The organism is Nostoc foliaceum FACHB-393 (assembly GCF_014698505.1).
GTDB lineage: Bacteria > Cyanobacteriota > Cyanobacteriia > Cyanobacteriales > Nostocaceae > Nostoc > Nostoc foliaceum_A.
Map to the genome: position 1 here is coordinate 346028 of NZ_JACJTD010000001.1, position 57671 is coordinate 403698.

Sequence of the window (57671 nt, forward strand, 5' to 3'; positions counted from 1 at the left end):
ACGCTGATCAATCAGGCGTTGCATCTCAGCTAATGGGAAATTCCGATAAGGGAGAATGTCCCGTTCAGCCCGGAAAACGGCTTGGATTAACTCTAACCAACTACCGGATGTCAATTTCATCCTCAACGGTACTGTATTGACGAACAAACCTAACAGATTTTGACTGTCGAGGGTTTCGGGTCGTCCATTGATGACATTACCAGTCACGACTTCATTTTGTCCAGTTAAAAAGGAGAGAACGCGCAGATGCACGGCTAAAAGCGCTGTTTTCAGAGGAACTCCGGCATTTTTGGCAACTTTGCGGAGGCTATTAGCTAACTGCTCGTCAATGGTGACTGATAAGCGTTTTAGTTGGCGTTTTAGACACATTGAATGCTCTACATTCAGACGCGGGAGGGTGCTAACTTCCAAGTTGCTGAGATGTTTTTGCCAAAATTCTTGCAGTTGCTTGTCAGCGATCGCTTGTTGTTCTTGAGCGATAAAATCTCTGTAAGCAATCTCTGGAACTGTCAACGCTGGAACGTTTGCGGTTTCTAAATACTGAACATAACGTTGTAACAATTGCGTGAGCAATGTTGCGACACTCCAACCATCCAGAATGACGTGATGAAAACTGAAACTGAAGCTGAGTTGTTCATCTGAGAGTCGGTGAATCTGGAAGCGGAATAAGGGAGGTTTCGCAATATCAAAGGAGCAGGTTTTTTCAGATTCAATCCATTTGGCGACTTGCTGAGGTGCATTCGCTCCCAAATTACGCAAATCGACAACCGTTAAAGGTAATTCAACTTGAGCGTGAACAATTTGAATCGGCGTGCTGTATCCTGTCCAATGGAAAGAAGTCCGCAATACTGGATGCGCGCGACAAAGATCAGCGATCGCATTTTTCCAAGCCGCTTCTGAATAGGTGAGGCATAAATCAAAGGTGAAAATTTGGTGGAAAATTGCCGAGTCAGGATGCATCTCACTGTGATAGAGCATTCCTCCCTGTAAACTAGACAGGGGATAAGCATCTTCGACATCTTTTGGTAAGCGCTGGCGATCGCTTTCAGACAAAAGGTCAATCTCGATAGTTTTACTTAGCTTAGTTGTAGTTAATACTGATTTTCTTACAGCCAACTGACGCACAGTTGCAAATTCATAAAGTTCTCTAGCGGAAATTGCAAAACCTGCTTTTTTAGCTTTAGCGATAACTTGCAAAGCCAGAATCGAATCTCCGCCAATTTCAAAGAAATTATCGTCAATCCCAACTTTTTCCAGACCGAGAACTGCGGCTACAATTGCACAGAAGCTTTCTTCATCAGCATTGCGGGGAGCTACATAATCTTCTTCTACCCTTAAAAGGTTCCAATCGGTCGCAGGTAATGCTTGGGTATCAATTTTACCATTAACAGTCAAAGGGAAGGCTTCTAAACTCACATAAGCTGCTGGTACCATATACTCAGGCAGCTTGGTTTTGAGATACTGACGCAGTTCATTAATATTAGGATGGGATTCTCCTGGAACAAAATAAGCAACCAGCCTATTTTCTTCTTCCCATTCATCAGTCACAATCAAAGCTTCACGAACTTGAAAATGGGATGTTAACGCTGTTTGGATTTCTCCCAACTCAATCCGAAAACCGCGAATTTTGACTTGTCTATCTATCCTTCCCAAATATTCTAAATCTCCGTTAGGCAATCTCCGCGCTAAATCGCCACTGCGGTAAATTCGTCCTTCTGCAAAAGGATTCGGTAAAAACCGTTCTGCTGTCAGTGCGGGACGATTTAAATAACCGCCAGTCACCCCTGCACCGGCTACATAAATTTCTCCTGGTAATCCATCAGCAACGGGTTCTAGTTTTTCATCGAGCAGGTATATCTGCAAGTCGGGAATCTCTGTACCGATTACACTAGCACGGTTTTTGGTAAGATCGGACTGGGAAATGGGGCGATAGGTAACGTGAACGGTGGTTTCTGTAATCCCGTACATATTAATTAAACGCGGGTTTTTATCCCCGTACCGTTCTAGCCAGGGACGCAGACTTGGCAAATCCAAAGCTTCACCGCCAAAGATAACATAGCGCAACGCCAGTTTTCCCACACTGGCTTCGTCGGCGCGAATCAGTTGGTTGAAGGCGGAAGGAGTTTGATTGAGGACAGTTACCCGTTCTGTGGTGAGAAATTCGCGGAATGATTCCGGTGATCTACTTAACCAGAACGGAACAATAATTACTTTACCACCGTAGAGCAAAGCTCCCCACAATTCCCAAACGGAAAAATCAAAGGCGAAGGAGTGAAACAGCGTCCAAATATCTTGTTCGTTAAAACCAAACCAAGCTTCTGTGGAACGCATTAGCCGGATGGCGTTAGCATGGGTTACAATGCAACCTTTGGGTGTGCCAGTGGAACCACTAGTGTAAATGATATAAGCTGGAAATTGTGGTTGTAAGTAAATTGGTGGTAATGTATCTGGTTGATTGCTAAGTTCCTTTTCTATTGATTTGAGAGTGAATGCTACTACTTCTTTGTCAGTCAATTCTGATAAAACTGAGTCTTCAGAAATGAGTGCCAAAATCCCGCTATCTTGCAGAATTAATTGCAGACGTGCAGAGGGAGAATTAGGATCGAGGGGAACATAGGCTGCACCAGCTTTCAGGATTCCTAATATGGCAATAATGACGTTTTCTGAACGTTCTAAACATAATCCTACTCGTGTTCCTGGCTGCACTCCTTGGCTTTGCAAATAATGAGCGAGGCGATTTGCCTTTGCATTAAGTTCGGCGTAGGTAAGGGTGATTTTGTTAAATTTAACTGCGATATTTTCAGAATACTTGTTGGCGGTGCTATCAAAAGCAGAAACGAGTGTTTCTGTGGTTAACGCGAAACCTAACCCCCTAACCCCCTTCCCTACAAGGGAAGGGGGAAAAGTCAAAGCCTCTCCCCTACTAGGGGAGAGGTTTGGAGAGAGGTTTTCCAAATCCTCTGAAACGCTTACTTCCGGTAATCCAATAGACAGGCTAGAAATGGTTTGTTCTAAATTTTCTGTGACTTCCTCAAACAGATTTTGGAAGTTTGTAACTATCTGTTCTACTGTCTCAGAATCTAAATAGGAAAGATTGTAATCAAAATCAATTTTGATGTCACTATCTTCCTCATATTCTCGCACATAGATAATTAGTGGAATTTTTTGCTGATGGCTGTAGAGAGGAACACAACTTGTTTGACTATCAGCAAAACATTCGTTGTAATCGTGCCTTTCGTAGGAAAGATAAACTTCAAATAAATGGTCTTTACTGCTTGGTTGTAAGCCAGAAATTCGCTTTAATTCTCCTAACGGAAAACGTTGATGGCGATAGTCTTGCCGCAATAGAGAGCGGATTTGATCTAGAAGTTCATGGACTGTTTTATTGCCATTGATTTCCACCCGGAATGGAATGGTGCTAACAAATAAGCCAATGGCATCTTTAAAACTTTTTTTATTGCGATTTAAAAGAGATAAACCAACAACTAAATCACTTTTGGTATAGCGTTTAGCTAAATAAATTGTAACTAAACTCAAAATCAGATGAAAGACATTTGATTGAATATTTTGGCAAAGAGTGTTAACCCGGTTATACTGCTCACGATAAATATAAATAGATTGACGGTTTCCCATCAATCTTTGGGGTTTAATTTGAGGAAAAATCTTAGGTGAAACCTGCTTTAAGCGCTGTTGCCAATATTCGCGATCGCGCTGAAAATTCTTTGATTCTAAATACTCTGATTCTTCCTGAAGATATTCAATTAAAGACCAATCTCTTTCTATTTGATTATCCGTACCTTGATTAATAATTTGATTGTAAGTTTTTATTACTTCCCTAAAGAAAATAGAGGTTCCCCAGCCATCAGTGATAACATGATGATATTTAGCAAAAATAATATGTTTTTGGCTGTTAATCCGAATTAGTTCAAAAGCCACTAGTGGGGAATTTTCACCAAAGCTAAAAGGCGTGGTAAATTGCCTATTTATATACTCTTTGGCATCTTTTTCACTCTTTTCATGACTTGAAAAATCAACTAAAGTAACCTTTGCATCTTGGTGCGGTGCAATTGTCTGCAAAGGCTTACCTTCAGATTCATAAATTCGTGTTCGCAAACCTGGATGACAGCGAATTACTTTGTTAATGGCATAATTGAAAACTTCAATATCGAAAGCACCCTGAACCGTGACAACTGCACCGATATTCAGATGGGAACCTTCCGACCACATCATTTGGTCGATATAAATTTCTCTTTGATTGATTGATAATGAAAATATTTTATTCACGGTGTCTGTCATAATTCCTTAAATAAATTAACCTTTTCAGGGGCAAAAACTTTGAGATAATTCGCTTTTAGCCCAAGTTAATATTTACTAAGCACACACGGAGTGAAAAATGTCTTGTTCCTATATATATAGATACAAGCAAGTTAATTATTAAACATTTACGCTCAACTTGGTATGAAGTTGAGTAGTATAAAATTTAACTATTTTTGACTCATCATAAATCAATATGTTTAGCTCATTTTAAGTAGAATGTTTTTATTTTGATAATTATTTTACAAAAAACATAACTACAACTTATGGTTACTCAAAGTGTAGTTGACAAGAAGATAATTATATGAAATATATGATGATGTCAACACCATGATGTAAAAAATTTATCTTGCTCTGCAATTAAAGCAGCCTCCCTGATGCTGCCGGACAAGTCTTGAGAGGTAAAATTTTTGCAAAAATATTGTGAGTCTACACGTGTGAAGGGCTGGAACTTCCAGTACTACAGACTATAAACACTCGATCTATGTCTGCTTTGAGCGTAACGGATGAAAAGGTTTCAGGATTTTTAACCCAGAAATTTTAAGTAAATACTATGCCTAAAAGAGTCATTTCCAAAGAACCCCTGTTTAACTTTATTGACATTCATATCTCAGACATAGAGAAACATCCCAACGCCTTGCAAGATATGCTGTTTAACCGCAGCTTTGAGGGGATGATTATCCGCGAGGTGTTGCCTAAAGAGACTGTTGAGTTAGTCGTCAGTCGCCTAGAAAATAATGAAGGCGGGATGAGTGGGATTCTAGACTCTAAGTTTGCCGAGGCAATTAAGGGAGCCTATACTTTGGGTGAAAACATTGTTTTCTCCGACCCTGGCTTGCAACAGTACTTTGATTATGCAGCCATTTTTCGGGAAAAGTGCCGCACATTGTTTGAAGGGAAGTTGGACTTTGAGGCGCTAATGGAATCTGTATTAAGCTCTCTTTCTGGGGGACTTTCGGTACAAGTACCCAATGGGCCTCAAGGACAAAGCTACATTCCAGCTACCATCCGTAAGGTACCAACAGATCATGAGTTTCCTATCCATGTGGGGAACGATTTTTTGAACAGTCCTCAAAGTGAGCATTTAAGAACCCTGGTGGATGTCACTGACCAACTCAGTTTCTTCATTCCCGTAGCTCTCCCGGAAGCTGGAGGGGAACTAGTTATCTATGGGCTAGAGTGGGACGGTGAAGAGTTAGTTTTTGAAGACACAAACTCTAAGAACGGCTATGGCTCTCGCTTATACCAGCAATCACATCAGGTATTTGATCAGCAGTATGGAAGCATGACTTTTAAGCCGAATATTGGAGATATGATGTTATTCGATGGTGGTCGCTTCTACCACTGTATCGTCCCAACAATTGGCGATCGCACCAGAATAACTATTGGTGGATTTCTCTCGTTCTCTAAAGAGCATGATGCAATTTACTACTGGAGCTAATTTTGTATGGCGAAAGTGAGTATTGTTACACCCTGCTACAATGCAGAAAAATTTATCGGTAAGGCAATAGAAAGTTTGAGCAATCAAACTTTCACCGATTGGGAGTATGTGGTTGTAGATGATGGTAGTACTGATAAATCTAAAGAAATTGTAGCAGATTATCTGACTATAGAACCTCGTATGAGGTTGATCAAACAGTCCAACAGTGGGACGTGTATAACACGTAACAATGGTTTTAAAGCTTGTTCTTTAGAATCGCAATACTTATTATTTTTTGATGCTGATGACTGCTTAGAACCCCAAATGCTAGAGGTTATGGTTAAATACCTTGACCAATATCCTCATGTTGGTGCTGCTTACTGCGATTTCTCTAATATTGAGGAAGATGGTAAGTTAATAAACACCGTTTCCTGGCCAAGATTTGTCCCCTCTTTTTTTGGCGTAAAAACCCTACCCTATGATACTCCTGAAACACCTTTGGCAGCTATTGTGGCTGGTTTAGGAGGTGGACTAGACGGACGTTGTGTTTTTCGTCGATGTATATATGAAAAGACATCGGGATGGGATGAAAATTTAGGGAGAAATGGTGGACATATACTTGACCTCTTGCTACAAGTTGCTTTAGTCAGCGAAGTTCATTTTGTAGCCGAAAAACTGCATCAATATCGTTTACATAGTATTAATCAACTACATAGGACAGTTAACTTTAAAACTCAAGCTCAAAAAATTACTAACAAATGGAAAGATGGAAAATGGTTGACCCAAGAGCAAAAAGCCAAAGTAGCTGAAGTTCTGTGGTTTTATGAAAAAAGATTAATGCCTTTATTCGAGATGCAATCTGGAACAGACTTGATGCGACGTGGACAAGTTGGTACAGCATTAAGGTTATATCTGGAAGCTGGGAAAAAGTATTTTATGTCATTTTTTCCGGCATCACTTTAAAATAGACTGATTTTATTTATATATATTATGATGAATTCAGAAATCAATGATATTGAACTTTTAGAATTACTTCTAGAAGAGGAAGGAATCGAACTAGAAAAAGACCAGTTTTTGATTCCGCGTCGCAGTCTTACCCAAGCACCCGCTTCTTTTCAACAAAGACGGTTGTGGTTTCTTTATGAATTAGAACCTACATCTTCTGCTTATAATATTTGTTCTGTATTCAGTCTACATGGAAATTTACAGGTAGAGGCTTTGCAGGAAGCTTTTAAACAATTGCAGCAGCGACATGAAAGCCTGCGAACCACATTTATAGTAATTGATGGGGAACCTTGGCAACAGATTCACCCAGATTATTTAGCTGAAGTTGTATTAGAAGATTGGAGCGATAAAACAACAGATGCTGAAAAACAAATCTTGAGAATAGGGCATTCTGAAGCTGAATATGCCTTTGATTTAGAAACAGGGCCATTGGTGCGATCGCGCCTTTTTCGGCTAGCATCAAAACAATACATACTCACCCTAACTCTTCATCATACCATTGCTGATGCTTGGTCAATTGGCGTTTTTTTACAAGAAATTGCTGCTCTTTACCAATTGGCTATTCAAAAAGATAAAACAGCACTCCCAGATTTAAAAATTCAATACGCTGATTATGCCTTATGGCAACAAGAAAGATTTAACCATTTAGCTTTGCAAGATAGTCTTGCTTATTGGGAGAAACAACTAGCAGAATTACCAGTTTTGCAATTTCCCATTGATTTTACCAGACCCCGCCTCCAATCATTTCGGGGAGATTTGGTGAAATTTTCTCTACCAATTTCCCTCACAAATGCTATTCGTACCTTCAGCCAAAAAGAAGGTGCCACTTTATTTATGACCCTGATGGGTGCTTTCCAGGCTCTTTTAGCGCGTTACACCGGACAAGAGGATATACCAGTCGGTACTTCCATCGCCAATCGTCCGGGAATCGATGCTGAAAAACTCATTGGTTTTTTCGTCAATATGTTGGTGATTCGCACCGATTTATCAGACGAACCTAGTTTTTGCAAGCTGCTAAATAGAGTCAGAGAAACAGTACTAGAGGCTTTTGAACATACCGAAGTACCATTTGAAACTTTAGTAGACCGCTTGCATCTTGAACGGGATACCAGCCGCAATCCCTTATTCCAAATTGCGTTTACTTTATTAAATGCACCCAAGCCGCAATTTAGTACAGGTGATTTAGAAGTTTCCATATTAGCAACTCAAGAAGCGGCTCGTTTTGATTTAGAGTTGTTCATTACCGAAAGCGAAAAACAGCTAAATGGAGTTTTATCCTACAACATAGATTTATTCAAAAGAGAAACTGTAGAAAGATTTGCGCGTCATTTTTGCCAACTTCTAGAAAATTTAATAGCGCAACCTGATACACCCGTAAGCCGCTTACCTTTTCTGCTGACTGAAGAATTATCTCAATTAGTTCCAGCGACACCTCGCCAAACTTTTCCCGTGCAATTTTGTTTGCATGAAATATTTAGTCAACAAGCAAAGTTGCGTCCCCAGCAAACAGCGTTAATATTTGAAAATGAAACCCTGACATACTCACAATTAAATCATCGCGCTAACCAATTAGCACATCATTTAATTAATCTTGGTGTCAAACCAGAATCACGAGTGGGACTGTGGCTATCGCGTTCTTTGGATTTGGTCGCTTCTATTTTGGCGATTCTGAAAGTGGGTGGGGTTTATGTTCCCTTCGATCCCGATTATCCGAGCGATCGCATCGCTTATATGATTGAAGATAGTCAAGTTGCAGTTTTGCTTACCCACACCCAATTTAAAGAGCAAATTCCATCTCACCAAGCTACTGTTATATTTATTGATAATTGCGAAGCTGAACTAGCAAAACTACAAACAACAGAACCAAAAGTTTTAGTTCAGCCAGATAACGCAGCTTATATTATTTACACCTCCGGTTCCACAGGAAAACCCAAAGGAGTTGTTGTCACCCATCGTCATGTTGTGCGTTTAATGTTGGCTACTGAAAAATGGTTCAACTTTAACGCCAAAGATGTGTGGACGCTCTTTCATTCCTGCGCCTTTGATTTCTCCGTTGGGGAAATTTGGGGCGCTCTTTTCTTTGGTGGTCGTTTAATAATTGTACCTTATTTAGTAAGTCGTTCTCCCGAAGAATTTTATAACTTGCTTTGTGATGCTAAAGTCACAGTTTTAAACCAAACGCCTTCAGCATTTAGACAATTAATGCAAGCAGAAGAAATACTTTGTCGAGAAGGAGAACTAGAATTACGCTATGTAATTTTTGGTGGAGAAGCGCTTGATTTAGCAAGTCTAGAACCTTGGTTTGAACGCCATGATGATCAGCTTCCGTTACTAGTAAATATGTACGGAATTACGGAAACCACCGTTCACGTTACCTACCGTCCGATTCGCTTAAGGGATGTAAAACAACGCCTTGGTAGTTTAATTGGTAAACCGATTCCTGATCTCTCTCTATATATTTTAGATCGTCACTGCCAACCCGTTCCTATTGGGGTAGTTGGTGAAATGTATGTTGGTGGTGCGGGTGTAACTCGCGGTTATTTTAACCGTCCGCAATTAACCGCAGAACGGATGATTCCCAATCCGTTTAACAATTTAAAACCAGAACGCCTCTACAAAACTGGTGATTTAGCTCGTTTTCTTGAGAACGGCGAAATTGAATATATAGGACGTAACGACCATCAAGTTAAAATTCGTGGCTTTCGCATCGAATTGGGGGAAATTGAAGGAGTTATCAAACGTCATCCAGGGGTGCGCGATGCTTTAGTAATTGTCCGGGAAGAAAGCAAAGAAGATGTGAGAATAGCCGCTTACATAGTTCCCAAAGATCAAATTTCAGACTATGAAACTTTGAAGCAGGAACAAACCCAAGAATGGCAATATACCTTTAACGAAACCTATCGTCATAATGAAACTGAAGCCAACGAATCCTTTAACATCACTGGTTGGAATAGTAGTTATGATAATCAACCCATTCCCGCCGCCGATATGCGTCAATGGCTAAATAATACCCTGGCGCGAATCCAAGCACTCAAACCCCAAAGGGTTCTAGAAATTGGCTGTGGTACGGGGATGATTTTATTGAATATTGCTACTCAGGTAAAATCCTATTGGGGAACTGATTTTTCCCAGGAAGCAATTAGCCGATTGACAAATATTATTCAAAATCGCTCGTGGAATCATATAAATTTATTGACGCGAGAAGCCACTGATTTTTCGCAAATTCCTGATGTTGAGTTCGATACTATTATTATTAATTCTGTAGCTCAATATTTTCCATCTATTGAGTATTTACAGCAGGTAATTGCAGGCGCGTTGCAAATATTAGCACCGGGAGGAAGTCTGTTTATTGGTGATAATCGGAATTTACAGCTTTTAAATTATTTTCATACCAGCATTGCTTTTTGTCAAGCTGATGACAATACAAATAGGGAAACTTTTAAAATCCAAGTTCGACGGCTAGCAGAAACAGAAAATGAATTAGTACTTGATCCAACTTTCTTCGTGAATCTGACTAAAGTTTTCCCCAATTTAGAGGCGGTAGAAGTTCACCTAAAAGAGGAAACTAGCCACAACGAACTAACTAAATATCGTTATGATGTCGTCTTACACAAGTTAGGTAATTCACCAAATAATGTTATAGAACCTATTTGGAAAAATTGGGAAGCAGCTTTGCAATTAGAGGATTTACGTCAGGAAATTATTAAATCAGGTGCAATTGGTTGGCGTGGAATTCCCAATGCACGTTTAATTAAAGATGAAACAGTTTTACAGTGGTTGGAAGGAAATGATAGAAAAAATACAATTGGCAATTTACGCGAATCCATCGATAAAATTAACTTAAACCAAGCAATTGATCCAGCAGATTTATCTGCTCTAGCTAAAGATATAGGTTGTCAATTAACTATTAGCCACTCTCCAGATTTGAGTCCAATTTATTTTGACGTTTGCTTCTATCCAAAAACAGATGGAAAACGCCGCTCTCCAGTAATGCCAATTAATAGTATAGTCCCTACTCAAGCTACTAATTATTACTGGATTGATCCGCTCAAAGGACGTTTTGCAAAAACGCTAATTTCCCAGTTAAAAGAACAGGTACGGGAAGAATTACCAGAATATATGCGTCCGTCTTCCTTTGTGCTTCTAGAAAGCTTCCCGATGACTCCCAGTGGTAAACTGGATTGGCGTGCTTTACCTGCACCAGAGCGAGATTTAGCACTTAGTAAACAAGCCTTTGTTCAAGCCACAACTCCCACCCAAGCAAGACTATGCACCCTCTGGCTTGATGTGCTAGGTATTGATACCATCAGCGTAACAGACGATTTCTTCCACTTAGGAGGACATTCTCTTTTAGCAACTAAGTTAGTTTCTCGGATTCGTGAAGAATTTAATTTAGCCTTACCGTTAAGAAAAGTTTTTGAACATTCAACGATCGCAGGTTTAGCTGAGGAAATTGAGCGCTTGGCTGTGGTGAGCGATTCTACAAGTACCCTTCAAGATATTATTCCACAAATTGCCCACCGAGAAAACTTGCCGCTTTCTTTTTCTCAAGCACGACTCTGGTTTTTAGATTGGTTAGAACCGAATAATCCTGCTTACAATATTGCGATCGCTTTTCGTTTGGATGGAGATTTAAATCAAGAGGCGTTACACCGCAGTTTACAAGAAATCATTCAACGTCATGAAGTATTACGCACAACTTTTGAGACTAAGGACGGAGTTGCTGTACAAGTTATTCATGAATCTGATGAAGTGCCATTGACGCTGATAAATCTGAGCCATTTAGAGCCGGAAAAGCAGGAAGAAGCAGTTAAAAAATCAATTAGAGAAGCAATTATTTCTCCCTTCAATCTTCGTACACTGCCTTTATTGCGCGTCCATCTCTATCAGTTAAATGAGGACGTTCATGTTTTTGTCTTGGTAATACACCATATTATTTCTGATGGTTGGTCATTGGGTTTAATGATTAAGGAATTATCCTTATCTTATGCAGCATTTTGCCAGGGTGATGCATCGCCTTTATCACCTTTATCTTTACAATATGGTGAATTTGCCCGTTGGCAACGAACAACTTTTGAGCAAACCCAACTACCTGCACAACTGGCTTATTGGAAAGCAAAACTTGGTGGAAAAATCGAAACTTTAGAGCTACCGACTGATTTTCCTCGTCCTGCGATCGCACGTTATCAAGGCGCTACTGTATCTTTTACGATTAACACAGAAGTAGGCGATCGCTTGCAGAAGTTATGCGAATCTCAAGGTGCTACCCTGTTCATGGGATTGTTAGGCGTATTTAGCACCCTGTTAATGCGTTATTCGGGACAGCAGGATTTATTAATTGGTACGCCCATTGCTAACCGAAATCGTAAACAAATTGAAGAACTAATTGGCTTTTTTGTCAATACTTTAGTTATCAGAACCGATTTAACTGGCAATCCTGATTTTAATACATTACTGTTGCGAATCAAAGAAGAAACGCTGCAAGCTTATGCCCATCAGGATGTACCCTTAGAAAAGATTGTTGAAGAACTACATCCAGAAAGAAATCTCAGTCATCATCCCTTATTCCAGGTGATGTTTGTGTTACAAAATGCCCCGATGGGCAACTTGGAACTACCTAATTTGAGCCTTATTCCCTTGGAATTGGAACAGGTGACCGCTAAGTTTGATTTAACTCTATTAATGATAGAGACAGAAGCAGGAATTCAGGGAACATGGGAATATAGAACCGATTTATTTGATGTAACAACAATTAACCGGATGGTGGGTCATTTTCAAACCTTGCTAGAAAGTATTGTTGCTAATCCCAAACAGCGAATTACACAATTACCTCTACTAACAGCAACTGAGCAAAATCAATTATTGGTAAATTGGAATCAGACTCAAGTTGAGTATCCCCAAGATAAGTGCCTTCACCAATTATTTGAATTGCAGGTAGAGAAGACCCCAGATGCAATAGCTGTGGTGTTTGAAAACGAAAATATGACTTATGAGGAGTTGAATAGACAGGCGAATAAATTGGCGCATTATCTGCATTCAGTAGGGGTAAAATCAGATGTACTAGTTGGTATTTGCGTTGAGCGATCGCTAGAAATGGTAATTGCGTTATTAGGTATTCTTAAAGCTGGTGGCGCTTATGTCCCCATCGATTCAGCTTATCCCCAAGAGCGGATAAATTTCATCCTAGAAGATGCTCAGACACCAGTCTTATTAACTCAACAAAAACTACTAGAAAAAGTTGGTGTTCAAGACAATATACAGCTTATTTGTTTAGATACTGACTGGGAAATTATTACCCAACAAAGTGCAGAAAACCCAGTTAATGAAGTAGTAGCGGAAAACTTAGCCTATACCATTTACACATCTGGTTCCACAGGTAAGCCCAAGGGAGTAATGATCTCTCACCGTGCTATTTGCAATCATATGTTTTGGATACAAGCAAAATTTCCCATGACGGAAGCAGACAAACTGCTCCAGAAAACTCCCTTAAGTTTCGATCCTTCTGTCTGGGAATTATATGCACCATTGTTAGTAGGCGCACAGTTGGTTATAGCTCGTCCAGGAGGTCATCAGGATAGTGCTTATCTAATTAAAATCATTAATGAACAAAAAATTACTTTTGTTCAATTTGTTCCATCGTTACTACAAATGATCTTAGAACAAGGAGGAATTGAAACTTGTAATTCTCTAAAACACGTCTTCTGTGGAGGTGAAACTTTACCAGTTTCTCTGCAAGAAGGTTTGTTTAGTAAACTAAATATCAACTTTCACAATCTCTATGGCCCAACTGAAGTTTGTATCAATACAACCTTCTCAACTTGTCAGCCTGGAATTAATCAAAAAATTGTTCCAATTGGTCGCCCAATTTCTAACAACCAAATTTATATTCTCGATCAGAATTTACAACCCGTTCCTATTGGTGTTCCTGGCGAACTGCACATTGGCGGCGCTGGACTGGCGCGGGGTTATTTAAACCGTTCAGAGTTAACCGCCGAAAAATTTATTCCCAATCCTTTTAATAGTTCAAAATCAGAACGTCTCTATAAAACAGGTGACTTAGCACGTTATCTCCCTGATAGCAATATTGAATTTTTGGGGCGTATTGATAACCAGGTAAAAATTCGCGGTTTACGCATAGAATTAGGAGAAATTGAAGCAGTATTAAATCAGCATCCAGATGTCCTCAATGCGGTGGTGATTACTTGTGCAGATTCAGTAGGAAGTCAATGCCTAGTTGCATACATTGTCTCCTCAATTGAGAAACTTAACTCTGTAAATCAGCTACGTACTTTCCTGAAAGAAAAACTGCCTGAATACATGGTGCCAGCACACTTTGTCATATTAGATTCTCTACCTTTAACACCTAATGGCAAAGTTGACAGAAAGGCACTATCTGCACTTAATTTTGAAAGGAATATCGACTCCAGCCAACAAATTCCTCCTCGGACCGCGTTAGAGCATAAATTAGTCCAAATTTGGCAAGAAATACTGCAAGTTAGCCCTATTGGTGTTACTGAAAACTTCTTTGACTTGGGCGGTCATTCGCTCTTAGCTATTCGGTTAATAGCAACAATTGAACAACGTTTAGGATTCAATCTACCTGTTGTTACTTTATTCCGGGAAGGTACGATAGAGAAGATGGCAGCTTTGCTAGAACAAGAGCGGTCAAGTAGTGATTTAGATGTTCTAGTTCCTTTACAAACTAAGGGTGATTTACCCCCTTTATTTTTTGTACATCAAGCAGGCGGCTATGCTCTTTCCTACTCTGTACTTGCTCAAGCTTTGGGTCAAGAACGTCCAGTTTATGCACTTCAGGCAAAAGGTTTAGATGGGAAACAACCGCCTTTAGATACTATCGAAGCAATGGCTGCTAGTTACCTAAAAGCAATTCGAGAAATCCTGCCTCTTGGGCCTTATTTGCTAGGTGGTCACTCTTTGGGAGGACTCATTGCTTTTGAAATGGCTTCCCAATTGGAAGCTGGGGGAGAACAGGTTGAGCATCTGTTAATTATCGATACTCATCCGCCATTGTCAACTCCTGAAATTGAGACTTCTCTTGAAGATGAGGCTGCTATTCTTTGCTTTATTGTTGAGCAAATAGGACTGCATTTTAATACAACTGTAAGTGTTAATTATGACGAACTTTCGATTCTAGATAAAGCGGCTCAATTTGATTATGTGCTGCAACTGTTGCAACACTATGAACTCATTCCTCCTGATTCAGGACGCAGTATAATTTTCGGCTTACTCAATGTTTACAAAGCTAATTTGCAGGCAAGTCTGCGTTATCAACCACAACCCATTAAAGCTGGCATATCACTATTCAAAACTTCATCATTATCAGAAAATTTTCCAGATGATCCTACTGTAGCTTGGGGGCAATTAACTAAAGGTCGAGTATGCGTTTGTTGCGTAACTGGTGAACATGAAACGGTTTTAAAAGAACCTCATATCAGAAAAATTGCAGCAGAAATTTTAGAGATATTATAACCCAATACTAGGGCTATTTACTTCTATAGGGACTCTTTTTACTAGTCGCCTTTAAGCCGATGACGAAAATTATAAAAGAGCAAAATATAGTAACTTGTGAGAGTAGAAAAAGTTATTAGCATGATCATTGTGTGTTACTGCATGCAGTAAAAAATAATGATTTCCTAAAAAAAGAAAATGCCGTTAAAACATAACATGCCAATCGTATTTTTCTGTAATGCAAGACTTACTAAGGCGTTACACTACAAATGAATTGATATGGTTGCATTGCAATGGATTTTCTGACAATTCTAGGATTAGCTGCTGCTACACTCACTACAATCGCCTTCTTGCCACAGATGTTTCAAACTTGGCAAACTAAATCAGCAAAAGATGTTTCTTTCGTCATGCTGATTACATTTATGAGCGGTCTTTTTTTGTGGTTAATCTACGGAATTTATCTCCAAGCCTTGCCAATTATTCTTGCTAATAGCGTGACATTGTTTTTTAACTTGATAATTCTATGGCTTAAAATTAAATATAGATAAAGAAGCCCCGGCGACTAGAAATCGCGGCTACACAAATTCTCGTCAGCTTGGGCGGGCTAAAATGAAACCCACGTTGGCGTAGCCTCTCGTAGAGAAGAGAACTAAAACTGGTTTTCGCCTGTGTAGGCGCGAATTCTATGAAACTGTATTATTCAAACATCCCTAAAAAACACCTGTGACATCATCTGTATTTACCTCTGAACGCCTTCTTTTCACCCCCGCTAACCCAAACACCGACGCTATTCCCATCATTTTTGCCTTTCCCAATGAATATAGTGTAGGTATCACTAGCCTCGGCTATCAGGTGGTGTGGGCAACCTTGGCAATGCGTGATGATGTGCAGGTGAGTCGCCTGTTTACAGATACTCACGAACAACTCCCCAGAACACCGGAAATTGTGGGATTTTCCATTTCCTGGGAACTGGATTATGTGAATATTCTAAATTTGCTGGAATCCTTGGATATTCCGATTCTGGCAACCTCTCGTGATGATTCTCATCCGATAATTTTTGGCGGTGGCCCAGTTCTCACTGCTAACCCCGAACCTTTTGCAGATTTTTTTGATGTCGTTTTACTGGGGGATGGCGAAAACCTACTGGGAAATTTCATTGAGGCGTACAAAGAAATAAGAAATGCTTCTAGACAAACTCAACTAAAAAGACTTGCACAAGTCCCAGGAATTTATATTCCCAGTTTGTATGAGGTGGAATATCACAGCATAGATGGTGCAGTAAAGTCAATTAAACCAATTCTCCCCGAAATTCCCGCAGTGGTACAAAAGCAAACTTATCGGGGAAATACTCTATCAGCATCGACTGTAGTCACCGAAAAAGCTGCATGGGAAAATATTTACATGGTGGAAGTGGTGAGAAGTTGTCCCGAAATGTGCCGCTTCTGTTTGGCGAGTTATCTCACACTGCCTTTTAGGACAGCTAGTCTTGAAAGTTCATTAATTCCAGCCATTGAAAAAGGTTTACAAGTCACAAATCGCCTAGGATTATTGGGCGCTTCTGTAACTCAGCATCCAGAATTTGAGACTTTACTGGATTATATTAGTCAGCCAAAGTACGATGATGTCCGTCTCAGTATTGCCTCAGTGCGAACCAATACCGTAACAGTCCAGTTAGCAGAAACTTTGACGAAACGAGACACGCGATCGCTTACCATTGCTGTAGAGAGTGGTTCCGAAAAAATCCGCCAAATCATTAATAAAAAGCTGCATAACGACGAAATTATCCAAGCGGCGATAAATGCCAAAGCTGGCGGATTAAAAAGCTTGAAACTCTACGGAATGGCAGGAATTCCCGGTGAGGAACCAGAAGATTTAGAACAAACTGTGGCGATGATGCGTAATATCAAAAAAGCTGCGCCGGGATTGCGGTTAACATACGGATGCAGCACCTTTGTACCGAAAGCACACACACCATTTCAATGGTTTGGGGTGAATCGTCAAGCAGAAAAGCGGTTGCAGTTTTTGCAAAAACAGCTAAAACCACAGGGGATAGAGTTTCGCCCAGAAAGCTATAATTGGTCGATTATACAAGCTTTATTGTCGAGAGGCGATCGCAGGCTCTCCCAACTTCTCCAGCTTACTCGTGACTTTGGCGACTCCTTGGGTAGCTACAAACGTGCTTTCAAACAACTCAAAGGACAAATTCCCGATTTAGATTTCTACGTCCACGCCGAGTGGTCAACAGAGCAAGTTTTACCTTGGAGCCACTTGCAAGGGCCTCTGCCACAGTCTACACTACTAAAGCATTTGGCTGATGCTCAGAGTTATATCAACTCATCTCCAAAAGAATTACAGCCATTGAATTCATAGCTGAAAACTTGATGCAAAACACAGCTGAGTATTACTGCGCCTATTGCGGCGAACCGAACTTAACTTTTATTGATTTGAGTGCAGGAGGACAGCAATCTTATGTAGAAGATTGTCAAGTTTGCTGTAACCCAAATATTTTGTATGTGCGGGTTGATGAAGATACCCTAGATATCGAGATTGATACAGAATCCGAAAGTTGAATTTTAGGTTTTTCTTTCCATGCTGCACTTTAAACATTCCTCAGTAATAAATGCGCCGCCAGAAGTAGTTTGGAAATTTCACGAAAGGCCAGATATTTTGCAACTCCTGAATCCACCTTGGCAGCCAGTCCAAGTGGTTCGTCGTGAGGGAGGGCTAAATGTGGGCGCTATCACAGAATTTCGCCTGTTTCTCGGCCCATTACCCCTAACTTGGTTAGCGCGTCATACTGAATGTGAAAAATATCGCCTGTTTACCGACGAACAGATATCTGGCCCCTTTGAGTCTTGGGTACATCGCCATGAATTTGAACCGGAAGCTGGCAAAACTAGGCTAACTGATGCAATCTCCTTCTCTATGCCTGGCGGAGGAACAGTTGAATTTGTCAGTGGTTGGTTAGTGCAAGCGCAACTAGAAGCTATGTTTCGCTATCGCCACTATGTAACGAAACGAGAATGTGAATCACAATAGCAGAATGTGCTGGGAGCAAAAATTAATTATCCTGATTTTTCAACCCTTGCCGCGAAACCCACTTTATCAAACCAGGAAACAAGCGATACAAAGCTTGCGAGAAATTCGCCGAACCAACCATCACTTCTGACTTCTTATTCTTTACTGCATCCCAGATAGCATTTGCCACATCTTCAGGCTTCTCTACCACCGGATTTTTCAGCACACTCTCAAGCTGTCCACGACGAGCTTGAGCATCTTGCTCATCTTTGCCCCGAAAAACTGCCCGTTCCATTAAAGTACTCTTAATTAAATTCGGATAAATCCCACAAACATGAATCCCTTTTGGTTGTAGTTCTGCTTGTAGAGCTTCCGTCAAACCTGTCACGCCAAACTTACTAGTACAGTAGGGAACCAAATAAGCTGTTGGCACCTTACCGCCGATGGAACTTAAATTAACTATAGTTCCACTTCCCCGCTGGAGGAAATGAGGTAGAAGGGCATTAATTGTGTGGATATATCCCCATAAATTAGTGTCTATAATTTGATGCCAATCACTCAGAGAAAACTGCTCTACTGGCCCCGATGCAAAGATGCCCGCATTGTTTATCAGCACATCAATATAACCATAATTTTCTAATGCCTTTTGCACTAATGTGTTTACCTGAGATGGGTCAGTGACATCGCAAGTAACCGTTAATGGTGCTGCACGACCAATGCTTTGCAACTCCTGCGCTAAGGCTTCTAAGCGGTCAGCATGACGAGCTGCAATTACAAGGTCATATCCTTGCCGAGAAAATAAAATAGCTGTCGCTTTACCAATACCTTCAGAAGCGCCTGTAATCAGTACTGTAGGAGCCATACTCATACTATATATAAGTTTGAAAATTATTATTTGCTATTTTTTATTTTGGGCAATAATACTCCAGAAACCTTCTAACTTTCGTTAGATTTTTTATCATATCCAAAATAGTTTTTTAGTGATATTACAGGTATTCATTCGCAGAGCTTTAGTAAAAATATCTCTACTCTATACGCCAGCTATTATTAAACTTTTGTTAGATAAGTATTTCCTAAACCACCTTAAAATCTCATTCTTTAGAGTTGCTTCTACTTTGGAACTAGAGACAGATAGCGCTAAATGGGTATTTTAAGTAATATGAACAATGTAATTAACTTCTTAAGGAAACTTAACAATGGCACTTTATCCTAGTGATAAAACTGAAACCGCATACAATGGCAAAGACCGCAATGCTGCTGAACTTGGGCTAACTCCTCAGTCTGAACTTTGGAACGGTCGCTTGGCTATGATCGGTTTTCTTGCTTACTTACTTTGGGATCTCAATGGTTACAGCGTAGTGCGGGACGTACTTCACCTCATTTCCTAAACTCCCCGCTAATTATTGAGTATCTTTCTTGCAGCCTTAGATTGTATCCCAAGTATCAAACAAAAGGCACTGGTTATACTAAATACCAATTTAACCAGTGTCCTCACTTGTATCACCCAACCTTTCAACCGAAAACAGTTTTTACAATAGCAGCTGCGTGTGTAATACTAGTTAAAGTATCTTAATATTTCTACATATTTTTGAGCATTGGCATTGTCCAGTGTAAAAGATTGACCACTAACACAGTTTCCCGGCTAGTAGTTAGTTGTTTTTGTAATCACTATATTTTTGGAATTTTCTTTTGAATGCTAGGCGGAGTAAAAGTGTGATCGAGTTAGAACAACCACCCAGTCATCAAACAAAACTGACCCCAGTAGTGAAAAGTAAATCTCAGTTTAAAGGACTTTTCATTGCTATTGTCATTGTTAGCGTATGGGCCATTAGCCTGAGTTTATTACTTTCCCTTGATATCTCCAAGTTAAAATTGTGGGTGTTATTGCCTGTTCTACTATGGCAAACATTTTTATATACGGGATTATTTATTACATCTCATGATGCCATGCATGGAGTAGTATTTCCCCAGAATACTAAAATTAATCATCTTATTGGGACATTAACCCTATCTATTTATGGTCTTTTGCCCTATAAAAAATTATTGAAAAAACATTGGGTACATCACCACAATCCAGCAAGTCAAATAGACCCAGATTTTCATAATGGGAAACACAAAAATTTCTTTGCTTGGTATTTTCATTTTATGAAGGGTTACTGGAGTTGGGGACAAATAATTGCGTTGACTATTATTTATAACTTTGCTAAGTACATACTCCATATACCAAGTGATAATCTAAATTACTTTTGGGTGTTCCCCTCGCTTTTAAGTTCATTACAATTATTTTATTTTGGGACTTTTTTACCTCATAGTGAACCAATAGGGGGTTATGTTCAGCCTCATTGTTCGCAAACAATTAGCCGTCCAATTTGGTGGTCATTTATCACGTGCTATCATTTCGGCTACCACGAAGAACATCACGAATATCCCCATGTTCCTTGGTGGCAGTTACCAGAAATTTACATAACAAAATAGTGTTTATCTCATGACTATCACTGAGTTTGCAAGCTAGAACACCTATTCAGCAAGGTGTAGGGAACATGCCGTGCCCCTACTGGTGTACTGTATATCTAAAATCGGGTTTCATACTCAACTAAAAATCGATTTTCATCCCCCAAATTACTTGAGCCTCGCATGAGAATTTCGTCATTGACTCGATAGAGGACGTTGTAAAGGAAAGAGTCATTGCTAGAAAGAGCGCGTGATAAAGAAACAGACACGTTTCTATTGACATCAAACACACCTTCTGCTGATAAATTAAGAATTGAAGCTCTCGATGCTTCATTGGTAGATGGAGTCGGAAATATCCGAAACTCACTGAAACCAACAGCTTGCCCGATCGCAGTGATAGTTCCTTGTAAACCACCTAAAATGCTAGAACTAGCGAAATTAGTCAGCCCTTGGGTGGCATCTGTTTGACCGAAAGAATTCAGAATTGAGCCACCCAGCAGAGCAACTATTTCTCCCCGACTACGGTTGGGTTCACTCGTCAGTTCTAGATTGTCGCCCAATTCACTAGCTGGCCCGTTCACTCTGGCTTGAACGCGAACGCTACGTAAAGTCCCAAAGCTGTTTACAGAAACATCGCTGATTTCAGCAGATAATGGTGATTCCAAAATTCGACTGTTCCTTGCCGATGCTTCAGGGACAATTGCGATTAGTCGGACATCCAGATTTGGGTCAAGTCCTTGACTAGGAATAAACTGCGCAGTATGTTCGTAGCCCCGCGCTAAGGTGAACTCAGTAGAAAATAAGCTCAGTCGTCCTCCTGTCAAACGAATAACTCCTTCAGGAAGCGGCTTGGCTAATGTACCATTAATGGTCAAATCGCCTGTTGCGTCAAATCTCAATATGGGCTGACTAAAGGCGGCTCCTCCTGGTACAAAATCAAGTAGGGACTGACTGGTAACACGAACATCATCGTCTAAAATCAACTTTAAATCTGCAAACTCTACAGGTAAATTGGGTGGAGTTACTGCGCTAGTGTTTTTGTCTGGTGTAGCTACTGGGTCAGCGCTATTCTCTGGTGTCGGTTTGACGTTAGCGTTAACCTCTTCTCTATTTATGACGTTAGCATTAGCCTGTGCTGTCGCTGCTGCTTTTTTATCAGCAGTAGCCGAGCTTCCAATAATCACCTGACCATCACTCAGTTGAATCTCTCCACCAATTACAGGTTTTAACGCTGTTCCGCGAATTATGATATCGCCGCCGACACCGCCTTCATATAGTCCTGCAATTTCAAAATTGAGTTTGTCTGCTATTGATACTGTGAGAGGATTTGCTGCGGCTGGCTGAGAATCAAAAATCGGCAGGATGCCTGATACAGCTACTTGCCCTTCATTGTAAGTACCTTGGATGCTTTCAACATTCACAGTATTGCCATTAAACTGCGCTGTCCCTGTGACATTCGTCAGGGGTTCAGATAAGGCTTCAGCGCGAAAAGTTGCATTATTAAGTGTGGCATTGCCGTTAATAATTGGTTCGTCTAAAGTACCTTGAACATTTAAATCTACTTGTCCTTGACCGTCTACCCAAGCGACTTGATTGTTGGTAAACAGATTTAACAGTGCCAATCCTTCATTGTTCACGCTGGCGTTGATGCTGATTTGATTGCTATCCGGTTGCACTTCGGCAAAAGGCAACGGAGCAGGTACGCTACCTGTAATGGCAACTGGCTGCGTTCCTGTCACTAGTAAGGTACTGTCAAAATTCAAACGAGCATCGTTGTAATCAAAGTTCACTTGTCCTGTTTGTACAGGTTGCTGGTTAAGAGTCGCATTCGCTAATGTCACTTCGCCTTTAACACTAGGGTCTTGTAAACTACCTCCTAATGTGGCATCAGCATTTACATTACCAGTGATATCTATGGGGTATTGTTCGATGAAAGGCTCTAAAAGTGATAGAGGTAAACTTGCTACATTCAGGTTTCCAGATAGTTGCTCAGTTCCTAACTGTCCTGAAAACGCCACTAGTCCTTGATTGATTCCAACACTCAAGGGCGAAAGTGTGACGATACCATCGGCAAAAGTGCCTTGAGCAACTACTTGATTGATAGAATATTCACCCCATTGCCAGTTCGCACCTTGAAAATTAAAGCCGACGTTCAACCCAGATTTTAACGAGCCATTGGCTGTAATTGCTCCGCTCAAAGCACCCGTTAATTCTGCAAGGGTGGGCAAAGATGGAGTTTCTTTTCTCTCTTCTTGCTGTTGTTTTGCTACCAATGTTGCAATTTTTGAGAAATATGCTAACTGTGTGAGCAAATCTGCATCGGGTAAACTAACAGACTCGGTGTTAAGTACTTCTGCTCCAGCTAACGTCGGAGACTGCAACCCGCTACCAAGGTCTTGAAGGTCGAAGATATTAAACGCTTGTAAAAGTCTCTCGATTCTGGTTTCACCAAAATTAGCCTGAAATTGAAATTGCGGGTCATTCCCTGGTTGCACATTTCCACTCAGGGCAATGTTGCTATCTCCAATACGCAATTGACCATTAGCCAAGCTAGCAGTACCATCGGCATAATTGATGCTGCCGCGAAACTCATCTGCTGCTACTCTGGCAATCCGAGGCTGGGCGATCGCAACGTCTCCCGCAATGGCATAATTATTCAGATTAACAACTAAATTTCCTGATAGTTGCCCCGCCAGTGGTTGCAATTGATTGTTAGGTAAAAATCCTCCAATCAAAGCGATGGGAAACTGTTGGGCGTTGATGAGTAAGTTATCTCCCTCTGTTCTACCGGTGGTAACTGCGTCATCGCGTTGAACTAAAAATGAAGTTGGACGATAATCTGCACCCAGGTTCAACGCAATCCTATCTTGCTTCCCAGCTAATCGCAGACTTGCCCCCTGTCCCCCTTGGAAGTTTACGTTTCCGGTTAACAGTGGGTCAAACGCCAAGTTACTAACCTGGAAATTCCGCAGCCGGATATTACCATTAGCTTGCGGAACATCTGGAGTTCCTGTAACTTGTCCCTTAAAATCTAGTAGCCCCGCTATCGCTACATCACCAGGAACTTGAAAACCAGTATTTTGTAAGTTGAAATTCTGCGCCAGTACATTTAAATTAAATCCCGCAATTTCCGGTGTGCCAGTTGGTGGAGTCTGAATTGCGATCGCACCATTAGCACTCAATCCTGCGGTACTTGCGTTTTCAACTATAATCTGTTGTCCATTCCACTGAAATTGAGCGGTGAGCGGTTTTGCCAGCAGCGCTACCCCTTGGGAAAGACGGATTTGTCCGGCGGCGCGAATATCTGCAACCTGGAAAGATTCTGTTGTGCCTGCTAACTGGATATTACTATTCAGCCGTCCTCGCAGTTGTGGTGAGAAGCGGTTGAGTTGAATTTGAGAAGTGTTGACAACCCCTTGCCAGCGTTGTTGTGCAAGTTGACCTTTGGCCCTGATTGTCCCGCCTGCCACGTTCAAAACCGCATCTGGCAAAAGGATATTCTCTCCTTGTTGAGCAACAACAACTCGTCCGGTAGTAGGATAGGTGGCGGTAGGCGCTTGCACCCGCGCTACTGCTTGCAGATTGTTCAGAGTGCCAGAAATATTGGCATTTGCCGACACATTCCCAATGGTGATGTCAGGTGAGGAATTATATGCTCGTGCGATCGCATCCCCTGGTAAATTTTGTGCTTGGACATTCAACGCCACCCTCCCTTGGGGTGTAAGCTGAAGTTGACCGCTAGCTGTGACTTGCCCTCCCACCTCTGGATTTGCTTGAACACGAGCAACATTCACGTTTAACGGTGTACCCAGTGAACCAGAAACTTTAGCGTTCGCAGATATACCACCTATATTAATTGGAGTTGAGATACCGTAACCTTGAGCAATCGCATTTCCTGGTAAACCTTGAGCTTGAATATTTACACCTACCTGACCTTGGGGAGCCAGTTGAATTTGACCATTGGCTGTGATTTGCCCCCCGCCTGGCGGCGTTACTTGAAGGCTGGAAATATCAAGGTTCAAGGGCTGTTTGCCAAGTGAACCAGTAATTTGTGCTTTTGCCGAAACATTTCCAACTGCGATCGGTAGAGTAACGCCGTAGTCACGTGCTAGTATATCCCCTGCTACACCATCAACTTGAGCATTAAATATAACGTTGTCTTTGGCTCCCACATTAACTTGACCGCCGCCTGTAATTTGACCACCTGCTGCGGGGACTAAATTCAGATTGGATACGGTAAGTTGAGATGTAGTTTCAGATACATTCAAGCGGAAATCAGTGTTGACGGTTTTAAATTGAAGGCGGTCAACTTGAATAGGTTTTGTGTTGCTGATTGTACCGCTAAGGACTGGTTTCTGAAGAGGGCCTAGTACCTGAATATTTGCTTGAATTTCGCCATTAGCTGCGACTGGCGAATTTACATTCAGCGTGTTTAAGATATTTTTTGCATTAACTGGTTTTATTTGAGCTAAAACATTAAAACCTGTTTGGGTATTAATTGTTCCATTTGCCAGAATGGGAACTTGACCAAAATTCGTATTCAAATTCTCTAAAGCAACCGTCTGACCTTGAAAGATAAATCTCCCATTAAAATTAGAAACCGGCTGCGGAATATTTGGAATTTTGGCAGTTACTTGATTAGCAGTAGCCGTTCCCGTTACGGCTATGTCTGAGAGTTTGGGTGGAATCTGAACCCCTAAGTCAGCATTTAAATACCCTGCTTGCAAGGCAATTGGCAACTCAATTAATCTACTAATATCAGATGCTTGTAAATTTTGTGCTGAAAGCTTAAGGCTAGTTTGTTGAGCTTTGAGTTGTGTTTCGCCAACAATTTTAACAGCGCCTCCCCTAGTGAGTTGACCATTGAGGTCATAACCAATCCTTTGATTTTGATCTGAAAATCGGGCAACACCACCAAATTGATCTAATATGACTGAGCCTTTCGGTCTAGTTGGCGCAGCAAATGGCATCAACTCTACATCGCCATCTTGAATTTGAAGTGTCTGCAACTCAGTTTGAATAAAACCTTCTCCCTCGCCAGCCTTAACTTGGGCTGTCACCCAACGACCATCCTTATCCTGTTGAATGTAGACATTCGGTTGAATTAATGTGACATTTAATACTAGTTTTCGGGTGAGAATAAGTTGCAACGGCGAGAACTGCACCTCCAAAGCTTTTGCTACCACCTGATCTGGATCGGTAGGAGTTGCTGGTATTGATAGAGAGCTAAATCTCAGACTAGAAAGCGAGAAACGTTCAACGTTCCCAACTTTTACCGGACGTTCAAGCAATTGCTCAAGATTTTGCTGCACTAATGGCGCTAAATCTTTATATACATAACTTCTAGCCCACCAAGCACCAACTGCAATTCCAACCAGTAAAACCCCACCTAGAGCCAAACTGGTACGTCCTAAAAGCAGGAGCCATAGACGACGATTAGATGGTTCCTGATTGTTTCCTGAATTTGGAGATCGCGTCATTATCTTTACTAGTACCAGTACTTTTTTCTGGAGTCAGGCCAGAGACAGGCTAGTTGCAATTGTATCAGCCAGTCAAAAGCTATGACTTCATAATTTGTCAGCCGACATGAGTTTTTATTGTCTTTTAATTGAGAAATTTCGTTTAGAGTATGCTATTGATTAGCACTTCCTCAATCTCAGCAATAATTGCATCTATTCTCTGATTCAACTTTTAAAATTCTCTAGCCATCCCAATAGTTATTTAATTAAAACTTGCCTCCTTTATAATTGGGCAACCCACGTGATTATAAGTCTTTTCTCACGCCTTATGTCTTGTTGACGACTATCTTTTGTCAGAATAATTGATATCTTTAGATAGAGTTTTTTTGTTTAAATAATATTATTTAGCCAAAATTTCAGTAGTTAAATTCTATAATGCTTACTTGAGAAATACTGTATATACAACCCTGGTTATAAAAATCAACTCTGTAGAATCTCACCTAATACAGATGACTTTACTATGGTAACTGCTTATGGTATTTTAAGTTTTTATCTCAAAAATAGGGTAATGTCACACTTTGCTATTGTTCTGGCAGCAGGTGCATCTACTCGTATGGGTACTTGTAAAACTTCACTTCCTTGGGGTGAAGGTAAAACATTATTAACTTATCAATTAGAACAGTGGTTGAGTGTAGGTTTTACCCCTGTGGTAGTGTTAGGTTCACACAACAGTGAAAAACAAACAGTTTGTCCTGAGGGTAGTTTGACTGTAATTAATCCTCATGCCAATACTGGGAAAACAACTTCCCTCCTTACAGGGTTACAACATATTCCCCCAAACTTTGAAATATTAGCGATTTCCGCAGTTGATCAACCCAGAAAATTAGAGATTTATCAAAGATTGCTGTTAGCGCACCAAGACAATTCAGCAATGATTACTGCACCCACATATCAAAGTAAAATGGGGCATCCATTATTATTTAGTAATGGGATGCGATCGCACTTACAAAATATCCGTGAAGAAAGCTTAGGTTTACGCCAAATTATCAAAGAATTTTATCCAGTAATTCACCAAGTTAAATTTGATAATCCGGCTGTGCTATTAGATATCAACACGCCGGAAATATATCAGGAACAACTGCATAATTAGGGATGGTATAGCGGTTCTCATTTACCTGAGGTACAGCCCTAGGGGCACGGCACTGCCGTGCCCCTACACCTAGTGATGTAATGTACCGCATCTGAATGGGAACTGCTATATTAGATTACTAAAAACATTCCCAACTTCTTGGAGAAATTGGGAATCTGAGCTTTGTAATTACTCTTTCGCAAACCCAATCATTGATCAGTTGGATCATCAATCATTTCTGGTACTAAAGCTGGATTACTTTTACGTTCTTCTGGTGACTGCTCACGAATAACATCGTCTATTCTCGCAGGGTGTTTGATTTTGTCAAGTACCTCTGGACTTAATTGTGATGGCTCGCCTTCTGGATTCGACTTTTCAGCTTGACTAGGAACTGTTTCCTTATTCATCACTAATTTCCCCAAACTTATACGCCCAGCTTAAGCTCTTTTGTGGTGAGATACACACTATCTTGGGACTTATTTTACACAGTGGTGAGTAACATAGAAGCGATCGCCACAGCCCCCCACAACGGCGCATCATCTCCCAACTCTGCCGGCACAATTGCAAAATCAACCTCTGGCAAAGCCGTCTCCCGCGCCACCTGCTGCATCACCTGCCAAAAATCCTCCCCCGCCTTCGTCACACCGCCTCCCAACACAAAGCGGTGCGGATTCATTAAGTTCGCCACATTGCCAATACCCACACCCAGCGCCCAAGCAGCCTTGTGCAAAACTTCCTTAGCCAAATCATCTCCAGCCGTCGCCGCTTCACTTACCAACTGCCCCGTTAGCAACGTTAAATCATTCCCAACCAAACTCCTCAAAACCTCTCCATCTCCAAGTCCTTTGCGCCTCTGCGATACCCTCTGGGAAGCCCCTGGCGCGTCTATGGTTTCCAAAACTTCCCTAGCATTTTGTGCCATATAAGGCCCCGATGCTAAACGTTCCACACATCCCCGCTTTCCACACAAACACACTGGCCCAGCAGGATCTACAACCATATGCCCAATTTCACCAGCCATCCCACCCACACCCCGCCAAGGCTGGCCGTTTAGTATCCAACCACCACCCACGCCAGTGCTGACAGTGATGTAAAACAGGCTATCGTATCCCTGTCCTGCACCAAAGCGATGTTCTCCCAAAGCAGCAACGTTAGCATCGTTGTCTACACCAACAGAAACACCAAACTCATCTTCCAACAAACCTTTGAGGGGAATGTTTTCCCATCCAGCCACATGATGAGATAGTCGCACCATCCCCGTGGAAGCGTCAACTGGTCCGCCAAAACTGACACCGATCGCAGCAGGTTTTACGTCTTGTAGCAGCGAGTAAATTAGCGATCGCATAATTTCTAAGTCAGTACTAGCGTTTGCATTCGCTGGCGAGAGACGACGTTCATAACGCAACCACTTTCTAGAACCGATATTTACTAATGCTGCTGCTAGTTTAGTTCCGCCAAAATCAAGAGCTAAAATTGTCATAGTTTTTTATGCGCAGAAAATGTTGGCGATTTTGCTAATGTTCCCGGTGCAAGAAGCTTGCAATTGGACTTATAAATATTATTTACCTGTTCTGAAGTCAAGCACTTCGTCAATAAATTGTTGCAATCGTTCATAATGGGAACCTTTCCAATAAATGCGATCGCAGTCTTGACAACGCTGGAATTGATCAATCTGCGATCGCACTGTTTCTGGTAGCTTGTCAACGATGGATTGCTTATCTACAGATTCTAATAATCCATTGCAACGCAAACACCGTTTAAATGGTGAAATTAATTTAAACAAGTCGAAGCGTTGCAGTACTTCTATGATTTGTTGTTGAGGGTTAGTATTTCTAACGTAATACCCATGCGTTACCAAACTACGCATTAATAAACCCTTATCACGAGTCAACAGAATCCGCGCTTGGCTGTAAGATATTTCTGCTAATTTTTCATCTTCGTAGTCATTGCGATATAAAGTATCAAAACCTAAAAGTCGTAAAGATGTCGCAAGCTTCCCCAAGTGAATATCTAAAACAAAGCGGATAATACTGAGCGGTGTTGGCAGAACAGAAACGCTTGATATAATAACACTCCTAGCTGAAATTGGATAAACATTGATAGTATCTCCATCCGAAACTATGTAAGAAAAATTTACATATTCACCATTAACATTTATAAAATCAACTTCTGGATGAGGCACACCCAACGACTCAATCATGTCCTTAATTGAGGCTCTCTCCTCAAAAAAATGGGAGATTTTCACTTGCTTATGATGCCGTGGTAAAAAATGATTCAATTCTCTATGAAAGTAGAAATATGCGATCGCCATAGTTAAAAATCTTGGGATTACTATGAGGGCACATCTGTGTCCCCTTACTGGCAACAATTTGTCACAATTGCAAAACTTTATCTATTGTATTAAAAGAATCAATGCTTGCTCAACTGAGCTATCTGCACTATAAAATGCCCGTTAACCTTGATTTAACCAACCTTCTAGAAGCAACAAACGGTAAAGTAATTATAAAGATTCTCAAATACTTGCATTTATTATTGAGTTCAGTTACAGTCAAAGCAGATACATATGATCAAACCCTGACATGAGCTTCAGGAAGTTAGATTAGATAAAAGGGTAAATACCAGGTTTGTTAATGTTGATATCAGTGACGCTGCTAACAATTAGTCACTAGTTTTGATCGTTAACTGATCGCACATGAAGTACGGGGCATTAAAGCATTTACCCCTAATTTAGTTGTTTTTATTTTTTCTGAGCTAATTGATAATTATTCGCAATATGGATACATCGATTAACACATTCAAAGCAGATAGTGGGGAAAAAGTTTTAAAACAGGATTGCCTTACCAAAGGATTATTTGTTTATCAAGTGTTTTCGTATCTACCTTTAGGAATAAGTTGCCCACCAAAACAATACAAAGTTATATCTTTATCTGTAAAAACAGGAACTGTAACTAGCTATGTAGATAATTTCAGCAAAACTTTAAATAATTATGTTGCTGCAAGCAATATATTTGATTGTAGTATCAGCTACATCGATATTGTAAGCAAGTTAATTGCCTGTTACTCAGCAAGCGATCGCACAAGATTGGATATATTTGATTTGGGGAAAGAAAGCAAGTTCAGAAAAGCCGAGTTTCCGCAAGTTAAAATTTATGAGATACCAAATAACAATAAAACTAGATACAAAATTAACGTCGCTCATACGGAAAAATCTATCTTGACACTGTTTATCTCTATTGTGGAGAATTTATTAACCGGAAAGACCTTGCTCAATAATGATGTTATAAAGTGGCTACCTAGTTTTAACTGGGAAATGAATATTGTTCTTTTTTATCTCCTTTAGCCAAGGATATTGTAGCTAAGAACACAATTGTATTTTGTAATACCTTTTGTCCATAAAATACGCTAATGAGTACAGCGAGATGAATACTTTTTTTTGTTCTGACGATTCACGGCAAATAGGAGAAGATGTTATTGGTAGCGCCACCAATTATCAAACTTATATTTTAGTTGAGTGTCCTTTACCTTGGACATCAGAAGCCTTGAATTCCAAATGGGTGCCCCAGAATTTGAGGATTTTGGTAGATGAAGTGAAGCGTGCTAAATTACCAATTAGATTCCTCTTGATTGCTAATGATGTATCCCACAAAGTAAACCACACTACGCTTTTGATTTATCAAAAAGAAGAGGGTCTAAGTAATGGATATCACAAGCAAGAGTTTAAGCTAGCAAATATTGAGCAAGTAGCGGCAGTTGTCCAAAAATGGTTATGGGGTATCAGTTCTAATTCTGAGATAGAAACCAGTGTAACTAAAGATATTTTAGTTTGTACCCACGGTAGCCATGATAAGTGCTGTGCCAGATATGGTGCTCCCTTTTACTTCAATGTTACAGCGAGTAATGCTGATTTGTGCTTGGATAAAGTGCGAATTTGGAAATCATCGCACTTTGGTGGACATCGGTTTGCACCAACAGTCATAGACTTGCCAGAAGGAAGATACTACGGTCGTCTCGATCAAGCTTCATTTAGATCGATTTTGACTCGTACTGGCGATCTTGAATGCTTAAAAAAAGTCTATAGAGGTTGGGGAATTCTGCCTGCTGCACTTCAGATTTTGGAAAGAGAACTAATCCTTCGCAATGGATGGGATTGGTTTAACTACAAAGTTGCAGGCAAAATTTTGGAGCAAAGTTTAGACAATAGTACTATTCTGGGTGAGCTAAGTTTTGAACAACCTTCTGGTTCTCTCTACACTTACCAGGCTAAACTTGTAAAGGATGAAACCAAAACTCAACAACTCAAGAGTTCATGCAATGCTACACAAGAATTGGTAGTTACTAAATATGCTGTAGCTAGTCTCTGGCTTACTTCTAGTAAGGTGATGAGTTATAGCGCATAAAAAGCTGGGGTATGCATCTACCTAATTCGTAATTCGTAATTCGTAATTCGTAATGACGCTCCTGCGGACGCTCGAGTACTCGCTACCGCTTCGCTAACGCTAACGTAATTCGTAATGCTCGCCTGCGCCGGTAAGTAAGCTATGTAATTAAGAAAGTTAGTCAGATTTTATCTGGGTTTCCAGGCTTGTATCTGAACCCAAATCCAAAATCCAAAATTAAGATTGAGCCATATTTAGCACTTTTCGTAAAAGTACTTGGTCTTCTAACTTGGCTTTTAGACGACCATTTTCGATATCTCGAATCCAGCTTTGGCTTTTACCTGTGAGTTTTGCTAACTCTCTTTGGGAGAGATTCAAATTTTTTCGCGCTTGCAAAATCTGTTCACCTAGCAAATCGTTTGTAGTTTTGGGCTTCTTTTTGGCTTTAGCAGTTCTTGTTTTCTTTTTTTCCGATTCTGAAATTTGCTGTTCCCATTCTGGTGGGAGTTCAAAAGCCAAAATCCGCGCATTCATTAACAGATTCCACTTACCACGGGGGCCTGTGTCTGTGAGGCGAGTTTCAGCGCCACCATCATTAGTCCAAAATTCTAACGCTTCATCTGGGTCTTCAGGAAGATTAACTAACTTCGCCCACAAAGGTTGAATTTCTGGTGGGTAAGTAATTGGGTCGAAAAGTGGTTTCATTCCATAGTGATTGAGAATTTCCAAATCACTTTCAAAAGTTCGCAGCAGACGTTTGCGTTCTTCCCGTTGTCTGGATGCAAGGGCGACTTTTTCTTCACCATAAGCAATACGTAGCAATGTAGGAATAGTGATGCGTTGTTCTTTGCCCATTTTGGTTTTAAACAGCAACCACAGCATTAGTCGAACTGCGCCTTCATGTTGCTGCCAAATGCTCATGACTGTGGTTAGCAGCGTTTTAGGGAGACTACCGTATTGATAGAATGCGGTTCGCTCTCTACATGCTTGTTTATTTAAAAAATATTGTGCCCATAAGCCTGCTTTTACTTTAAAAGTTAACCCAATCAGATATTTGCATCCAAGATTGTCTTCTTGAAAGTGGTGCTGAATATCTACTAAGTGCCACAAGCGACTATTTGTAATAGAGAATCCGTTAATTCGACCTTGTTGGGGCCAGTCAATGGAGATAATCAGGGAGCAAGCTTGCTGAACGATATTTTTCATTAAAGCTAGCTTGGCAGCTTTGCTCAAGTCTTTGCGTTTCTCCATCCCCAAATATTTCTCAATTTGTCGCTCATCGATCGCAAATTCTTGCTCCCAAGGTTGCTCTAAAGCTGTAGCGTAAGCTGCAAAAATCAGATGTATGCAAGCGGCTCTGATGTCAAGCCCTTCAATTGCTGATATATCGGTGGCTTTGTCGTTAACTTTGAATGGATCTTGGATGTGAAAGGCGATCGCACCTCGACCTTGATTGACTTGTCGGCTGTAACACAAGTAACCCTCTTCATCATTTTCCCAATGTAGGGATGTGCGTTGCGCTAGGACATTACAAGCTTCCCAAATTGCGATCGCTGAAGCAAATGGGTTATTCTTACCATTAGAAAACAAGTCTAAGCTGGTAGCATCTCTTGGTTCTACTTTGCATCTCCCCTTTTTCGCCTGCCAGGGAATGGGAGATTTAGTTGGACAAGCTATTACACATTGCGGTTCTGAATAATAGCCTTCACAATTATTACAAAGACCAGGATCAACCCAGTATTCATTGTCCTCTATTTTGATTGCACCCGTAGGACATTGGGGGCGGCAGTTGTCACATCCAACGCAACTGTTGTTAGGAATTGTATAAGGCATTTGGCTCTTTTCCCACTCTAATCGTTGAGATGTCTGGCTCAGGTCTCCCCTGGATGAGTCCTGTCTATTCATGACTCGCTACCACATAATCTTTCTGGCGAGAATAATATTTCTCACCACATTTATTCCCCACATCCATATTTTGGCTTTGCATCCAATTGGAAGCTATTTAAGGCTTTTTAACCGAGCCTAATAAAACTTCTTATTAACTATACATTTCATGAAAAAAATGATTAGTTTGTTCGTACCGAGCTTAGAAAAAAATCTTAACATTTATTTAATTACGTATCTGATGAACATTTTAGCTTTGACCATAAAGTCTTTTTAGGACATATTTAATTCCGTCACAATTGGACTTCATTTGATTTATTAATAATTTTAATATTTAATGCATGATAATATTCTGCCATCAAATTTACAGTTCCTTCATAAATTAATTAAGTTTCTTCATATGAAATAAAAGTATTTTTTGTCATCATTTATTTAAATAATTGAATCAAAAATTACTGGTAAATTGTTGCTTTATAAAATACATATTACATATATAAAATTGTAATTAATGAACATATTAATTTGTATAGGTGTATACAGTTTATCTAAATTTACTTGCCTAAACCTAAATATATTTGAAAAATAGTATCATCATTCTTATCTAGAAACCTCCTTTATACAAGGATAGAGATTTTCAATTTTCCCTATAACCTGCAAGGGTTGGGGACTGTGAGATTAGGATGCTAACCAAATATGCATAATAATTATTGGCAATAAGTTTCATCTATTAATTGAAATAAAAAACAATGTGTAATTGTGTTCAAAGTCATCGAAATTTGATGATAAAAAAGTAATTTTTAAATACCAAAAAGATAAATTATTAGGATAATATGATGATTAATGCACAAACAGATTGACAGGCGAAATTGCCGAGGAATTATTCATGGCACAACTAACAGGTTTGACATTTGGCGGTAAGGCTTGGACACCAAAATTTGCTCAAGAAATCGACAAGGATAAATGTATCGGCTGTGGCAGATGCGTTAAAGTATGCGGGTACAATGTGCTCGGTTTAAAAGCGCTAAATGAAGAAGGTGAATTTGTGGAAGATGAAGATGACGAAGAAATTGAACGGAAAGTAATGGCAGTTACTTCTCCAGAAAACTGTATTGGTTGTGAAGCATGTTCACGGATTTGCCCCAAGAATTGCTACACCCATGTTGCATTAAACAATTAGGATTTTTGGAGTTAGTCAAAATTGTTGTTCATTCAAGGAGGCACTGTTTGGATCAAGCGCAAATGCGCTAGGCAAGGTAACTTGAGGGGAATACCAAATATTTACCGGAACTCATAAAAAGTTCACAGTAAACAAATCCGTAAATCGTAAAGTGTTAGCTATTAACAAATTTAAACTTGCTGCTAATCTAGCCTAATCAATATTAGGTCTAACAGTGCCCTCTTGGAACAACAAGCTTTTCTGGGAGCAGGGGGCTACCTTTTTCATAGGAGTTGAAATATAATTTGTAAGTTTCTGGGGGAAAGATATGGAAAAAATCTGGAAGTTTCCCCCATTTTTTATGGCTGCACGTTAGAAAGTTAATAAGTGAAAACAAAAAACGCTGCCCTGTAAAAGGGAATGGGGAATAGGCAATAGGCAATAGATAACAATAGTCAATGCCCAATGCTCAAAACCCAGAAAATCACACCTTTAAAGACTGTTTACAGAGCAGGTAGCATGTATGCAACAAGTTCCTGTTTCGTTATGGACTCTGGTTGCTGGGATAGTAGTTACAGCAATCAGCATTTGGATTGGTCAAAACCACACTCTGATGCCGGTGCAAGCATCGCTACAAGCGCCTTTGGTAGACGGTTTTTTTAACGTCATGTTTACCATTGCGATCGCACTATTCTTGGTGGTAGAAGGAACTATTCTGATTTTTTTGGTGAAGTTTCGTCGCCGTCGCGGTGATGATACCGATGGCTTACCAATAGAAGGTAACGTTCCCTTAGAAATCTTCTGGACAGCAATTCCAACAGTGATCGTCCTCGGTTTGGGCATCTACAGCGTAGATGTTTTTAACCAAATGGGCGGCTTTGAGCCTGCGGGTCATCCTCATTCAGCAGCTCATGTTGCTCACATGCCCGGAAGTGCTATTGCAGCTACATTAAGCGATACTGAAGCAACAACTGCCCCCACAATTGGTATTGGCGCGTCTCCTCAAACCCTTAACAAACCAGCCGACTTAGTTGTTGATGTCAAAGGCATACAGTACGCCTGGTTATTTAATTACCCTGATAGTGGCATTACCTCTGGGGAATTACACATTCCCGTCGGTGCTGATGTGCAACTCAACCTTTCAGCACAAGATGTAATTCATTCATTCTGGGTGCCAAACTTCCGCTTGAAGCAAGATGCACTTCCCGGTATCCCTACCGAACTACGATTTGTTGCCACCAAACCAGGTACATATCCCGTAGTTTGTGCTGAGTTGTGCGGTGGTTATCACGGTTCAATGCGGACACAGGTAATTGTCCACACACCAGAAGAATATGATAACTGGCGGACAGAAAACCAGATTGCTCAACAGCAAAACCTCAATCAAGTCGTTGCTGTTAATCCAGCCGACTTATCAACATCAGAGTTTCTCGCGCCCCACACCCATGATATGGGAATTAGTGCAGCAACTCTAGAGTCAATGGTCATTGGTCAGGAGAGACACGATTAATCGCGTCTGTACAAGAGCTTTGGACGTTTGACCCTGGACTCCCCATAGTGGTAAAAAAATATGACGCAGGTAGAATTCCCACGGAATACTCCACCAGAAGAAAATAAACCGGAAATGGTGGCTGGCCACACCTCCCATCCGAAGGCGTGGAAATGGCAGGATTACTTTACATTTAATGTTGATCACAAGGTTATTGGTATCCAATATCTAGTGACGGCGTTTGTGTTCTATCTCATCGGCGGACTGATGGCGATCGCTCTGCGGGTGGAATTAGCAACACCAGATGCAGACGTACTCGACCCCAATCTGTATAACGCTTTCATGACCAATCACGGGACGATTATGATCTTCCTGTGGATTGTCCCTAGCGCTATTGGGGGATTTGGTAACTATTTAGTGCCGTTGATGGTTGGTGCTAGGGATATGGCTTTCCCGAAGCTAAACGCGATCGCCTTTTGGTTAAACCCACCAGCTGGATTACTGATATTAGGTAGTTTCATTTTTGGTGGTTCACAATCTGGCTGGACAGCTTATCCACCTTTGAGTTTGGTGACAGCGCCAATCGCTCAAACTATGTGGATACTTGCGATCGTTTTGGTGGGAACTTCCTCAATTTTGGGTTCGCTGAACTTCGTAATCACCATTTTGATGATGAAAGTTCCTAGCATGAAATGGGATCAAGTACCCCTATTCTGCTGGGCAATCTTGGCAACCTCTCTGCTGGCGCTTCTCTCCACACCTGTATTAGCAGCCGGTTTAGTTCTGCTGTTGTTTGACCTCAACTTTGGCACTTCCTTCTTTAAACCAGATGCGGGCGGTAACGTTGTAATTTATCAACACTTATTCTGGTTTTATTCTCACCCGGCAGTATATTTAATGATTCTGCCCATCTTCGGCATCATGTCGGAGGTAATTCCGGTTCACGCCCGCAAGCCAATCTTTGGTTATAAAGCGATCGCTTATTCTAGTGTAGCCATCTGCGTTGTCGGTTTGTTCGTCTGGGTACACCACATGTTTACCAGTGGCACACCCGGTTGGATGCGGATGTTCTTCACTATCTCCACTCTTATAGTTGCAGTTCCCACTGGCGTGAAGATTTTTGCCTGGGTTGCTACCCTCTGGGGTGGTAAAATCCGCTTCACCGGTGCGATGCTTTTCGCCATTGGCTTGTTGTCCATGTTTGTCATGGGCGGCTTAAGTGGTGTGACGATGGGAACAGCCCCCTTTGATGTTCACGTCCACGACACATATTATGTTGTCGGACATTTCCACTACGTTCTATTTGGCGGTTCCGTGTTTGGCATTTATGCCGGTATTTATCACTGGTTCCCCAAAATGACCGGACGAATGTTGAATGAAAGCTTGGGACGGATTCATTTCGCCCTCACTTTCATCGGCACAAATCTGACCTTTTTACCCATGCACGAGTTGGGTTTGAAAGGAATGCCTAGACGGGTGGCAATGTATGACCCCCAATTTATCGACCTCAATCAAATTTGTACCTTTGGTTCAATTGTTTTGGGGATATCGGTAATTCCTTTCGCTATCAACATGATTTACAGTTGGTTGAAAGGGCCTTTGGCTGGTGATAATCCTTGGCAAGCTTTGACTTTAGAATGGACAACTAGCTCACCACCTGCAATTGAAAACTGGGAAGTATTGCCGGTTGTCACTCATGGCCCTTATGACTACGGTCATGGTCACAGTAATGAAGTACAGCCATCTGCAACACCGGAAGCTAGTGCTTAGGTAGTAGAGTGAGTAATGCGATCGCTGTTAAGGTGACTGTAATTTCTAGTCATTTGATTTGAGAACTCGGAACTTGAGCCTCAGAACTCGGAACTTGAGCCTCAGAACTCGGAACTTGAGCCTCAGAACTCGAAACTTGAGCTTCAGAACTCGGAACTTGAGCCTCAGAACTCGGAACTTGAGCCTCAGAACTCGGAACTTGAGCTTCAGAACTCGGAACTTGAGCTTCGGAACTCGGAACTTGAGCCTCAGAACTTGGAACTTGAGCCTCAGAACTCGGAAGTTGGAATTGTGAGAATTCCTGAACAAGTGAAGAGTTAATACCATTTCACTTTAATGACGATACAAATACGTTGGTAGGGGCATGGCAATGCCATGCCCTTACGAGAAATCTATATGTATCAGGATTTTCGTGAATTGGTATAAGTTAAACAAGGATTTTGGATGAAGAATGAAAATTTTGCCGCTTCACACTTCATTCTTCATTCAAGCTTCCACAACAGACACAGTGGATAATATTGTCAAAAAATCTATGACTATAGCTACAACCACGAGCGAAGATCACAGTGCAGGACACGAAGAACATCCAGATTTAAGAGTTTGGGGATTATTGACATTCCTGGCCTCTGAATCCCTAATGTTTGGGGGATTTTTTGCCACTTATTTATTTTTTCGAGGTACTACAGCAGTTTGGCCTCCAGAAGGAAGCGAAGTAGAACTACTTGTACCGACGATTAACACCATTATTCTGGTATCTAGTAGTTTCGTCATTCACTTCGGTGATAAGGCGATTAAAAAGAATAATGTCAAGGGAATGCAACTGTGGTATGCAATTACTGCAATCATGGGCGCAATATTCTTGGGTGGTCAGGTTTATGAGTACTCAACATTAGGATACGGACTGACTACCAACGTCTTCGCCAACTGCTTTTATATCATGACTGGGTTCCACGGTTTGCACGTTTTTGTGGGACTGTTATTGATATTACGAGTATTGTGGCGATCGCGTCTTCCCGGTGAATATTCTGCAACCAATCATACTTTCATCGAAATGACAGAAATTTACTGGCACTTCGTAGACATTATCTGGATTGTATTATTCACCTTGGTGTACGTTCTTACTTTGTTTTAAATTGGGCATTGGGCAAAGCAAAGACGCGATAAATCGCCGTCTCTACAACAATCAATCTTTCGTCTTGATGGCGATAAATCGCGTCTCTTGCTTTAACCGAACCGTATTGCCTCATATCCCTGATCATCCTTATCTCCATTCAGGAGTTAATTATGCAAGCTAATACAAACAAATTCTCGTGGTTCCAGGTTCCAGAGGATATCAAAAATTTATTAATTTTAGCTGCACAAAACTGGGAGAACACATCAGAATCGGAAAAGTATATTCAACAAGCTTTAGCTAAGACTGGTGAAAATACAGATGTCTTAGTAGCAGCATATAGATTTTTTTATTATAAGAATAATTATTCTCTGGCATTACAAACAACAGTCAAATTATTAGATAAAATTAAAGAACTAGAAAAATTACCTGAAGACTGGGAGCAACTTAAGCTTATATTAGTCAATCGCAAAGAAGACCCACAAATTCGATTGTACTTAAATGCTTATGCTGCTTCTGGATTAGTACTAGCAAAGCTGGGAGCAATTGAAGAAGCAAAAGAAATCAGCACCAGAGTCAAACAGATAGACGACAAAAATGATTTTGGTGCCGGAATTCTCCTGGATATTTTGACACGTCCAGCAGAAGAAGATGATTAATTAGTCAGCAATCAAAAATCAAGGTGAACAATCATGAACAATTGGTTATCTACTACATCATATTCTTCTTACTCCCTGTTAGGAGCGGCTACTGATAGTAACTCTATCTTTCCTCCTATTACCATACCTACTAAAGCTCCTGTAGGCAATATTCCTAATGTCTCTCCGATCCTGATCATCCAATCTTCGCCGTTATCAATTTAAAAGTTATGAAAGGTAGGGATTGGCTGCTAACGGGGGACGGTCAGTATCAAGCCTGTAAATCTGTGAGAGCATGGGATTTATTGAGAGAAAACTACCGTCTTTATCGGTTTTTAACTGAGGTGGAAGATGTTCTCAATAGTGGTGACAATGAAGCCAATTGTCTGCCAGAAATTCGGATGCTCGTAAGGCGCTTGATAGTAAATTCCTACTGGGTGCAAAGTCAACATTTAGAGGCTTCACCCAAAACGGGAAGCTCTGTTTTACTCCTATATGATGAATTGGGTTTTCCGTTGACGGTGCAAACAGTAACATTTGCACCGGGAACCCGATCAACCATTCATAATCATGGGACATGGGGAATAGTGGCGGTGTTAAAAGGTGAGGAAAAAAATACTTTTTGGCGACGCACTAATAGCCCAGAATTTCAGGACAAAATTGAAGCAACGGGAGAAGTAACTCTATTTCCCGGAGACATTATTAGTTTTACTCCCGATGCAATTCACAGCGTAGAAGCAGTAGGTGATGAACCAACTGTGACTTTTAATATCTACGGCGAAACTGATCCGAATGAGAGATTTGAGTTTGACTCAGTTACCCATAAGGCTAGGAATTTTTAATTACTAGAACTTACGCACAAGAGATCCCCCTAAATCCCCCTTAAAAAGCGGGACTTTGAAGGATTTTTACCTCCCTTTTTAAGGGGGACTTTGAAGGATTTTTGCCCCCCTTAAAAAGGGGGGTTGGGGGGATCAAAAGCTTGTGGGGCAATGTTAGAAGACTTCTGTGTATACCGTAGCCTTTTTTTAGGTGGGATCTAGGTTTTCGGTTTTCAGTGCGTAAGTCCTGACTAGGAATCGTCAAGATTAATTTCATCAGTTCGCAGTTGGCGCTTTAGCGCGAAAGAGTAATTAGGAGATAGTGGAATGGCAAGAGTAATTTTCTATAGCAAACCAGGCTGTAAAGGTGGTGTTAAGCAAAAAGTTTTGCTAACAGCTGCCGGTCATGAGGTGATACCACAGAACCTGCTAAAAGAACCTTGGACAGTTGAACGGTTGCGCTCATTTTTTGGCGATCGCCCCGTAGCCGAATGGTTTAATCCTTCCGCCCCCAAGGTAAAATCTGGTGAGGTGGTTCCTGAAAAAGTGGATGAACAAACCGCTTTGGCGCTGATGCTGAAAGAGCCACTATTAATTCGCCGTCCTTTGTTAGAAGTAGGCGAACAGCGCGAGGTAGGATTTGATGTACAAAAAATTGATGCTTGGATTGGCTTACAAGCTGTGGATGAATCCTTGCAAGAAATCAGCGACAAGCTTATGAAGGAGAATTTGCAAGGCTGTTCTCACGGTCATGATCATGGGCATAAACACCATAAAGAAGGTGGCTGTAAGCATTAGTACAGGATTTTTGCAGTGATGTAATCTGTTAAAATCTGAATTCTTGGGTTTGAGATGCAACAATGCTCTCAAGTCCCAACATCCAACTTTGGGGTGAATTAGTCTTTGTAACATCTCGTGAAATTATGCTGATTTTTGTCACAAATGTTACAAAGCTAAACTTGCATGGGCATAGTAAGAATGCTTATATTGCAAGAAAAAACAATGACAGCTACTTTATCTGGTTATCAACTCCTCGAAACCCTTCACTCCGGTAGTAAAACCGTCATTTATCGTGGACGGCGAGAAATCGATAACGTCTCTGTCATTGTTAAAACTCTCCTGTGCGAACATCCACTCTTAGAAGACATTGCGCGACTGCGCCACGAATATCAAATTATTGAGCCTCTGCAAATTCCTGGCATTGTTAAAGCCTACGAGTTAAAGAATTATCAGCATGGCCTGGCTTTGGTTTTAGAAGACATTCCAGGTTGCTTGCTCCAAGAAGTGATTGCAACTCAAACAACCACCTTGATTACTTTCCTGAAGGTGGGGATTAATTTAGCACATATTTTAGGAGAACTGCACGCCCAACAGATTATTCACAAAGATATTAAGCCGCACAATATTATAATTGACCCCGATTCTGGCGAAGCCAAACTGATTGACTTCAGTATTTCCTCGCGCCTTGATAAAGAAAATTCCACCTTAAACAATCCCAATTTGCTCGAAGGTACGCTTGCGTATATGTCGCCTGAGCAGACGGGTAGAATGAATCGGGTGGTTGACTATCGCACCGACTTTTATTCGTTGGGTGTCACTTTATATGAAATGCTGACGGGTATTTTGCCCTTTCAAGCTGCTGACCCGATGGAGTTGATCCACTGTCACATTGCCAAAACACCAGCCGCACCTTGTAGCGAAACCGTGTGTCGTGTTCTGGAAGATGTGCCAGAGGCGATTAGTGCAGTTATTTTGAAATTATTAGCGAAAACAGCAGAGGAGCGGTATCAAAGCGCCTGGGGACTGAAAGCGGATTTAGAGGAATGCTTGTTTCAACTTCATACGAATGGAAAAATTGAAAACTTTGTACCGGGAAGACAGGACAAATCCGGGCATTTTTCGATTCCGCAAACACTATACGGACGCGAAGCAGAAGTAGCAACATTGATGGCTGCGTTTGGGCGTGTGGCAGGTGGTAGCAGCGAACTCATGCTCGTCTCTGGTTATTCGGGGATTGGAAAGACAAGTGTCGTCAATGAAGTTCATAAACCGATTGTGGGAGCAAGGGGTTATTTCATTGCAGGCAAGTTTGACCAGTTCAAGCGCAATATTCCATACACATCTTTGATTCAGGCGTTCCAATCTTTAATTGGGCAATTACTCACCGAAAGCGAAGCCCAAATCCAAGTGTGGAAAGAGAAACTCCTAACTGCATTGGGTGAGAATGGGCAAGTCATTATCGATGTGATTCCCGAAGTCGAACTAATCATTGGAACTGTGCCACCCTTAACACAATTGGGTGCGGCTGAATCTCAAAATCGTTTCAATCGTGTTTTTGGGCAATTCATTGGCGTATTCACAACCCAAGACCATCCTTTGGTTGTGTTTCTTGATGATTTACAGTGGGCAGATTCGGCATCGCTGAACTTAATTGAGCTATTGATGACAGATAGCAATCGCAAATATTTATTGTTAGTCGGCGCGTATCGGGATAACGAAGTATCGCCCACCCATCCGCTTATGATGAGTTTGGACAAGATTCAATCTTTTGGTGCGGTGGTAGATAACATCGTCTTGGCAACATTGCAGTTAACCGATGTGGAAGCATTAATTAGCGATACGTTGAATGACACAGAAGCCAGCAAGCCATTAGCAGAATTACTGTTTCACAAAACTGGAGGAAACCCTTTCTTCTTAACGCAACTGCTCAAAACCTTGTACCAGGAAGACTTGTTATCTTATGAGTTCCATTCAGGAGTATGGCAGTGGAATATCCAACATATCCAAGCGATTGGTCTTACTGACCTGAATGTGGTTGAACTGACGGCGAGAAATATTCGTAAACTGTCTTTAGAGACGCAGCAAGTACTCAAACTCGCTGCTTGTATTGGCAACACGTTTAATCTGGATGTATTAGCGATCGTTAAAGAGGCATCTTCTCTAACGACTGCGGCGCAATTGTGGTCTGCGCTTCAAGCTGGGTTAATTCTGCCGTTAAATCAGGACTACAAAATTCCCTTAGCGTTTAGTCAGGAGGATTCAGGTAGCGTTACCTTAACGGATTTCAAAGTTGACTACAAGTTTTTACATGACCGAGTACAGCAAGCAGCGTATTCTCTAATTCCCGATGAGCAGAAGAAAGCAACGCATCTGAAAATTGGTCAATTACTGCTGCAAAATACTACCCCAGAAGAACGCAAAGAAAATATATTTGCTTTAGTTAATCAACTCAATTACGGTACTGATTTACTGATATCTGAAATAGAAAAATATGAACTTGCAGAACTCAATCTAATCGCAGGTAAAAGAGCAAAAGCAGCCACAGCGCACGATTCCGCCATCAAATATTTGCAAGTCGGTTTAGGATTGTTAGCAGAAGCAAGCTGGAACAGTAACTACGACCTAACATTAGCACTGCATGAGGAAGCGACAGAAGCAGCTTTTTTAAGCGGTGATTTTGAAGGAATGCAGAGATTTGTTGAGATAGTACAAAACCACGCTAAAACGCTGCTGGACAAAATTAAAGTGTATGAAGTCCAGATACAAGCTTATGTAGGGCAAAACAGGCTGCTAGAAGCGGTTAGTACGGGACTACAAGTTTTAAAGCTATTAGGAGTAGAGTTTCCCCAAAAGCCGAACCCGTCAGATATTGGACAAGCACTCTTGGAAACTGCGGCAATTTTAAATGGAACGCAAATTGAGGATTTAGTTGATCTACCTCAAATGAGCGATCGCTATAAATTAGCAGCTATGAAACTTTTGTCAAGTATTTTTGCTGCTGCATACATTGCTACGCCAGAATTGTTGCCTTTGACGGTATGCAAACAAGTAAATCTATCCGTCCAATATGGTAATGCTTCCATATCTCCCTTTGCTTATGCCAATTATGGTCTTCTTCTTTGCGGAGTAGTGGGAGATATTGATTCAGGTTATCAGTTCGGTCAATTGGCTTTAACTCTGGTGTCAAAGTTAAATGCTCAAGAAATCAAAGCTAAGACACTCCTGATAGTAAATACATTTATCCGACCTTGGAAAGATCATCTGAGAGAAACCTTAGAACCTTTTGTGTCAGTTTACTCTAGTGGGCTGGAGACAGGAGATTTACAATATGCTGCCTATGGTTTACTAATGTATTCCTATTTAGCTTACTTTAGCGGCAAAGAACTGACTTTTCTAGAAAGAGAGATAGCAATAAACAGAAATGCTATTTATAAAATTAAGCAAGAAACAGCACTTCATTACATAGAAACCTATTGGCAGGCTATTTTAAATCTGCTCGGAAAAAGTGAAAATATTTGCTGCCTCAAGGGTAAAGCTTGCGATGAGCAGATAAAGTTACCATTGCACAAGCAAGCGAATGACATATTGGGAATTGCCTACGTATATTGGAACAAACTTTTACTTAGTTATTGGTTTGAAAATTACTCAGAAGCCATTGAAAATAGTGCCATAGCACAGAAGTATTTGGACATAGTGATAGGATTGCCCATTGTTCCTCTATTCCATTTTTACGATTCTTTAGCACGGCTAGCAGTATATCCCAATAGCCCAGAGTCAGAGCAACAGGAAATTCGCGATCGCGTCCAAGCTAATCAAGAAAAAATGCAAAAATGGGCACATCATGCCCCAATGAATCATTTACACAAATTTTATTTGGTAGAAGCAGAACGGCATCGGGTTTTAGGCGAAAAAATCGAAGCGATCGAGATGTATGATCAGGCGATCGCACTTGCTAAACAAAACGAGTACATCAACGAAGAAGCGCTAGCTTACGAACTCGCTGCCAAATTCTATTGGTCATGGGGTAAAGAAGCGATCGCCCAAACATACATGACAGATGCTTACTACGCCTATAGCCATTGGGGTGCGATCGCTAAACTCAAAGATTTAGAAGCCCGCTATCCGCAATTGATTGTGCGATCAAACACACAAAAACTAGAAACGAATTATAAAGAATTTACACTAGACAACTCCACAACTAGCGGCAGCGCTCAAATTCTCGACTTGATGACAGTGATGAAAGCTTCACAGGTCTTGTCAGAAGAAATAGTGCTGAGTCGCCTGCTCGAAAAATTGATGAAAAATGTCATCCAAAATGCTGGCGCTATCCAAGGTTACTTTATTGCCAAGCACGAGAATCAATGGATACTAGAAGCGGCGGGAACAATTGCAGGTAAGGAAGTTAGCGTTGTTGTTAATGGGCAGGATGAAACTAATTTACCCTTACTTCCGGTTGCCTTATTCAACTATGTGGAAAGAACCAGAAACAACCTAGTTTTAGACGATGCTGTTAAAGACTCCCGTTTTGCAGCTGATGCTTATATCGCCACTTACCAATCTAAGTCAATTTTGTGTCTACCGTTGATTCACTCTGGCAAGTTTACTGGTCTTCTTTACCTGGAAAATAATCTTATTCCTGGCGCTTTTACCCCAGAACGGGTAAATGTCCTGAGTCTGTTGATAGCACAAATTTCGATCGCGATCGAAAACGCCCGTCTCTACACCAACCTACAAGCTTACTCGCAACAACTGGAAGCCAAATCACAAGAACTCGAAGTTAAAAATGAAGCTTTGCAAGCATCCGAAATGCGAGAGCGAGAAAAAGCCGAACAACTTGAAAAATCGCTGCACAAACTGCAACAAACCCAGGCTCATCTTGTGCAAACCGAGAAAATGTCGAGCTTAGGACAACTGGTAGCTGGCGTTGCTCACGAAATCAACAATCCGGTAAATTTTATCTTTGGCAACCTCACCCATGCCAACGGCTACACCCAAGAGGTGCTGAGACTGCTGGAACTTTACCAGAAACATTACCCATCTCCCCATCCAGAGATTCAGGAAGAAGCGGAGGCTATCGATCTAGAATTCCTGCTAGAAGACTTGCCTAAGCTACTTTCTTCTATGCGGGTTGGAGCAGACCGAATTCGGCAAATTGTTGCTTCCCTGCGAACTTTCTCACGCATGGATGAAGCCGAGATTAAAGCCGTTAATATTCATGAGGGGATTGACAGTACCATAATGATTCTGCAACATCGCCTCAAGGCAAAGTCAGATTGTCCCGCTATTCAACTTGTTAAACACTACGGCAATCTGCCCCAAGTGGAATGCTATGCAGGGCAACTCAATCAAGTGTTCATGAATGTGTTGAGTAATGCGATCGATGCTTTGGAAGAGTCATTAGCGGAAAATCAAGAACAAATAACAACTCCAACTATTACTATTTACACTGAACAAATTGATGCTCATCAAGTCGAAATTCGGATTGCAGACAATGGTCTGAGTATACCAGAGCCTATTCGCCGCCGCCTGTTTGATCCTTTCTTCACCACAAAACCTGTGGGTAAAGGCACAGGTATGGGCTTGTCGATTAGCTACCAAATTGTCACCGAAAAACATGGTGGTTCACTCTCTTGCACCTCAGAACCCGGCAAGGGAGTGGAGTTTCAAATCCGCATTCCAGTTTCCCAGGAAGTTAGCAAGAACCTTGTGGTTAGTGTCTAGAGACTGAAATACAGCATATTTCAGCTAAATGAAGTACATGGGTAGGGGCACAACATGTTGTGCCCCTACAATTATCTGTACTCACCTTGGCGTAGCCTCTGTCTGCGACACGCTGCGCGCTTGCGTAGCATCCCGCAGGGAACGTAAAGAAGTTGCAATTTGCTGTATCACTCTCAATACGGTTCGGTTAAAGGGGAAAAGGGAATTTACCTTTTACCCCTTCCCCCACTATTGTCTTCTTTCCTACTCTCTTTAACGCACGCCAGCAGTTTCTAAGGACAAATCCTGAAACATGGGGGTGCTGAGGTAACGTTCGCCGAAGGAAGGCTGAATCATTACAATTAAACGTCCGGCATTTTCTGGGCGTTTACCTACTTGAATTGCAGCACACAAAGCTGCGCCAGATGATATCCCAGACAATAAGCCTTCTTCTTTTGCCAAACGTCGTCCAAATGCGATCGCTTGTTCATCGCTGACTCTAATTACTTCATCAACCAATTCTAGGCGGAGAACATCGGGGATAAATCCGGCACCAATACCTTGAATTCTGTGCGGCCCGGCTTCACCACCTGAGAGAACAGGGCTGTTGCTGGGTTCAACTGCGATCGCCTGAAAAGTCCGCTTGCGCTGTTTGAGTACTTCTGCAATCCCAGTAATCGTCCCACCAGTCCCTACCCCAGCAATGACGATATCCACTTCGCCGTCTGTATCTGCCCAAATTTCTTCGGCGGTGGTTTCTTGGTGAACTTTGGGATTGGCAGGGTTGCGGAACTGTTGCAGCATAAAAGCATCGGGAGTATTAGCCACAATTTCTTCGGCTTTGCGAATCGCTCCCCGCATTCCCTCAGCGCCTGGTGTCAACTCCAAAGATGCACCATAAGCCCTGAGCATAGCCCGTCGTTCTTGGCTCATTGTCTCTGGCATTGTCAAAATCAAACGGTAGCCACGCGCCGCAGCTACCATCGCTAAAGCAATTCCTGTGTTACCAGAGGTAGGCTCAACTAAAATGGTCTTTCCAGGGGAAATTGAGCCAGCTGCTTCTGCTGAGAGTACCATACTTAAACCAATGCGGTCTTTCACCGAAGCCGCTGGGTTCATACCTTCTAATTTGACAACTATCCTTGCTACTACTCCCTCAGCTTGAGGAATCTTGTTCAGTTGAACTAAAGGAGTTCGTCCAATCAGTTCTGTTACGTCTTGAGCAATCCGCATTATTTAACTCCTAAAATCCTAAATCTTAGTACAGAGTATTTACTTATAACAATAAGCTTTTGTGTATTTAATTTGCAGTTTAGTTACAATGAGCGCATATACTATGTATTCTAACTAAACCACAAAATATGAAAGTTTAGGAAGAACTTTTATCAGATGTTCCCATTGATTCTCACTTCAGCAGACGGCTAGCTTGCCATGCTTGTATTTTACCATTTACAGTTATTGACTATTGCTTTTTGGGCTGAGATTCAATTTTTATAATTCTGTATCTATGAATAATTTTTCCCATTATTTTGAATATCTACTAATCCGGTTCGGTTAACGTGTTTATTCTTCGAATATCCCCCCAACTCCCCTTAAAAAGGCTTGCTCTTGCTTCTTATTATCCTCTTTTTTAGGAGTTCACCACAAGCGGAGGCATCATATTGCAATATCTTCTATTTGTTATGGAAATATAATTTACTTTCAAAACATTTAATTGCTTTTCTTGAATTATTAGTCTATCTTTATCACCAGACATTGATATTTTCTTTTGAGTGCAGATGTTATCAGCCCGGAATTGCATCAATAACAGTCCTGAACCATTGCCTACATTGCTTTTAGGTTGAGTGCAAAAACACCAGAACCCCACCTCGAAAACACTAGTACCCTGTCTCAAAAACACTAGTACCCATACCCCAATGAATTTTTTAAAGTCTTATCAGGTGAGGATTACAGCCTTTGAGTACTATTCTAATGAATTTAATAATTTTAACGTGGCTGGAGTAAACTGTTTTGTGGAGAGCGGCTGATATAAATCGTATAGGATTTACGCAGAGATTCCCCTCTACCCCCCAACATTCCTGAGCGAAAGCTTAGTGAACTAGGGGGGACTTCTTAATCTCTCTTTTGAGAGTTGGATGAAATCAGATTCTTTGAATCTGAGTGCGTTATTTCTGACTGAATAATCCTCCTTTTTGTGAACATGTTGGTAACTTTTCAGTAGTCAGTAGTCAGTGGTAATTAAAAAACAACTGGCAACTAACGATTCAGAAAATTACCGTTTACACATATTTTAATATCAAAACTGTTTGAGAGGTAGAGATATATAGCTACTTTAGATAAACAGCAAAAGATATTTTCTTACTGGGTGCATACTACCTAGCAAGGGAGAGCCAAGATGAAAGCCAAACTTTTAAATGTTCTTACAGTTTGCGTAGTTACCTTAGCAGTGCTTTCTCCAGGAGTAGTAGTATTTGGCATAGTTTGGGAGCGACATTTAGAGTTAGTAAAATCCCAGAATTTAGCCTGCGAAGTTAACAAGACTAGTACAGATGCTCCTGCCTTGGCTCCCCGAATAGAGGGTACATATTCCCCTCAGGCTAGCATCCAATCCTCTGACCGTAATTTGATTCATCAAATGCTGACTGTTGCTGAACAATATAAATTTGCCACTATCCTGCAATGGTTCTTCTTGTTAATCCCTATTTGTGTTGGTTTAGGGATTCTCTTTTACGACAGATATCTTGTGCATCGTGCGGCTGTTTTAAAAGAACAAGTTGAAATGTTGGAAAGACTGTGGCAACAAAGTATCGAACAGTGACCAATTCCCAATTAACTCACTAAAATCAACAAAAATATCATGTCAGAACAACGCCAGCAACTGTATTTTAATCTGATTGATGAATTGCTCAAATGTCCTAATGGTCAAGAACCAGAAATTTTAGAATCTAAGCCAGAATTAATTGACTCTGGTTTCGTAGAAACAATGTTACAAGTGGCAACTATGTTTGCCCATGAAGGCAATCAAGATGGTGCCAAATTTTTATTTTTTGTGGCGCGTGAGCTAGCTAAAGAACTAGGGTTATACCCGGAAGTTCCCAATACTGAAGTTGCAAATTCTGAAGTCGCCAATAAGGAGTAAAAATGTTGTTGACTTCAACGGATGCAGGACAAATAGCTTTAGAGCTGCTAATGGCAGATTGGAATATTTCAGAAGAGAATCGGGAGTGGTTTACAATCTTTAACTCTCGTCTGATTGGCGAGAGTTGGTACACTGTGGAACTAGGTGTAGAAGGATTTCCAGATAGGTGGTTTATTCAAGTATATGACAATGGAGTGTGTGATCCAAACTATACATTTATCTCACCAATCCGTGGTTCGGAAGGATTTACGGACTTTGTAAATGTGCCAGATATTGTAGCAGAGGTCTTAGTTTGTGAACGCAATGCTCGATAATAATTAAAAATTCAAAATTTAGAATTCAACAATAGTTCGTAATTCGTAATGACGTTTGCGGACTCACTACCGCTGCGCTTATAGATTGGGATTTAGACCTACCCATAATGAATAGTAAAACCTGTAGAGGTAGCTTTCTTTAAGCCTTGATTTAATTACGAATTACGAATTACGAATTTTTAATATAAAGATGCTTTACGCAAATCGGAGGCGATACTAAATAAGGTACGCCTCTTTTTTCTGTAATATTTAATATTTTATTAAAGCCTATTAGGCTATTTTGTCATATTTAAATGACAAAATTATGTTATATTAAATAGCGTGATGGACGCTACAGAAATATCAGTTCCAATGATTGCTGAAGATATCTTAGCCAAAGAATTCACAAGAGTCCTCAACCACTACTACCCAAAAGTTGGGGAATTACTAGACGGGTGTTATGTGAAAGTCATCACCTGTTTTTGGGGACGACCTGCTAGACGCTTGCAATATATAGGAATTTATTGCTCTGCTGAAATGATTTCCTGTGTGCAAGCCCACAAAGAAATTCTCAGAGAAGTAGCAGACAATATGGGTCTAGTGCAAGTAGTCTGCATGAATGCCAAGCGATTGTTGCGCGATCCAATGTCGAAGATCAAACACAACAACCCACGCCTATGGTTGGAGTTGCAGTGGGTTGCAAATTAGTCATTTATCGCATTAATGGAGAGGAGTAAATGTGTTTGTAGAGAGGACATTAGTCCTCAAATATATAAGCACTAAAGTGCTTACTACGAACCTATCGACCACTAGAATAGCCAGCACAAAGTATTAACGCAAGTAATGAAAACTGGAATTTTCTGCAATTACGATAATCATCACCAAGATGCTCGTCGTGCCATCTTTGAGCAAGTCGCGCTGATAAAACAGGCAGAAAGTTTAGGTTTTGAGTCAGCCTGGGTGAGTGAACATCATTTTAGTGAATCCAATCTCAGCCCGTCTATGTTGCTGTTAATGGCACACTTGGCGGGAATGACTTCAACTATCCAATTAGGGACTGCGGCGGTGTTATTGCCATTCCATAACCCGATTCGGGTAGCGGAAGATATCGCCACTCTGGATAACCTGTGCAATGGACGATTATTATTTGGAGTTGCCAAAGGCGGCCCCTTTCCCCAACAAAATAAGCATTTTGCGACACTCCCCAGTGAAGCCCGTCCCAAGATGCTAGAGGCGATCGCATTGATTCAAAAGCTGTTATATGCAACTGATGTATCATTTAATGGGCGATATTATCAATGCGATCGCCTGACAATTTACCCAAAACCATTGCAAAGTCAAATACCAGTGTATGTTGCCACTGGCGGTGATGATGGTATCGAGTTTGCTGCTAAACATTCCTTCAGCTTGATGGGTGGGCCGCCATTCTCCCTACAGAGATTGAAGGATACTGTTGCTAAATATCGAGCCTTAAATTCTAGTGGTGCAGAAAACTTCGTGCTGGCACGCTTTTTTTATGTTGGCAAAACATTTGATGAGGCAGTGAGTGAGGCATTGCCTTTCGTTCGCCAATTTAGCCAGAAAATGAAAGCTAATACGGCTCAAGTATTGCAGAATAGTGCAAATACCAACCAAAAACCATTTGATCGCACAAACATTTGTTTCGATGAAGATTATTTGATTGAAAATTCAATTATCGGTGATGTGGAGACTTGTCGAGACAAAATCAAGAAATTTCAGGACGAATTAAATTTAGGTACCCTAGCACTCAAACCCTCGTCTGCGGATCTGCAAAAAAATCTGGAGAGTTTGACGCGCTACAACCAAGAGGTGCGAAATTATGTCTTCTAAACTATACCTGCTTCCTCCCGATGATTTACCTCCCACTGAGGTAACTAAACAGGATGGAATGCTGCAAATGGAGCTAGAACAGTCTACTGGTAGATGCTTTTATCTAGCCTGCGATCGCATTACGCGAGTCCTATTATCTAATTGTCAGTGGTATATCACAACAAATGCTAGCATCCTCACATTAATTATTGACTGCCCTGACTTAGTATCTTACTGGCATATTGTCAGCAATATTGCCCAGTTAGGTAATAGGTTAGAGCGCTTTGCTAGCAATGGCAAAATCCGCGTTTATCCGCCATTTGGCAAGGGGATGCCATTTGAAATCAGCGTAAATGAAATATCTGCTTATCGAGATTGGCTTTGAGGTAAATAGAAACTGGGAATCACACAAAATATAGCTCTCTTCCACCCTGTACTCCTAAAGTGCAGGGTGTTGTAATTGTTATCACTACTCTTAAATTAGTAGCTTTACGGGGTAGAATATACTCCCAGATGCTCACGAATTTCGCTGACTGGCACATCCCAAAGTTGATCCCATTTTTGCGCGATAAATTTACCTGGAGTATGAGAACCCAACTTGTAGCCACGAGATATTTCTGTCATTAAAGCTTTCAAATTAGTAGGTTGATAAAGGCTAATCATCGCCATGCCAAAACTCAAAAGCATCACGTTGATGGGAATTGGAGTCTGAGCTAAGAAAAAAGCTTGTAGACCAATTTCACCAACTACATTTGTGTCAAATCCAGCAACTACATGATATATGTCATGGGTGGATCTCCAAAGCATTTTAAGATAGGAAATGTCATCAACAACAGGAACTTTTTTATAAAAGTAGGGATCGAATCCTCTAGCTTTCATTTCTCTCGCATAAACATGACCTAGTGTTCCTTCTGGGAGTTTGCCTAAATCATCTAAATTGAAAGGGGCCGGTAGCCAGCGTTCTGCAAATAAAGCGTTCACTTCAGGGATTTTTTTTAGTTCATCAACAGCTAGCTGTGCCATTTCTATTTGGTCGAGTGCGTCCTCGAAGTCAAATACTCTATTAGTATTACCATCTCCGATTTTGTGGGCACTAGATGCTAGAAATTGAATGTAAGCAAGAAGTCCTTTATCGTTGTTGTAAGTAATTATATTATCCATAGTGATTATCTACTTGGAGATATAATTTGGCTAATTTAAATCTGAGTATTCAATTTTGGAATAGATTTATCCAGTTTTTCATGAATCTTCAGAGGTATTTAGTGAATGTCATGTTTTGACTTTAAAGTGAGTGGCAACGATTTGCCAACAAATTGTCTACAAGAAGGGCATAAACCATTAAGAAGATTTCGATGAAAATTAGAATGTAGATATTTCGTAATTGCAGGGCAAAGCATTTTGATAAAACCAAAGCTTTGCCCAAATGCTGGTGTTTGCTTACGCCAAAATCACCATTCCCGAAGGAGGCAAATCAATTCGCACAGTTGCGCGACGGTCGTTATGATGTTGTACAGCTACAGTTTGGTCGCGGGGTGGGTGGCGTAAATATGAATCGCTCCAATCGCTTTTGTATAAAAAAGTCATGGTCGAGTCTTGAGGATGCATATAAGTATCTACTGTCACTTCTGCACCGCGATTTTCTAAGCCGTTGGTATTCAGCACCATCAACACTTCTGTGTCAAATAAAGTCTGTGACCAAGCAACTAATTCGCCTTGTCCGGGAATCAAAAAGGGGGAGTTACAAAAAGATGTTTCGCGCAGGTAGTGATGACCACGGCGCAATGCTTTACCAATTTTATCGTGACTGTTGCGGATACGTGCGATCGCAGCTATCCGCAAGTAGGTGGGATGGTCGATATCGAAAAAATGACAGTCTGCTGTTTGAAATGCGCCAAAAGCGCCGCCAAACATTGCTTCTTTGATATATCTATCTTCGGCAAACCTGCCACCTTCTATGCTGTAATCGTGATAACCTTCATTCCCATCAAAAGCCTGTTCTGTTCCATAATAAATAGCAGGAATTCCTGGCATAGTTAATTGGACACCCACAGCATGAGCAACTTGCTCATAAAGATTAGGCACATTGCTGTATGCGGCAAATCGCTGCTTATGAGTCCGGGATGACATTTCATCGTCATCCAAGATGGAAACATGATATGTGCCAATTTGGCGGTATTCTCCAGCGAGATTGTTTTCGCTATACAAATCAAAAAATTGCTTGGGGTGTACTAACCCTTTTGCAAATGCAGCCAATTCATTAGGAGTCTGTGCGATGTCTAATACAGCACTGAGGTTGCGAGCAATAATGTCTATGTACGCACCAGCCATACTACCGGAGGTTATTTCCCCAGTCAGTAAAAAGTTGTCTTTACCGATAGATTCGGCGTACTCGCGGATAGCTGTGCAGAATTTGCGAGAATCTTCAGGGGAAACGTGCTTGAGGCTATCTATTCGCAAGCCATCGCAGTCAGAAAGAGCAATCCAATATTGATAAACTCTGGCTAGAGCTGCAATTACATCATTTCTGTTGAACCAATTATCGGCACTCTGGTTGTAAATTACATCAAGGATGACATACATCCTGCGATCGTGGGCAGCATCAATTAAATCTCTTAAATCTTGAGGAGTGCCAAAGTGGGGGTCAATACTTAAAAAGTCTTGGATGCGATCGCTGTGGTAAGCTTCTAAATCAGAACGTTGTCGCCAAGGTGGATTAATCCACAGCGTTGTTACTCCCAATCGTTGCAAATAGTCCAACTTACTCTTAATTCCCCTAAGAGTACCACCAACAAAGTTTGTCCCTGCTGCCATCCAGCCAGCTTTATCTTTAACCTGGAATTTTAAAGGGTTATTGTGGTCAAAGAGTTCCCTTTGATTTTCATTATCATCACTGAACCTATCTAATAGCAATTGGTACAAAAACTGGTCGCGCCAACTGATAGGACTCGGATAAACTCTCCCTCGTGGTTTCAGGTTTGTTTCAGAGAGTTGCTGGGGTGTCAATTCTTCAACTTTAGCCATGAGGATTTACGCACAGATAGGAAAATGGCAGTATGCATCTCCTATATTGCAAAAATACTTCAAGTTTTCATGAACCCATAGAGGGATTTAGTAATACAGTGACTTAAATTTGTGATGACAGGTTTTTAAGATTGAGAAGGAAGTAGTACTGACAAGTTTGTTACCTTTTCAGTTAGCCACGCATACCAATTTTCTAACCCAGCACCAGTAGTTGCAGAAACCTGAAAAATCTGAATTTGGGGATTTACTTCAATAGCATATTCTATGCATTTTTGAACATCAAAATTTACATAAGGTAGCAAATCAATTTTAGTCAGAATCATGATGTCACTAGCACGGAACATATGCGGGTATTTTATCGGTTTATCTTCTCCCTCCGTGACGGAGAGAATCACGACTTTTGCCTGTTCTCCCAAATCAAATAAAGCTGGACAAACTAAATTTCCTACATTTTCAATCATCACAACTGAATTTAGTGGCGGATTCAATTGTTGTAAACCCCTGTCTATCATTGATGCATCTAAATGACAGCCTGTTCCGGTATTGATTTGGATGACTTTAGAACCTGTTTCTTTAATTTTTTTGGCGTCGTTAGCAGTTTCTTGGTCGCCTTCAATGACACTGATAGATAATTGATGCTTTAAATCATTAATGGTTCGCGTCAAAAGAGTTGTTTTACCTGAACCCGGAGAACTCATTAAATTTAAGGCGAGAATATTTCGACCTTTAAACCATCCGCGATTTTGCGCAGCTAGCAGGTTATTCTTTGCCAATATATCCTGTTCTAAGGATATCGTTGTATTGTGTATTTTGGCGTGAACTTGAGACGCTTTTATATGAGTATCATGGCTGTGAGAATGAGTAATGACAGAACCATCTGGTAAGGTGTGAGTATGATGGTTATGTTCAGCTTCACCTGTTTCTAAATTGGTAATTTTAGTTTCACCATCATCAGAACAACCGCAGGTTACACACATAATTCCTCTATTTCTATTTCCTTAATTTTCAGTTCTTCACCAGTAATCAAATCTAATTGCACGCTTCCACAGTTACAGATACCAAATGGTTTATCTAGAGGAATTTCTGCACCACATTGCCGACATTTCCCTAAGCCGGGAATTTCCAAAATTTCTAATTTCGCCCCTTCTAAAACTGTGCCTTGAGTGCAAATATCAAAACAAAATCGGATAGCATCGGGCATAATGGCTGAAAGTTTGCCAATTTCTAATAAAACTCGCTGCACTTTTGCGCCTTTGGCGTGTTCACTTACAATTGCCACAATATTTTGGGTAATTCCGAGTTCGTGCATACTATAAAATATATTAAAGATTAACAAATTCGTGGCAATTGGTCGCCTACGAGCATATCAACAATCCTTTCAGCACCAAAAACTGTTTTTAACAATACGATACCTGGGGGTGAGGTAATAACTTCGCCAATGATACAAGCATCTTTACCTGCTGGGTGGGATTTCATGGCAGATAAAACAGTTTCTGCATATTTACCTGCAACCACTACAACTAACTTACCTTCATTAGCTAAATACAATGGGTCTAAACCGAGAATTTCGCAAACTCCGTTGACTTCTTCGCGCACTGGAATGGATTCTTCAAAGAGACGAATCCCCACATTGGAACTGAGGGTAAATTCATTTAGTACTGTAGCTAAACCACCGCGTGTAGCATCTCGCATAGCATGAACTTGGGGACATACATGGAGAATAGTTTCTACTAAATTATGTAACGGCTGACAGTCACTTTCAATATTAGTGTCTAAAGCTAATTCCCCACGGGCAATTAAAATTGCTGCCCCATGATTGCCTATTTCACCATTAATAATTACGGCATCCCCAGGTTTAATATTGTGGGCGGAAATATTAACTCCTCGCGGGATGATACCAATACCAGCAGTGTTAATAAAGAGTTTATCGGCAGCACCACGATGTACAACTTTTGTGTCACCAGTGACAATTTGAACACCAGCTTTGTTTGCGGCTGCTTTCATACTGGCTGCGACACGCCGCAGGGTTTCTACAGGTAATCCTTCTTCTAAAATTACGCTACAAGTTAGATATAAAGGTTTAGCACCACTAACAACTAAATCATTAACTGTGCCGTTGACGGCTAATTCTCCTATATCACTACCAGGAAAAAATAACGGGTCTACAACATAAGAATCTGTAGTAAATGCGAGTCTGTCTCCTTGTTCCATGAGACTGGCTAAGTTGAAGCTGGCTTGGTCTTCTAGCTGTGAAAGAATTGGGTTATCAAAATTGCTGACAAAGATATCGTCTATTAAATCACGCATGGCTTTACCACCGCTGCCATGTCCGAGAGTTATATGAGTGTCTTGCACTTTAGTTTGGCGACGGCGGACTTGTTCCATTTTTTGAAACAAG

40 protein-coding genes (2 of these 40 running past the window's edge) are annotated in these 57671 nt (G+C 40.9%); 26 read left to right on the plus strand and 14 right to left on the minus strand.

The window, feature by feature from the left end; translation table 11 throughout:
• A protein-coding gene (locus H6G92_RS01395) for a non-ribosomal peptide synthetase (protein WP_199344638.1) crosses the window boundary here: on the minus strand, window positions 1-4296 show its 5' portion. 2217 nt of this gene lie to the left of the window's left edge; only the first 4296 of its 6513 coding nucleotides appear in the window; its start codon is at window positions 4294-4296; its stop codon lies off the left edge, out of view.
• 571 nt (window positions 4297-4867) lie between these two features.
• Between H6G92_RS01395 and H6G92_RS01400 the strand changes: the two genes are divergently transcribed.
• From H6G92_RS01400 to H6G92_RS01430, 7 genes are all read left to right on the plus strand, one after another.
• Window positions 4868-5755 (plus strand): 2OG-Fe(II)-dependent halogenase WelO5 family protein, encoded by an 888-nt coding sequence (locus H6G92_RS01400; RefSeq protein WP_190889959.1) that lies wholly within the window; start codon window positions 4868-4870, stop codon window positions 5753-5755.
• Window positions 5756-5761: 6 nt separating this feature from the next.
• The gene (locus H6G92_RS01405) at window positions 5762-6697 is read left to right on the plus strand and encodes a glycosyltransferase family 2 protein (protein WP_190889961.1); all 936 of its coding nucleotides are present in this window, start codon (window positions 5762-5764) and stop codon (window positions 6695-6697) included.
• A 27-nt stretch (window positions 6698-6724) separates the two neighbouring features.
• On the plus strand, window positions 6725-15229 hold the full coding sequence (locus tag H6G92_RS01410; protein WP_190889964.1) for a non-ribosomal peptide synthetase: 8505 nt from the start codon (window positions 6725-6727) through the stop codon (window positions 15227-15229).
• 272 nt (window positions 15230-15501) lie between these two features.
• A complete protein-coding gene (locus H6G92_RS01415; protein WP_190889967.1) occupies window positions 15502-15756 on the plus strand; it encodes a SemiSWEET transporter in 255 nt (84 codons plus the stop codon).
• Between the two features lie 175 nt (window positions 15757-15931).
• On the plus strand, window positions 15932-17578 hold the full coding sequence (locus tag H6G92_RS01420) for a B12-binding domain-containing radical SAM protein (protein WP_190889969.1): 1647 nt from the start codon (window positions 15932-15934) through the stop codon (window positions 17576-17578).
• Between the two features lie 11 nt (window positions 17579-17589).
• Window positions 17590-17778, plus strand: coding sequence for a CPXCG motif-containing cysteine-rich protein (locus H6G92_RS01425; protein WP_012411100.1), 189 nt, complete (start codon window positions 17590-17592; stop codon window positions 17776-17778).
• 19 nt (window positions 17779-17797) lie between these two features.
• Window positions 17798-18247, plus strand: a complete 450-nt coding sequence (locus H6G92_RS01430) for an SRPBCC family protein (protein WP_190889972.1) — start codon at window positions 17798-17800, stop codon at window positions 18245-18247.
• 22 nt (window positions 18248-18269) lie between these two features.
• On the opposite strand, the gene H6G92_RS01435 is transcribed toward H6G92_RS01430, so the two are convergent.
• Window positions 18270-19088: an SDR family NAD(P)-dependent oxidoreductase gene (locus H6G92_RS01435; protein WP_190889976.1), complete on the minus strand. Its 819-nt coding sequence runs from the start codon at window positions 19086-19088 to the stop codon at window positions 18270-18272.
• A 334-nt stretch (window positions 19089-19422) separates the two neighbouring features.
• Between H6G92_RS01435 and H6G92_RS01440 the strand changes: the two genes are divergently transcribed.
• Both H6G92_RS01440 and crtW read left to right on the plus strand, forming a co-directional pair.
• Window positions 19423-19614 carry a chlorophyll a/b-binding protein gene (locus H6G92_RS01440; RefSeq protein WP_190889978.1) on the plus strand — a complete coding sequence of 64 codons (192 nt, stop codon included), beginning with the start codon at window positions 19423-19425 and terminating at the stop codon, window positions 19612-19614.
• 325 nt (window positions 19615-19939) lie between these two features.
• On the plus strand, window positions 19940-20701 hold the full coding sequence (gene crtW, locus H6G92_RS01445) for a beta-carotene ketolase CrtW (RefSeq protein ID WP_190889980.1): 762 nt from the start codon (window positions 19940-19942) through the stop codon (window positions 20699-20701).
• 95 nt (window positions 20702-20796) lie between these two features.
• Here crtW and H6G92_RS01450 read toward each other — a convergent pair whose 3' ends face one another.
• The gene (locus H6G92_RS01450) at window positions 20797-26157 is read right to left on the minus strand and encodes a translocation/assembly module TamB domain-containing protein (RefSeq protein WP_190889982.1); all 5361 of its coding nucleotides are present in this window, start codon (window positions 26155-26157) and stop codon (window positions 20797-20799) included.
• 547 nt (window positions 26158-26704) lie between these two features.
• Here H6G92_RS01450 and H6G92_RS01455 point away from each other — a divergent pair.
• Window positions 26705-27286, plus strand: a complete 582-nt coding sequence (locus H6G92_RS01455) for a nucleotidyltransferase family protein (RefSeq protein ID WP_190889985.1) — start codon at window positions 26705-26707, stop codon at window positions 27284-27286.
• Between the two features lie 188 nt (window positions 27287-27474).
• Here the strand turns inward: H6G92_RS01455 and H6G92_RS01460 are convergent, their stop codons facing one another.
• From H6G92_RS01460 to H6G92_RS01470, 3 genes are all read right to left on the minus strand, one after another.
• Complete coding sequence (locus tag H6G92_RS01460; RefSeq protein WP_190889987.1) at window positions 27475-27672, minus strand: hypothetical protein; 198 nt, start codon at window positions 27670-27672, stop codon at window positions 27475-27477.
• Between the two features lie 74 nt (window positions 27673-27746).
• The gene (locus H6G92_RS01465) at window positions 27747-28745 is read right to left on the minus strand and encodes an ROK family protein (protein ID WP_190889989.1); all 999 of its coding nucleotides are present in this window, start codon (window positions 28743-28745) and stop codon (window positions 27747-27749) included.
• A gap of 78 nt (window positions 28746-28823) precedes the next feature.
• A complete protein-coding gene (locus H6G92_RS01470; protein WP_190889991.1) occupies window positions 28824-29576 on the minus strand; it encodes a Mut7-C RNAse domain-containing protein in 753 nt (250 codons plus the stop codon).
• 462 nt (window positions 29577-30038) lie between these two features.
• Here H6G92_RS01470 and H6G92_RS01475 point away from each other — a divergent pair, with 462 nt between their 5' ends.
• Together H6G92_RS01475 and H6G92_RS01480 are read left to right on the plus strand one after the other, a co-directional pair.
• Entirely contained in the window at window positions 30039-30605 is a 567-nt protein-coding gene (locus H6G92_RS01475; RefSeq protein WP_190889993.1) for a hypothetical protein, read from the plus strand.
• Window positions 30606-30684: 79 nt separating this feature from the next.
• Window positions 30685-31662, plus strand: coding sequence for a sucrase ferredoxin (locus H6G92_RS01480; protein WP_190889994.1), 978 nt, complete (start codon window positions 30685-30687; stop codon window positions 31660-31662).
• A gap of 216 nt (window positions 31663-31878) precedes the next feature.
• Here H6G92_RS01480 and H6G92_RS01485 read toward each other — a convergent pair whose 3' ends face one another.
• Window positions 31879-33474: a helix-turn-helix domain-containing protein gene (locus H6G92_RS01485; RefSeq protein ID WP_190890123.1), complete on the minus strand. Its 1596-nt coding sequence runs from the start codon at window positions 33472-33474 to the stop codon at window positions 31879-31881.
• Window positions 33475-34408: 934 nt separating this feature from the next.
• Between H6G92_RS01485 and fdxB the strand changes: the two genes are divergently transcribed.
• From fdxB to H6G92_RS01505, 4 genes are all read left to right on the plus strand, one after another.
• Window positions 34409-34702, plus strand: coding sequence for a ferredoxin III, nif-specific (gene fdxB, locus H6G92_RS01490; RefSeq protein WP_190730863.1), 294 nt, complete (start codon window positions 34409-34411; stop codon window positions 34700-34702).
• A gap of 502 nt (window positions 34703-35204) precedes the next feature.
• Entirely contained in the window at window positions 35205-36191 is a 987-nt protein-coding gene (locus H6G92_RS01495; RefSeq protein ID WP_190889995.1) for a cytochrome c oxidase subunit II, read from the plus strand.
• A gap of 60 nt (window positions 36192-36251) precedes the next feature.
• Window positions 36252-37940 (plus strand): cytochrome c oxidase subunit I, encoded by a 1689-nt coding sequence (gene ctaD / locus H6G92_RS01500; RefSeq protein ID WP_190889996.1) that lies wholly within the window; start codon window positions 36252-36254, stop codon window positions 37938-37940.
• A 532-nt stretch (window positions 37941-38472) separates the two neighbouring features.
• The gene (locus H6G92_RS01505) at window positions 38473-39072 is read left to right on the plus strand and encodes a cytochrome c oxidase subunit 3 (protein WP_190889997.1); all 600 of its coding nucleotides are present in this window, start codon (window positions 38473-38475) and stop codon (window positions 39070-39072) included.
• Here H6G92_RS01505 and H6G92_RS01510 read toward each other — a convergent pair.
• Window positions 39059-39199: a hypothetical protein gene (locus H6G92_RS01510; RefSeq protein WP_190889998.1), complete on the minus strand. Its 141-nt coding sequence runs from the start codon at window positions 39197-39199 to the stop codon at window positions 39059-39061. The genes H6G92_RS01505 and H6G92_RS01510 overlap by 14 nt on opposite strands.
• Window positions 39200-39224: 25 nt before the next feature.
• Between H6G92_RS01510 and H6G92_RS01515 the strand changes: the two genes are divergently transcribed.
• From H6G92_RS01515 to H6G92_RS01530, 4 genes are all read left to right on the plus strand, one after another.
• Window positions 39225-39710, plus strand: coding sequence for a hypothetical protein (locus H6G92_RS01515; protein ID WP_190890000.1), 486 nt, complete (start codon window positions 39225-39227; stop codon window positions 39708-39710).
• 209 nt (window positions 39711-39919) lie between these two features.
• Window positions 39920-40531 (plus strand): cysteine dioxygenase family protein, encoded by a 612-nt coding sequence (locus H6G92_RS01520; RefSeq protein WP_190890002.1) that lies wholly within the window; start codon window positions 39920-39922, stop codon window positions 40529-40531.
• Between the two features lie 306 nt (window positions 40532-40837).
• Window positions 40838-41308, plus strand: coding sequence for an ArsC/Spx/MgsR family protein (locus H6G92_RS01525; RefSeq protein ID WP_190890004.1), 471 nt, complete (start codon window positions 40838-40840; stop codon window positions 41306-41308).
• A gap of 204 nt (window positions 41309-41512) precedes the next feature.
• Window positions 41513-47011 (plus strand): trifunctional serine/threonine-protein kinase/ATP-binding protein/sensor histidine kinase, encoded by a 5499-nt coding sequence (locus H6G92_RS01530; protein ID WP_190890006.1) that lies wholly within the window; start codon window positions 41513-41515, stop codon window positions 47009-47011.
• Window positions 47012-47263: 252 nt separating this feature from the next.
• On the opposite strand, the gene cysK is transcribed toward H6G92_RS01530, so the two are convergent.
• On the minus strand, window positions 47264-48223 hold the full coding sequence (cysK, locus tag H6G92_RS01535; protein ID WP_190890008.1) for a cysteine synthase A: 960 nt from the start codon (window positions 48221-48223) through the stop codon (window positions 47264-47266).
• A gap of 1162 nt (window positions 48224-49385) precedes the next feature.
• On the opposite strand from cysK, the gene H6G92_RS01540 reads away from it, so the two are divergent.
• The 6 genes from H6G92_RS01540 to H6G92_RS01565 all read left to right on the plus strand — a co-directional run bounded on the left by H6G92_RS01540 (window position 49386) and on the right by H6G92_RS01565 (window position 52637).
• Window positions 49386-49808 carry a hypothetical protein gene (locus H6G92_RS01540; protein ID WP_190890011.1) on the plus strand — a complete coding sequence of 141 codons (423 nt, stop codon included), beginning with the start codon at window positions 49386-49388 and terminating at the stop codon, window positions 49806-49808.
• A 39-nt stretch (window positions 49809-49847) separates the two neighbouring features.
• On the plus strand, window positions 49848-50129 hold the full coding sequence (locus H6G92_RS01545) for a hypothetical protein (protein WP_190890013.1): 282 nt from the start codon (window positions 49848-49850) through the stop codon (window positions 50127-50129).
• Window positions 50130-50131: 2 nt separating this feature from the next.
• Complete coding sequence (locus H6G92_RS01550) at window positions 50132-50443, plus strand: hypothetical protein (RefSeq protein ID WP_100900567.1); 312 nt, start codon at window positions 50132-50134, stop codon at window positions 50441-50443.
• A gap of 324 nt (window positions 50444-50767) precedes the next feature.
• Window positions 50768-51130: a hypothetical protein gene (locus tag H6G92_RS01555; RefSeq protein WP_190890015.1), complete on the plus strand. Its 363-nt coding sequence runs from the start codon at window positions 50768-50770 to the stop codon at window positions 51128-51130.
• A 135-nt stretch (window positions 51131-51265) separates the two neighbouring features.
• Entirely contained in the window at window positions 51266-52273 is a 1008-nt protein-coding gene (locus H6G92_RS01560; RefSeq protein WP_190890017.1) for an LLM class flavin-dependent oxidoreductase, read from the plus strand.
• Complete coding sequence (locus H6G92_RS01565) at window positions 52263-52637, plus strand: hypothetical protein (RefSeq protein WP_190890019.1); 375 nt, start codon at window positions 52263-52265, stop codon at window positions 52635-52637. The genes H6G92_RS01560 and H6G92_RS01565 overlap by 11 nt, the downstream gene beginning before the upstream one ends.
• Window positions 52638-52741: 104 nt before the next feature.
• On the opposite strand, the gene H6G92_RS01570 is transcribed toward H6G92_RS01565, so the two are convergent.
• The 5 genes from H6G92_RS01570 to hypE form a co-directional block, all read right to left on the minus strand.
• Window positions 52742-53413 carry a Coq4 family protein gene (locus H6G92_RS01570; RefSeq protein ID WP_190890021.1) on the minus strand — a complete coding sequence of 224 codons (672 nt, stop codon included), beginning with the start codon at window positions 53411-53413 and terminating at the stop codon, window positions 52742-52744.
• A 276-nt stretch (window positions 53414-53689) separates the two neighbouring features.
• Window positions 53690-55273 (minus strand): alpha-amylase family glycosyl hydrolase, encoded by a 1584-nt coding sequence (locus H6G92_RS01575; protein WP_190890023.1) that lies wholly within the window; start codon window positions 55271-55273, stop codon window positions 53690-53692.
• 125 nt (window positions 55274-55398) lie between these two features.
• The gene (gene hypB / locus H6G92_RS01580; protein WP_190890025.1) at window positions 55399-56250 is read right to left on the minus strand and encodes a hydrogenase nickel incorporation protein HypB; all 852 of its coding nucleotides are present in this window, start codon (window positions 56248-56250) and stop codon (window positions 55399-55401) included.
• Window positions 56241-56582 carry a hydrogenase maturation nickel metallochaperone HypA gene (hypA, locus tag H6G92_RS01585; protein WP_190890027.1) on the minus strand — a complete coding sequence of 114 codons (342 nt, stop codon included), beginning with the start codon at window positions 56580-56582 and terminating at the stop codon, window positions 56241-56243. Before hypA ends, hypB begins: the two co-directional genes overlap by 10 nt.
• Window positions 56583-56602: 20 nt before the next feature.
• On the minus strand, window positions 56603-57671 hold the 3' portion of the coding sequence (hypE, locus tag H6G92_RS01590) for a hydrogenase expression/formation protein HypE (RefSeq protein ID WP_277926715.1). 35 nt of this gene lie beyond the right edge of the window; the window shows 1069 of its 1104 coding nt (coding positions 36-1104); the start codon falls outside the window, past its right edge; the stop codon is at window positions 56603-56605.

What these genes read in the sequence shown, in the direction of transcription:
- H6G92_RS01400 (WP_190889959.1), top strand. Translation starts at nt 4,868, where the DNA reads ATGCCTAAAAGAGTCATTTCCAAAGAACCCCTGTTTAACTTTATTGAC.
- H6G92_RS01405 (WP_190889961.1), top strand. Translation starts at nt 5,762, where the DNA reads ATGGCGAAAGTGAGTATTGTTACACCCTGCTACAATGCAGAAAAATTT.
- H6G92_RS01410 (WP_190889964.1), top strand. Translation starts at nt 6,725, where the DNA reads ATGATGAATTCAGAAATCAATGATATTGAACTTTTAGAATTACTTCTA.
- H6G92_RS01415 (WP_190889967.1), top strand. Translation starts at nt 15,502, where the DNA reads ATGGATTTTCTGACAATTCTAGGATTAGCTGCTGCTACACTCACTACA.
- H6G92_RS01425 (WP_012411100.1), top strand. Translation starts at nt 17,590, where the DNA reads ATGCAAAACACAGCTGAGTATTACTGCGCCTATTGCGGCGAACCGAAC.
- H6G92_RS01430 (WP_190889972.1), top strand. Translation starts at nt 17,798, where the DNA reads ATGCTGCACTTTAAACATTCCTCAGTAATAAATGCGCCGCCAGAAGTA.
- H6G92_RS01435 (WP_190889976.1), bottom strand. Translation starts at nt 19,088, where the DNA reads ATGGCTCCTACAGTACTGATTACAGGCGCTTCTGAAGGTATTGGTAAA.
- H6G92_RS01440 (WP_190889978.1), top strand. Translation starts at nt 19,423, where the DNA reads ATGGCACTTTATCCTAGTGATAAAACTGAAACCGCATACAATGGCAAA.
- H6G92_RS01450 (WP_190889982.1), bottom strand. Translation starts at nt 26,157, where the DNA reads ATGACGCGATCTCCAAATTCAGGAAACAATCAGGAACCATCTAATCGT.
- H6G92_RS01455 (WP_190889985.1), top strand. Translation starts at nt 26,705, where the DNA reads ATGTCACACTTTGCTATTGTTCTGGCAGCAGGTGCATCTACTCGTATG.
- H6G92_RS01460 (WP_190889987.1), bottom strand. Translation starts at nt 27,672, where the DNA reads ATGAATAAGGAAACAGTTCCTAGTCAAGCTGAAAAGTCGAATCCAGAA.
- H6G92_RS01465 (WP_190889989.1), bottom strand. Translation starts at nt 28,745, where the DNA reads ATGACAATTTTAGCTCTTGATTTTGGCGGAACTAAACTAGCAGCAGCA.
- H6G92_RS01470 (WP_190889991.1), bottom strand. Translation starts at nt 29,576, where the DNA reads ATGGCGATCGCATATTTCTACTTTCATAGAGAATTGAATCATTTTTTA.
- H6G92_RS01475 (WP_190889993.1), top strand. Translation starts at nt 30,039, where the DNA reads ATGGATACATCGATTAACACATTCAAAGCAGATAGTGGGGAAAAAGTT.
- H6G92_RS01480 (WP_190889994.1), top strand. Translation starts at nt 30,685, where the DNA reads ATGAATACTTTTTTTTGTTCTGACGATTCACGGCAAATAGGAGAAGAT.
- H6G92_RS01485 (WP_190890123.1), bottom strand. Translation starts at nt 33,474, where the DNA reads ATGCCTTATACAATTCCTAACAACAGTTGCGTTGGATGTGACAACTGC.
- fdxB (WP_190730863.1), top strand. Translation starts at nt 34,409, where the DNA reads ATGGCACAACTAACAGGTTTGACATTTGGCGGTAAGGCTTGGACACCA.
- H6G92_RS01495 (WP_190889995.1), top strand. Translation starts at nt 35,205, where the DNA reads ATGCAACAAGTTCCTGTTTCGTTATGGACTCTGGTTGCTGGGATAGTA.
- ctaD (WP_190889996.1), top strand. Translation starts at nt 36,252, where the DNA reads ATGACGCAGGTAGAATTCCCACGGAATACTCCACCAGAAGAAAATAAA.
- H6G92_RS01505 (WP_190889997.1), top strand. Translation starts at nt 38,473, where the DNA reads ATGACTATAGCTACAACCACGAGCGAAGATCACAGTGCAGGACACGAA.
- H6G92_RS01510 (WP_190889998.1), bottom strand. Translation starts at nt 39,199, where the DNA reads ATGATCAGGGATATGAGGCAATACGGTTCGGTTAAAGCAAGAGACGCG.
- H6G92_RS01515 (WP_190890000.1), top strand. Translation starts at nt 39,225, where the DNA reads ATGCAAGCTAATACAAACAAATTCTCGTGGTTCCAGGTTCCAGAGGAT.
- H6G92_RS01520 (WP_190890002.1), top strand. Translation starts at nt 39,920, where the DNA reads ATGAAAGGTAGGGATTGGCTGCTAACGGGGGACGGTCAGTATCAAGCC.
- H6G92_RS01525 (WP_190890004.1), top strand. Translation starts at nt 40,838, where the DNA reads ATGGCAAGAGTAATTTTCTATAGCAAACCAGGCTGTAAAGGTGGTGTT.
- H6G92_RS01530 (WP_190890006.1), top strand. Translation starts at nt 41,513, where the DNA reads ATGACAGCTACTTTATCTGGTTATCAACTCCTCGAAACCCTTCACTCC.
- cysK (WP_190890008.1), bottom strand. Translation starts at nt 48,223, where the DNA reads ATGCGGATTGCTCAAGACGTAACAGAACTGATTGGACGAACTCCTTTA.
- H6G92_RS01540 (WP_190890011.1), top strand. Translation starts at nt 49,386, where the DNA reads ATGAAAGCCAAACTTTTAAATGTTCTTACAGTTTGCGTAGTTACCTTA.
- H6G92_RS01545 (WP_190890013.1), top strand. Translation starts at nt 49,848, where the DNA reads ATGTCAGAACAACGCCAGCAACTGTATTTTAATCTGATTGATGAATTG.
- H6G92_RS01550 (WP_100900567.1), top strand. Translation starts at nt 50,132, where the DNA reads ATGTTGTTGACTTCAACGGATGCAGGACAAATAGCTTTAGAGCTGCTA.
- H6G92_RS01555 (WP_190890015.1), top strand. Translation starts at nt 50,768, where the DNA reads ATGGACGCTACAGAAATATCAGTTCCAATGATTGCTGAAGATATCTTA.
- H6G92_RS01560 (WP_190890017.1), top strand. Translation starts at nt 51,266, where the DNA reads ATGAAAACTGGAATTTTCTGCAATTACGATAATCATCACCAAGATGCT.
- H6G92_RS01565 (WP_190890019.1), top strand. Translation starts at nt 52,263, where the DNA reads ATGTCTTCTAAACTATACCTGCTTCCTCCCGATGATTTACCTCCCACT.
- H6G92_RS01570 (WP_190890021.1), bottom strand. Translation starts at nt 53,413, where the DNA reads ATGGATAATATAATTACTTACAACAACGATAAAGGACTTCTTGCTTAC.
- H6G92_RS01575 (WP_190890023.1), bottom strand. Translation starts at nt 55,273, where the DNA reads ATGGCTAAAGTTGAAGAATTGACACCCCAGCAACTCTCTGAAACAAAC.
- hypB (WP_190890025.1), bottom strand. Translation starts at nt 56,250, where the DNA reads ATGTGTGTAACCTGCGGTTGTTCTGATGATGGTGAAACTAAAATTACC.
- hypA (WP_190890027.1), bottom strand. Translation starts at nt 56,582, where the DNA reads ATGCACGAACTCGGAATTACCCAAAATATTGTGGCAATTGTAAGTGAA.